This is a genomic window from Vibrio sp. Vb339, assembly GCF_902751245.1.
Lineage (GTDB): Bacteria > Pseudomonadota > Gammaproteobacteria > Enterobacterales > Vibrionaceae > Vibrio > Vibrio coralliirubri.
Window position 1 is genome coordinate 114,936 of record NZ_CADDIS010000004.1, and the last position, 57,671, is coordinate 172,606.

Here is a 57,671-nt window from a genome sequence, read left to right on the forward strand (position 1 = left end):
TTTAGTCGTTACAAAGGCCGTGCCTGCAAAGGGTTACCCACTCGCTTCTGGACTAAGCTAGAGATAGAAGCTGGCGAACCGATTTCACCTAAAGAAGCCTCTTGTGAAACGCTTCGACAATCAGTCTCTGACCTTCGCGGATCACTACGCTAGTTAACCAGCCTTTTATTCATATCAGCTGAACAAGCGTTAAGTTTTCCTTAACGTTTGTTCAATTCATTTAGACTTACTTATCATTTTATTGAACGTATAGTGGTCTCATCACAATAACGCCACAACAAAACAAGACTCTAAATACAATGAACCTAAAAAAGTCCGTTCCATTTTATCTTGCTGCACTGTTTTGCTTAACGCCTTGGGTTAGCTCACCGACAGCCCTGGTTATCGGTTTCCTGCTTGCTAGTTTAGGTTTAGTCCCTGAACACTTGGAAGTCGGCAAACTTACCAAAAAGCTACTGGCCTACTCTATTGTTGGCTTGGGTTTTGGTATTCAGTTTGAAAAAGCATTAGCGGTAACAGGCGATGGTATTGGGCTCATTGTAACGACGATTATCGGTACATTAGTCATTGGTTGGTTCTTGGCTAAACGAATGGGGCTAGACCGCACTACGGGCTACCTTATCTCTTCTGGTACCGCGATTTGTGGTGGTAGCGCGATAGCAGCAGTGGCACCTGCGATCAAAGCAGACGATGAACAGATTGGCTTGGCGTTAGCCACTGTCTTCGTGTTGAACTCGGTTGCTCTATTCTTATTCCCGATGATTGGTCACGCGCTTGAGCTCAGCCAACAAACATTTGGTACTTGGGCAGCTATTGCGATTCACGATACGTCTTCTGTTGTCGGTGCGGCTTCAGCGTATGGCGAAGAAGCACTGACGACAGCGACAACATTGAAGCTCGCTCGCGCACTTTGGATCATCCCAATCGCTTTAATCAGTGCGATGATCTTCAAGAACGATCAAAAGAAGATTACGGTTCCCTACTTCATTTTCTTCTATTGCGCCGCTATCGCGGTGAGTGACTTACTGCCACAATTTGAGATGGTCTATCAAGGAATCTTTGATGTGTCTAAGCGAGCACTGGTAGTGTGTTTGTTCTTAATTGGCTGTGGTATTTCAGTTGAGAAGTTAAAAGCGGCAGGGCCGAAACCATTGATGTTTGGTATTACGATGTGGGTCATGATCTCGACAGGTTCATTAGCATGGTTAACTCTCGCCTAGCCTGCATAGAAACGCTTTAGATGGTTGTTCGGTTACCTAGACACTCAGGTTAGCGAGCAACAAAACAAAAAGGCAAAGCTCCAATGGGCTTTGCCTTTATCGTTTGTGGTAAGGGTATTCTTTGTTGCAACAATCACGAATCAAACAGGGGCTTATCACTCTTCTTACTCTCTCTTTTCATTAAAACAAGTACCACAACCAACACAAATGCAGTGAGCTCAGCCAACGAGCGAGTCAACCCTGACGAGATGACCGCTTGGCCTATCTGCAGTAAAACCGCAATGATGAGGGCAATTTTCATAATAAGACCTTATTCTATAATCCGTTATTTATATGGCTTATTATGATGGATGGTTATAAAGATAATAAATTCTGTTTTGAACTATCTAATTGCTAAATTAACTAACCTAGCGCAACTGCCCTTCTAACCACTTAATAAAGGTTCTTACCTTAGGCCGTTTTTCCGTGCCTAGCGGGCAGATTAAGTCATACCCTTGGTCTGTATCCATGCTCGGATAAGGTGTTATGAGCTCACCCGTCTGAACATACTGCTTAACAAAATGATAGCGCCCCATCGCGACACCGATATTGCTGAGGGCACTTCTTACGCCCATATCTCGGTGGCTCACGCAGTAAAATTGCTCAAACAAGTTCACATCCAAGCCGTGGTGTTTAATCCAACGCTGCCATACATCTGACCCTAGTGCATGAATGAAATTAATCCGGTGCAGCGATTCTAAGCCATCATCAAAGATGTCGTGCTCAGCCGCGTAACTCGGTGTACACACCGGAATATACTTTTCACCGAACAGGCGCTGTCGATGCATGTCTTTGAGATCTTCAGCACCATAGTAAATGGCGACATCGAGATGATTTTGATGAAAATCCTGCTCTTCTTGCGAGAAAATGTTGAGATTAAACTTAGGATATCGCTTTTTAAAATCAGCCAGTCTTGGTAGTAACCAACTGTTGGCAAATGCAGGACTGGTACCGATATTGATCTGTCCATACAAGTCTGTGTTGGTAATGTCTTCGATCTCGCCAAAAATAGAGCTTAACGACTTGGATAAGGTTCGTTGAAAGCGCTGGCCTTCTTCAGTCAGTTCCAGTTTACGAGTCCCTCGCACAAACAAGTTAAACCCGAGTTCACCTTCTAACACTTTGATTCGATGGCTAACCGCTCCCTGAGTCAGATGCAACTTTCTCGCTGCTAGCGTAAAGCTCATTTTCTCTGCAGCTACATTAAAAGTATGAAGATTTCTAAGTAAAGATTGATGGTTAGCCATACGAACTCATGCATTAAAAATTTTAATTCATACTACTACCCGTTTCGTTTGTTTGCATTAAGAAATAAGTTTTTAATAGCCGCAGTTACTTAAAATCCTGCCTCGATCAATCTTTGACTCCATACGTTGACGAGCAGAAACATTAAAAAAATTAATTACAAACTTAGGGGCACATATGAATATACTCGGGTATATGCAAAAAGTAGGTAAGGCATTGATGGTTCCCGTAGCCACACTGCCAGCTGCAGCAATCCTTATGGGGATCGGCTATTGGTTGGATCCTGTTGGTTGGGGTTCAGAAAGTATCTTAGCCGCATTCTTGATCAAATCTGGTGGCGCGATCATCGACAACATGGCGGTTTTGTTCGCGGTGGGTGTCGCATTTGGTTTGAGCCGTGATAAGAATGGTTCTGCGGCACTGTCTGGTTTTGTGATGTTCCTCGTCGTCACCACGCTACTTGCTCCGGGCTCTGTTGCTCAGTTAATGGATGTTGAACTCAGTGAAGTGCCAGCGGCATTTGGCAAAATCAGCAACCAATTCGTAGGTATCATTGTGGGTATCATTTCTGCTGAGATCTACAACCGCTACTCAACCGTTGAACTTCCTCAAGCTCTAGCGTTCTTCAGCGGTAAGCGTTTGGTTCCTATCCTGACCTCAATCGCAGGTATGGCTCTCTCTTTTGCTCTACTTTACATTTGGCCAGCTGTTTACGACGCTCTGATCGTTCTGGGTATTAAACTTGAAAGCATGGGCGCAGTGGGTGCTGGTCTGTTTGGTTTCTTCAACCGTTTGTTCCTATCAGTTGGTATGCACCACGCTCTTTACCCTGTGTTCTGGTTCGACGTTGTTGGTATTAACGACATTCCAAACTTCCTAGGCGGCGCGCAATCTATCGCTAACGGCACGGGTATTCCGGGGAAAACAGGCATGTACCAAGCGGGCTTCTTCCCTATCATGATGTTTGGCCTACCAGCAGCAGCATTGGCGATGTACCACTGTTCTGATGCGAAAAACAAAAACCAAGTATTCGCAATCATGCTTGCGGCAGCTATGGCTTCATTCTTCACGGGTATCACAGAGCCGCTAGAATTCAGCTTCATGTTCCTAGCACCCGTATTGTTCCTACTGCACGCAGTATTAACAGGCCTATCGCTTTACATTGCAGCAAGCATGGAATGGATGGCAGGCTTCGGCTTCTCTGCTGGCTTCGTTGACCTAGTACTATCAAGCCAAAACCCACTAGCGGTTAACTGGTACATGCTACTGGTTCAAGGTGTGGTGTTCTTCGCGCTTTACTACGGTATTTTCCGCTTCGCTATCATCAAGTTCAACCTACGTACTCCAGGTCGTGGTGAAGAGATGGAAGCAGAGAAAGAAACTGAAACGCCAGAAGCATTGGCTAACCTAACCAATAGCTATATTGAAGCGGTTGGCGGTGCAGACAACATTCTAGAAGTCGATAACTGTATTACTCGTCTACGCTTAACTGTGAAAGACTCAGGTGCAGCAGACAGCGATAAACTGAAGAAACTCGGTGCGGCAGGTGTGGTACCGGTTGGTAAAGGTGGCCTACAAGTTATCATTGGTCTAGGTAAGGTAGATAAAGTCGCTGAACAAATGAAGAAGGCACTCGCTTAACGCCAAATCTTGAATGACACGATAAATAATTAGAATTTGTGACGGCTTCACCACCGTCACAACCCCCTGAAGCGCAATTACGACTAGTCACCGTGTATTGCGCTTCATTTTATTGCTCTTCGCTCTATTTAGAACGAGTCTGCTGTAACCACTGCGCCAATCCAGCGCGCGAAACCTTAATACCCTGTTGTTCCTGCTGAGGCATTCGATAATACTCAACAGGAAATTTGAACCGTTCAAGACGACCAGTTAACTGCTCGATAAACCATTCTTTGGTTGGCAGATCAGCACAATCGACAATCGCTGCAGGTCGGAATCCGAACTCATCATCTTCAATGGGAACAATAAAAGCCTGATTAACCTCAGACAATTGATTGAGTACTCGCTCAATTTCTTCGCAATGAATGTTCTCACCACCAGAAATAAACTGATTGTCGGCGCGACCAATAATCGACACTTGTTCGCCAACCCACTCACCAAGATCTTTGCTATCAAACCAGCCGTTGTTATCAACTAATGGCGTTAATTTACCTTGATAGTAATACCCAGAAGCGAGCGTCTCGCCGCCAATAAAGATACGTTGTTCTTCAATTTTTAGCTGGCGATGGTTAAGGACAAAACCGGCGGTGCAGCTGGCATCAACGGGCTTCGCGGTTACGGTTGAAGCCGCTTCGGTCATGCCGTATCCAAGCCATGTTTCGATGCCCATTTGTTGAGCTTCGAGCCCAAGTGCCTCTGGTATATGACTACCACCCAAAAGTACATGCGTTAAAGTAAGTGCTTGCTTACTCTTTAACAATCGATGTAGTTGAGTAGCGACCAATGATGCATGACTGCATTCTTCTATATCGGTTTCAAGCTGACCTGTGCCTATTTTGATGCAACCACCAGCTGCCAACCAACGATGAACTATCGCCAGCCCCGACACATGGTACATAGGTAAACTCAGTAACCAAGTGTCACCTTGTTGATAGCGAAACACCTCAAGCAGCCCTGACGCAGAACATAAGTGCTGCTCAAGTGTATGACCGACCGCTTTTGGGTTTCCGGTAGAACCTGAAGTGAATACGATGCTCGCTAGATTTTGCGGATTGAAGTTGGACTCTTGAGATGTCGTTATCCAACTGTCATCACCATCGACCTTCACTTCATTTAAACAAGGTAAGGTCACCAACTGAGTATTCAAATCAGCAGTCTCTGATTGCTCTATCCCGCTATTGCCCAAGAGCCAAAGGTAGCTTTGTTGATCGGCTTGATATAAGGAATCGAGCTTTTGCTTCAGGCGTAAACTAGGCTGAGGCATCGTAAACGCACAAACCACACCCAAATTGAGTGCGGCAAGGTAAGCCGGGATCACTTCAGCTTGATTCTTACCAACAATCGTCAGTACATCACCTTCAGATAGGCCTTGATGAGATAGCTGTTGTTGGTACTCACTAACCAACACAAACACTTGCTGCCAAGTATAAGTACGGTGAGTGGTCACTAACGCTAGTTGAAGTGGGTTTTGCTGCGCCCACTGTACCCAGAGCGGGTGATGATTAGATTGTGGGCGCATCATATGATAACCAAAAATAGATTAAGAACTTGTTAAGCTAACTAAATAGCCATTCAAATAGATCGGCCTAAGAAGACCAAATCAATTGTTGCTGTTCAAGTGTAGAGACAGGCAACTGACTCCCCGGCCAAGAAACCTCTAGCTGCTGCTTGAACAAGCCAATCGTATCCAGCCCCGGCACTTCGTTTGGCAAATATTGCTGCGCCAGACGAGCAATCTGAGTCAGACCTAGGCTCGACTCAATGCTTGAGCTCAATACAGGTTTTATTCCAAGCTTCTGTGCACGCTCAATGATTGCCACACAACGCTCGACAGAACCAATAAGAGTTGGCTTGATCACGACTGCTTTAACGCCAGTAAGGTCGCTAAGATCAAACTCTGGGCTTCGCACCGCTTCTTGCAGTGTCTCGTCCCACGCAATCGCGACACCATGGTCGATCGCAAAGGCCAAGCTGTCTTCTGGCTTTTGGCAAGGCTCTTCAATAAAGCTAATGCGCTGACGCAGTGACGGCGAAATGTATTTAATAAACTGCTTCGCTTTCTCTGGCTTCCACGCACGGTTGGCATCAAGTCTTAGGGTCAAATCAGGGATCGACTCAAGGAATAAGCTAACCAGCATGCCATCGCGAATCGCTTCGTAGAGGCCAACTTTCACTTTCGCGACCTTCTCGCCTTGCATCTCGTTAAGTACAGGGATCAGTTCATCTGGATCGCCCGTACACAAAGGCGCAGCTTGGTAGTTACCTTGAGCGTTAAGATCGCCTCGCAATTCCATCATCGCCATTGAAAAGCCAAACGCGACAGAAGGATACAGCTCGTCGAAAGGCGTTTGAGGCTTATTGTGGCTCCAAAGCTCTAATTCGTGTTGAAGCTGAATGCCAGCTTGTTCGGCATCTTCTTGGCTAAAACCGGGCAAAGGCGCAACTTCGCCAAAACCAGTTTTACCATCACACTCAAGTTGGATGATATAGCCAACGCGTTCGTTCAACTTATTGTCACGAAGAACCACCCCACTATCCATAGGTAATTGATAACGGTAAAGTTTAGCGTGACGCTGAGAATTCACTGAGTTCATAAAGTTTCCTAAAAAACGGGGAACATCAAAACAAAACGAGCCGCTATTAGCGACTCATTTTGAAGAGGAGAAAGACTATGGATTACGCGGGAACTTGTCGAAGTCCGGTCGACGTTTCTCATTGAATGCGTTGCGGCCTTCTTGGCCTTCCTCTGTCATGTAGAACATCATGGTTGCGTTACCCGCCAACTCTTGTAGACCGGCTTGACCATCACAGTCCGCGTTCAGAGCCGCTTTCAAGCAACGCAGTGCCATTGGGCTGTGTTGAAGCACTTCACGACACCAACGAACGGTCTCTTTTTCTAGGTCAGCCACAGGAACAACGGTGTTTACAAGGCCCATGTCCAGAGCTTCTTGTGCATCGTAGAAGCGGCACAAGAACCAGATTTCACGTGCTTTCTTTTGACCAACGATACGAGCCATGTAAGAAGCACCCCAACCGCCATCGAATGAACCCACTTTAGGACCCGTCTGACCGAACTGCGCGTTTTCAGCGGCAATCGTAAGGTCTGCCATCATGTGAAGTACATGACCGCCGCCTACTGCCCAACCCGATACCGCTGCGATAACTGGTTTTGGACAAGTACGAATTTGACGTTGGAAATCAAGTACATTCAGGTGGTGTGTGCCTGAATCGTCTTGGTAGCCGCCGTAATCACCACGAATACTTTGGTCACCACCAGAACAGAACGCCTTCTCACCAAGACCCGTCAAAATGATCACGCCTACTTTCTCGTCGTAACGAGCGTCAGCCAGTGCATTGATCATCTCTTTTACGGTTTGTGGACGGAACGCATTGTGGACTTGAGGACGCGCAATCGTGATTTTTGCAATACCATCGTCAGATTTGTGGTACTGAATATCTTCGTATTGACTGCTTTCATCGCTCCAGTTAACTGCCGCGTAAAGTTCTTCTTCTGTGATGCCTACTGTTTTAGCCATGGTGATTCCCATTGTTCTATTAGAGACCACGACTAACAAGTAGTCGTGACGGTGTTGCTCTGCTTTTGATAGTGCTTGATACGAGAGAATCGCTCAGTCAGATTAACGACGACTGGCGATACATTGGATTATCAGGTTGGAAAACAGCTCGGGTTGTTCAAAATGAACATTATGACCCGCGTAATCCACCTGACTATATTCAAAGCCACTATTCTCAGCTAGCTCCATGAATTTACGATCTTTTTCTCCACATACATAATGCAATAAATGCTCATGAGATTTCAATGTGGCACGTAAATCCGGTTGCTTAGCTAACGAAGTAGATAACAACATATTTGCTACGGATACTCCAAGGTTACCACTACGCTTTATGACCAAAGTTTGTCTTTGCTCATGATTTAGTGAAGAAAAGACGCTTTGTTGATACCAATCGTCTAAAACATCTTCAATCGACTGCTGTGCAAAGCGAACAGCCCATTGCGTATCATGTACTAACCTTTGTGCTCTTTCTTCATCACATTCCAAGCCAAAGTTGCCACCTTCAATGATGACTTTCTCTAGGTTGAGTGTCTCAAAGCAAGGGCTGGTCACCCCATACATAGCGAGCCTTCCGCCCATAGAATACCCAATCACTACGATAGGATAATCGGCAGGAAGATCGTTGAGAGCCAGTTGGGATGTGATGCACTGGACAATTTTCTTGCAGCAATGATCAAACCCTACCGGATCGATAAAGCGACTTTGTCCGTGTCCGGGTAAATCTATGCAAAGGAGAGGAAAATCCTCGAGGAATGGATGACATGCACTCCAATCATCCCCGCTTCCGAGTAAACCATGTAAGAAAACAAGCAAAGGTTTGTCAGAAGAATCTTGTACAGCTGGGTAATAATCGGAGTAAAGCATGTAAAGTCCTTAGGCTAATGCCTCGGTGAGCATTGAACTGAATTGTTTCAGCAAAGTAGACGCTTGTTCGGGAGGCGTCTTAACTTCCACGATCAAGGTACCCTGACCCTGTTCGAAATGTTGTTCGATAATGTTTTGATAGCAGTTCAAGGTTTCTGGCGCAGCGTACCCCAACTGGAATTGCGCAGCTGCGTGTTCAAAACTGAAACCATGAGGCATTTGATAAAGTGACTGTTTCTGCTGTTCTGGTACCGGCAATAAATCAAAGATCGCACCACCATCATTATTGGTCACAACAATAACCATCGGCGTTAAATTATGAGTCAGCAGAGCCAGTGAGTTGAGGTCGTAAAGCAGAGAGGTATCGCCAATCAACATCAACAAAGGATTCTGGTTGGCTTTCACTACACCCGCAGCCGTTGCCACCAAGCCATCAATGCCCGATGCCCCACGATTGCTGTAAACCCAATTCGCAGATATTGACGACAGCATATCCACCAGCCTTACCATCAAGCTGTTTCCCACAAACAACTCTCTGTCTTTAAGTCTAGACGACAAGTCAACTGCAACGCTCAACTCGGTCAGTTGATCATTATTGGATATTTGCGCTAATGCCAATTGTTGAACCGTATTCGCGATTTCGACCAAAGGTGCTGCCCAACCTGCATGTTGACCTAACAAGGTGGGTAAATGCTGCTCTGACACCCATGACTCGATATCAGCAACAATATGGGTTTGAGGCAGATGATCTTGGTTGATTCGGTGCGTATCTGGCGACACAACAATGTATTGTGATGAGCAGAATGATGAAGCTTGCGACTTTATCCAATGATTAAGGCGCTTAGAAACAATACGCTCACCAAACTGAAGGATGAAATCACATTGGTTGAGTTGCGCTTTAGCTACGTCACTCTGCATCCACAGATCATAATGTTTCCAATCACTTGTGACACCTGATTGAGGGTCACAAAAAACTGGCCAACCTAATGCAGTGGCAAACTGCTGAGCTTTTGTCGCTTGTTCAATATCTAGCGAACCGAGAATAACCACACCCTTGCGTCCAAGATACTCACCTGGAGCAATCGGTTGTGTATTCACTTGATTAGGTAAAAACGTTTGGCTGTAACAACCTGTTCCCGACTTCCACCCTGAGATACTGGATGTGTATTCCGCATACATTTCCGCGCTATTCGCAGAATATAGAGGCTCAGGGAACGGACAATTGATGTGAATCGCACCGCCCACATTGCGTTGTTTCGCAAGCGCGCTATCAACCGATGTCAGAAGCCAATTCAAAGAAATCTGTGTGGTTGGGCTTGGTAGGTTTAAAGCACTTTCTACATGGGAAGAAAAGATACCATGCTGCTGAATCGCTTGATTAGCACCACAGTCGACCAAGTCGATGGGTCTATCAGAGGTCAGTAAGATCAGTTTCTCTCGTGTCAGCCCGGATTCAGCCGTCGCAGGAAGCAAATTCGCCACAGCGGTTCCCGATGTCACAATCACTGCAACTGGCTTATCACTTGCTTTTGCTAAGCCTAACGCTAAAAATCCAAGACCACGCTCATCAAAGTGTGTGTGTAAGGTTAACTTGGAGTTGGCTTCAGCTTCGAGAGTTAACGGCGTTGAGCGAGAGCCCGGCGCAACACAAACATGTTGAACGCCATTGCGCGCAAGCTCTTCAAGTAACGTGTGACACCAAACTCTGTTTAATACGGCTTGGTCGTGATTCATGACGCGACACCCAATGGAGGGTGATCTGAAATTAAGCTAAGCAGAGTAGACATCTTCTTATTCAGCTCTTGCCATTCATGTTCGGCAACCGATCCCGGCACGATCCCCGCGCCAGCAAACAGTTGTACTTGATCGTTTACAATCAAGGCGCTTCGAATCGCCACGCAGAATTCCGCTCGCTGATGACTGATATAGCCTACAGACCCTGCATACCAGCCTCGAGCAAACGGCTCGTGTTCTAGAATGAAATCCATCGCCTCTTTACGAGGTAAACCCGCCACCGCAGCAGTTGGCTGTAAGGCAGCAAGCAACTGCACACCATTAACGCCATTGTTGAGCTGAGCATGGATATTGCGCTTCAAATGCTGCACTTTACGCAAGCGCACTAGACGCGCATCCTTTTCAACATGGACAGTTTGAGAATGAGGAGTGAGACGCTCAATGATGTCATCGACCACATACTGGTTCTCATTGAGGTTTTTGCTGTCTTGAGAAAGCCAGTTGGCCAGTTCCATATCCTCAGTTGCGTTCTCTCCGCGACCAATGGTCCCAGCAAGCGCTTCGGTATCGAGCTCAGTACCATACCGGCTATATAAGCGCTCTGGCGTCGAGCCAATGAAACTGTGTTTAGAATCCAGCACCAACATAAAGTGGAAACTGTGGTGATTTTGCAGATAGCTGGCCTTGAGTAATTGAGCCGCGCAGATAGGCGCATCGAGCTGTAGTGTGGTTTTACGCGCTAAAACGACTTTTTTGTACTCTTCGTCGCTAATGCCTTGCAGCACTTTATCGACAAGGTTGCCCCACTGCTCTCTTTCTGGAACGTGATTAATTTGTTCAATATGGGCAGACAAAGGCGCCAATATCGCGGCTTCCACAGAAAGCTTATTCAAAGCATTAATAGAAGAAACGCGATCAGGGGACAAATTAACCGCCAACGACCAAGTATTGTCAAAGCGGATCAATTCAACCTGAGGAAGGAAGAAAAACGACTCCATGCAGCGACGGTTCTTTGCGGTGTGCCCATCAAACGAGCGTCCACCCCAGATTCGTTGGTCTTCACCAAGAATCGCGTACGCGGGTGCAGGATCTGAAAACGTATGTAACTGTCCGAGCGCAACAACCTCTTCACGAGTGTCGCGTGACTGCCAGTAGAACTTAGGAAAGAGCGGTTGAGCATGAAGCCATTCTATAAATGCAAACGATGGTTTTTGCGTTAGAACTTCAACACAACGAACTTCGCTTGCTTGGGCATTTTGTACTCGCTCAATCAAAGCGGAGATAGTTTGCTGGAAATGTGACAAATCGACCTCGTTCACATCTAAATTATTATTATATTAGTTTGATACTTTATGGGCAGTACCCACTTAGATCAAGAATGTACTATATCTTTTCAACATTCCTGTGATTTTAAGCGATCCCGCTCCTTTATTCATCTTAGCCAATAACCAAGAAAGCGATTAATTAAAATTTAGAAAAGAGTGACAACAAAAAGGCTAAACGTGACACTGAAATGCGACATTCATCAGATTTTTATTCTATCAAACGCCATTTTGCGGTACTTTAATAAAGTATTTAAATTAATTTCAGGAAATCGGCAATGCAAAATATCGGGATGTCGTCAAAACTCAACAGCGTATGCTACGAAATCAGGGGGCCTGTACTCAAACATGCTAAGCGCATGGAAGAAGAAGGGCATAAAATACTGAAGCTTAATATTGGTAACCCCGCCCCATTTGGTTTTGACGCCCCTGATGAAATCCTTGTTGACGTAATCCGTAACCTACCGACATCTCAAGGTTACTGCGACTCAAAAGGCATCTATTCAGCCCGCAAAGCGGTTGTTCAGCACTACCAGAAAAAAGGCCTACGTAACCTTGATGTAGAAGACGTTTACATTGGTAACGGCGCATCAGAGCTTATCGTTATGTCTATGCAAGCGCTACTGGATAATGGTGATGAAATCTTAGTTCCCGCTCCGGACTACCCACTATGGACAGCGTCTGTTGCGCTTTCTGGTGGTACACCGGTTCACTACATGTGTGATGAAGATGCTGATTGGTATCCAGATTTAGACGACATGCGCGCGAAGATCTCACCAAAGACGCGCGGCATCGTTCTTATCAACCCGAACAACCCAACGGGCGCGGTATACAGCCGTGATTTCCTATTACAAGTGGTTGAGATTGCCCGTGAGCACGGTTTGATCATCTTCGCTGATGAAATCTACGACAAAGTACTTTACGACGGTGCGGTACACACTTCAGTGGCAACGCTTGCTGAAGATGTATTAATGGTCACGTTCAACGGCCTATCTAAAGCTTACCGTGTATGTGGTTTCCGTGGTGGTTGGATGTTCTTAACAGGCCCTAAACACCTAGCGAAAGGCTACGTTGAAGGACTAGAAATGCTGGCCTCAATGCGTTTGTGCGCCAACGTTCCGATGCAACACGCCATCCAAACCGCACTCGGTGGCTATCAGAGTATCAATGAGCTGATTCTTCCAGGCGGTCGACTGCTTGAACAGCGTGACCGTGCATGGGAACTGATCAACAAGATCCCGGGCGTTTCTTGTGTGAAACCGAAAGGCGCAATGTACCTGTTCCCTAAGATCGACACCAACATGTACAACATCAAAGACGATCAGAAGTTTGTACTCGACTTCCTTAAGCAAGAGAAAGTGTTATTGGTTCAAGGTACTGGCTTCAACTGGCCGAAACCGGATCACTTCCGCATCGTGACTCTGCCGCACATCGAAGATCTAGAAATCGCGATTGGTCGTCTAGAGCGCTTCTTACAGACTTACAGTCAAGACGACCTCGTAGAAGGTTAATAAGCACAAAGAAAGATGGCTACAATTTGCTGTTTTAAAAGACTTTAACTTGTATTCATTCACTTCTATGCTTAAAAGGCTCCTGTTTAGGAGCCTTTTTTGTATCCGCTGTCTCGTATGCCTGTGCAAACACAAAATACGAGTGGAGTATTTTTTAGAAAGGACTCTTATGAAACAAAGCCATTTCTTTGCCCATCTCGCACGTATGAAGCTGATTCAACGTTGGCCCCTGATGCGTTCGGTCTCAAGCGAGAACATTTCAGAACATAGCCTACAGGTTGCTTTCGTGGCACACGCTTTAGCGTTGATCAAAAACAAGAAGTTTGATGGTCAGCTTAACCCCGAGCACATTGCTCTGCTTGGTATGTACCACGACACCAGTGAGGTACTGACAGGGGATTTGCCAACTCCAGTTAAATACTACAACCCGGACATTGCACAAGAGTATAAGAAGATAGAAGCCGCAGCAGAACAAAGACTGCTTTCGATGCTGCCAGAAGAGTTCCGAGACGACTTCGCCCCCTTCTTAATATCTGGTACTGCGAGTAAAGAAGAGCAAAGCATCGTCAAGCAGGCCGACACCATCTGTGCTTATTTGAAATGCTTGGAAGAGCTCAGTGCTGGCAATCATGAATACGAGCAAGCCAAGCGCCGACTGGAAGAGACACTCGAACAACGCAAAAGCCCAGAAATGGACTACTTTCTCACCACATTTGCGCCGAGCTTTGAATTATCACTAGACGAGATAAGCTAGCTGGGTATAAGTTGTTTTTAATTAGCTAAATAAAATCAATTTGATAGGTGCTATTTTGAATTCTCAACTCGAACCACCCTTTGTACTCGAACAAGAATGGCAGCATCGAAATGACGATGAACACAAAATAAGACGTGATGATCATCGCAGCCCGTATCAGCGTGACCGTGCGCGCGTGCTTCACTCTGCTGCCTTCCGTCGCTTACAAGCGAAAACCCAGATCCATGGCACCACGGTCAACGACTTTCACCGAACGCGTCTTACTCACTCTCTTGAGGCCGCTCAGCTTGGCACCGGTATCGTCGCCCAGCTAAAGAAAAAGCAGCCCGAATTTCGAGACCTATTACCCTCAGACAGTTTGATTGATTCACTGTGTTTGGCTCACGACATCGGTCATCCACCTTATGGGCATGGCGGTGAAGTCGCACTCAACTACATGATGCGCGACCACGGTGGCTTTGAGGGCAACGCTCAAACGTTTCGCATTGTCACACAGCTAGAACCTTACACTGAGCATCACGGGATGAACCTATCTCGACGCACTTTGTTAGGTCTGATTAAGTACCCTTCTCTGCTGAGTGAGGTTCAAGCTAGATTGCAGTCTGAGCCCGTTAAGCATCAACGACAACTCCGAGCCAAAGATTGGATGCCAGCAAAAGGCATCTACGATCATGATGAAGAGTTGTTTAACTGGGTGCTTGAACCGCTTTCAAACAGCGACCAACAGCTTCTAAAACAGAAAAGAAAAACGCATACCGAGCCACTTGAACACAATAAGACCAAATATAAGTCACTGGACTGTTCGATCATGGAACTGGCTGATGACATCGCGTATGGCGTGCATGATTTAGAAGATGCGATTGTGCTTGGCTCTGTGACCAAAGCTCAGTGGGTCGAATCGGCTTATCCTCAACTGAAAGAGATGGCCGACCCATGGATTTGTGAACACCTAGATTCTATTACAGAGATGCTTTTCTCTGGTGAACAGTATCGTCGAAAGGATGCCATTGGTGGGATAGTCAACGCCCTGTTGACCAGCATCTCGATTAAGCGAGTGGATGCTAAGTTTGAGAATGTGCTTTTGGCTTACAATGCGGTGCTTGAACCGAGCATGGACGGCACGCTCGATAAGCTGAAACACTTTGTCAGCGAGTTCGTGATTCAAGTGCCACAGGTTCAGGTCATCGAATACAAAGGCCAACAGATCATTATGGATATGTTTGAAGCATTCAGCGCAGATCCTGAACGCTTGCTGCCACTACCCATCAAGAAGCAATGGCTACAACATCAAGATGAGTCTCGAAAAATGCGCGTGATTGCGGATTACATCTCATCGATGACCGATGATCTTGCGCAGAAAATGCATCAGCAGCTGTTCTCGGCTCATACCGAGTTTTAACTCCTGACTCGTACCAGTGAATCGGCTTAATCTAAGTAGTTTTTCTCAAACACACCCGGCGGCATTTGATTGATTTGAAACTGAATCATTTGGTCAAATGCCGTTAGCAATGGGCTAAAGTCGCCATCACTCTCTAACAAGCTAAGCAAATGATAGCCAGCTTCAACGGTTGAAAGGCTGTTTTCACTGGGTGCTTTGCGAATTCGGTAGTTACCCTTGAGATCTTTCGGTAAATGAACCGTGTTCAACGCATGCAAGTTACTCGATACTTGCCACATCTTGAATGCCTTTTTCCACGTACCATCCAATAAAATTACACGCAGCTTCTTATTAGGACATGTCGCAGACTCAACTGAAGCAGAATTTTCGCTTGGGTATAAAATCACATGTTGGTACTGTTCATCGGCCAGCATTGCGTTGAGTTGTTCGTTGTCTGAAAAGTCTTCACCAACAAACGTCACGCTGTTCTTTAGAGACAACGAGAGAATACGCGCCGTTCCCATCGGACGATGCTCTTCTGATGGGTGCTGAAGAATGATAAGCTCAACATTCGATTCGAGTGGTGTAACCCACTGACAAATACAAGCTTTCAAAGCCTTGCTGCATTGGGGGCAATAACGAGACATGGATTTAATGTGTACCCTGTTTTAATTTTCACTTCACTTTTATGCGTCTTATTCCAATTTGAGCCAATACAAGCTTGGGTCATTTGGGATAGCAATGCGATTGCCGAGGGGCAATGGTGGCGAATCCTAACAGGAAACTTTTCACATACCAACTACTCGCATCTTCTGATGAATCTAGCAGGCTTGTGGATCATCAGCTACCTGTTTCAACCGAGTAAAAAACAGCTTGTTGTTGCTTTGCTTGTGATTAGTTTAGTGACTGGCGTCGTTCTGTTGTTTTCAAGTATTCAGATCTACGTTGGCCTATCGGGCACTTTGCATGGGTTGTTTGGCTTGTTCGCGCTCAGAGAGGCTTTAAACGGCAGGAAGTCTAGTTGGCTGTTAGTGTTCGGATTAGTCGCTAAAATCGCTTGGGAGCAGCTTATTGGTCCTTCTAGTACGACTGGTGAACTGATTAACGCTCGTGTTGCAATTGAAGCCCACCTAGCAGGAGCACTGGCTGGAGGCTTCATGGCTGTCGTTTCATTTCTAATGAATAAAAAAACGGATCAAAGCTGAATTCTTTCGCGATTCTTTTCAACCGTCGCTTCACCTATCCCTTTGACACTCACCAAATCATCAGCAGTCGTAAATGCCCCGTTCTGATCTCTGTAATCGACGATCTCTTTGGCTTTCTTGTCACCCACGCCAACCAATAGTGCTGAAAGTTCCTCTGCTGTCGCGGTATTGATATTGACCGTAATCTCAATGCCATCGTAAAGCTCAGCCTTGGTTGGGCTGTCTGCAAACACAGCAGGGCTTAAGAGCATCAGAAATGAAAGAATTAGTGTTGAATATATCGTGCGCATAAATCGTTCCTTTGTTCAAAAAACGTAACTTATGCATTCGCCGCGCTAGATAACACAATCAACAGATAAAAATAAAGCGGGTCACCTAAGTGACCCGCTTCGTTATACATCTTATTTTCATCAGCTTGTTTGTTGGCTCACAAATCTGAATTGGAGCTTAACAATCATATGTTGATTCTCAGTAGTAAACTCTAACTTGAGCTTGCTACTCAGGGAATCAAACGCTTACTGACCTTGACCCACTACGTAGTATTCAACGTCTGCGTTTTTGCGAAGTACGTTTAGTACGTTAGTCAGATCTTGTTGGTTACCAACTCGCTCCAACTGTGCACCAATTTGAGTGCTGTAAGCTGGGTTGATTTCAGCAGTCACTTTAGAAAGCTCAACAACAACGATGTTACCGTCTTGGTCTTTAGATTGACCGAACACAGCTTGACCTGCTTCTGGTTTCGCTAGAGCGAATACAGATGCCGCTAATGGCGAGTTACGGTCAATCGTTTCAAGTTCAGTGAACTCAAGGTTGTTGTCCGCTAGCACTGCTTCATTGCCTTGCTCAAGTTCGTTCACTAGAGAAACACCTAGCTCAACCGCTTGTTGCTCTGCTTGTACAGCAGACAATGCAGCAACAACTTGATCTTTCACTTCAGCTAGAGGAAGAACTGTCTCGTCACGAGTCTCTTCTACACGAACAACAATTACGTGCTCAGGTGCAACTTCGATAACTTCCGAGTTTAGACCGTCTTCTTTCACTTCAGGGCTCAAGATAGCTTGCATAACTGCAGGCGTCATCAGAACTTCTGGAGCGTCAACTTGAGAGATAAAATCTGTCGTTGTGATCTTAGCGTTGATTGCTTCTGCAGAGTCATCTAGAGAATCTGGGAATTCAAACGCTACTTTTTCTAGCTCAGTTTGTTGCTCGTAGAACTGATCAACTGCGTGTTGGTCTAGAAGCTCTGTCTTAATCTCTGCCGCTACTTCAGTGTAAGGCTGAGCTTGAGACGCTTTTAGTTCGTCTAGCTTGATGATGTGGTAGCCGAAATCAGATTTAACTAGGCCAGTCGTATCACCAATATTCTCAAGAGCGAAAGCCGCGTCTTCAAATGCTGGGTCCATAACATCGCGTTCAATCCAACCTAAATCACCACCAACATCTGCACTACCGAAGTCGTCAGATTTCTCTTCCGCTAGCGTAGCAAAATCAGCACCTGCATTTAGCTCGTCTAGGATTGACTGAGCTTTCGCTTCGTCGTCGCCTTGAACTAGGATGTGGCTAACTTTACGTTGCTCTTCAGTTGAGTACTTGTCTAGGTGCTCTTGGTAGTATTTCTGTGCTTCTTCATCGCTTACTTCAAGCTGAGACTTAAGCGCTTCAGCAGAAAGTTCAATGTAAGATACCTTAGCTTGCTCTGGACGAGTGTAAGCTGCTGGGTTCTCTTGGTAGTACTGTTCGATTTGCTCGTCAGTTAACTCGATGCCTTTTGCAAGGTCAGCAACAGACAGTGTCACTGTGCGAATATCACGAGTTTGTGCGATAAGCTTGCTCTGAGTATCGATTTCGCCCTGAAGAACGAATTCACTGCCTTGAAGTGCAGTCACAAGCTGGTTGCGCATTAGGTCACGACGCATGTATTCAGCGAAGCTCTCTGCGCTGAAACCTGCACGACGTAGTGCTGCTTGGTAAACTTCTTGGTCGAATTGACCAGCCGTTTGGAACTGAGGCATTTCTAGAATCATGGTACGGATTTGAGAATCACTGATTCGTAAGCCTAGAGACTCAGCTTGCTGCTCAAGCAGTACATCATTGATCATGCGATCCAGTACTGATTTACGGAAAGACTCTACGTAAGCAGGGTCTGCAAGCATTTGCGCGAAGTAATCGCCAAGTTGAGACTGCATACGGTTACGTTCGTTTTGGTAAGCCTGTTCGAACTCACCACGAGCAATTTCTGTGTTGCCAACTTTAGCTGCTGCGTTGTTACCGCCACCGGTGATGTAGCTGCCTACACCTGCGAATACGAATGACAGGATAATCAACCCAAGGATAATTTTTACCGCGATGCTATTCACGCCTTCGCGTAATCGATCCATCATAATTTAAGTGCTCTCCGGATATGAAGCATTGGCTTCAAAATAAAAATCTATTCACGCGATATTATCAGAAAAAGAAATGCGCATCAGTAGGATGCGCATAATTTAAATAAGTTCAATGTGCTTTGTACACATACTGTTTAAGAATGAAACATCATTTTTCAAACAGTAAACGCATTTTACTGCCTTCCCCTCTTAAATGGAGGTTTCAGCAGTGAAAATTAGTTACATGCGTCTTTAAGTGCTTTACCCGCTTTGAAGCCTGGTACTTTAGCTTCTGCGATTTGGATCTCTTCACCAGTTTTTGGGTTACGACCTGTACGAGCAGCACGAGTACGAACACTGAAAGTACCAAAGCCAACAAGTGCAACTTGGTCGCCTGATTGTAGCGTTGTGCCAACTGCTTCGATGAATGCGTCTAGAGCGCGGCCAGCTGAAGCTTTAGAGATGTCTGCGTTTTCTGCGATTGATTCTACTAGTTGTGTTTTATTCACTGTTTTTCCCCTATGTGTCATCTGTGACTACTTCTGATGACTGTACGTTCCATTTTGGTTTTAATTTAGCCGCAAGCCTTATTGCAAAAGGGCTGCCGCTTTGATCAATAACTTAGCGTCCAAAAAAAACGCTGACAAGCCTTTTCGGGCCTATCAGCGTAATTCTTTACTTATTTTTGCTATGCATCACTATTTTTTCACGTCAAACTCGACCCCTGACGGATCTCGTTCTAGCGCGACTTTGAGTACTTCATCAATCCACTGAACCGGGATCACCTTCAAGTCAGCGATTACGTTGTCTGGAATCTCTTCCAAATCACGCTCATTGTCTTTAGGAATCAGTACAGTTTTGATGCCGCCACGGTGTGCTGCAAGCAGTTTTTCTTTCAAGCCACCGATAGGCAAAACTTCACCACGAAGGGTAATTTCACCTGTCATACCGACCTCAGCTTTTACAGGGTTACCCGTCAAGCTAGACACTAATGCAGTACACATTGCGATACCCGCACTCGGGCCATCTTTCGGTGTAGCACCTTCTGGTACGTGAACGTGAATATCGCGCTTTTCGTAGAAATCCGAGTTAATACCCAGTTTTTCTGCACGAGAACGAACCACGGTCATTGCCGCTTGGATCGATTCTTTCATCACATCGCCAAGTGAACCGGTTTGCGTTAGCTTACCTTTACCCGGCATTGCTTCAGTCTCGATAGTCAGTAGATCACCACCAACTTGAGTCCAAGCTAAACCAGTCACTTGACCAATGCGGTTACTTTCATCCGCTTTACCGAAGTCATGACGTTGAACGCCTAAGTACTCTTTCAGGTTATCAATGTTAACCGTTACAGACTTAAGGTCGCTGTCTAGCAAGATGTTCTTCACTGCTTTACGACAGATCTTAGAGATTTCACGCTCTAGGCTACGCACACCCGCTTCACGCGTGTAGTAACGAATGATGCCGATGATTGCAGAGTCTTCAATCTCAATCTCATGAGGCTTAAGACCGTTGCGTTGAACTTGCTTGTCCAATAGGTGGCTCTTAGCAATGTTCAGCTTTTCATCTTCTGTGTAACCAGACAGGCGAATTACTTCCATACGGTCCAGTAGTGGGCCAGGAATGTCCATTGAGTTAGAAGTTGCCACGAACATCACATCAGACAGATCGTAATCGACTTCTAGATAGTGATCGTTGAATGCATTGTTTTGCTCAGGGTCTAAAACTTCTAGAAGCGCAGAAGATGGGTCGCCACGCATATCAGAAGACATCTTATCGATTTCATCTAATAGGAACAGTGGGTTCTTAACACCAACTTTAGACATTTTCTGGATTAATTTACCCGGAAGTGAACCGATGTACGTACGACGGTGACCACGAATCTCAGCTTCATCACGAACGCCACCTAGTGCCATACGTGTGTACTTACGACCCGTTGCCGCAGCAATCGAACGACCTAGCGAGGTTTTACCCACACCAGGAGGACCGACAAGACAAAGGATTGGACCTTTTAGCTTGTTGATACGGTTTTGTACTGCCAAGTACTCAAGAATACGTTCTTTAACACGCTCCAAGCCGTAGTGATCTTCGTTTAAGATCTCTTCCGCTTTCGCTAAATTCTTTTTAACTTTTGAACGCTTAGCCCAAGGAACACCAACCATCCAATCAATGTAGCTACGTACTACTGTTGCTTCAGCAGACATTGGCGACATCATTTTCAGTTTTTGCAGTTCTTGCTCAGTTTTCTCACGAGCTTCTTGAGGCATCTTAGAATCTTCGATCTTCTTCTTCAGAGTCTCGAATTCATCAGGTGCATCGTCCATCTCGCCAAGTTCTTTCTGAATCGCTTTCATTTGCTCATTCAGGTAGTACTCACGCTGAGATTTTTCCATCTGCTTCTTAACGCGGCCACGAATGCGTTTTTCAACTTGCAGGATGTCAATTTCTGACTCCATTTGGCCCATCAAGAATTCCAGACGTTCAGTTACATCTAAGATTTCTAGAACGTGCTGCTTGTCTACCAGTTTAAGTGGCATGTGCGCAGCAATCGTATCAGCAAGGCGAGCTGCCTCATCAATACCGTTCAGAGACGTTAGAACCTCTGGTGGAATCTTTTTGTTTAGCTTAATAAAGCCTTCGAATTGATTGATCGCACTGCGAACAACCACTTCTTGTTCTTTTTCGTCAAGTTCTGAGGTAACAACGTATTCGGCATCCGCTAAGAAGAATTCACTTTCTTTGAATTGGTGAATTTTTGCACGCTGCTGACCTTCAACAAGTACTTTAACCGTACCATCAGGGAGCTTTAATAACTGAAGAATAGTAGCGACTGTACCTACGTTAAATAGGTCGTCGATTGAAGGCTCATCAGTGTCCGCTTCTTTCTGCGCTACAAGTAGTACTTGCTTGTTAGCTTCCATTGCCGATTCAAGGCATGTAATCGATTTTTCACGACCGACAAACAATGGAATAACCATGTGTGGGTAAACCACTACATCACGTAGAGGTAGCACGGGGATTTCGATACGCTCGGAACGTTCCAAGTTCATATATTTCTCTCTTCCGCTTTAACTTATAAAGCAGTATATGGGGCTTAAACGACTGGATTCAATGGAAGAATAAAAAAAAGGAGGTAATTGCTTACCTCCTTTTTCAATTTGAGTGACTTGTCTAAAAAAGACCTACTCTGCAACAGCTGCTTGGTTATCTGAGTTGCTGTAAATCAACAGTGGTTCTGACTCACCATTAATTACCGACTCATCAATCACAACCTTGCTTACATCAGTTGAAGATGGCAGTTCGTACATAGTTTCTAGTAGAACACCCTCCAAGATAGAGCGTAGACCACGAGCACCTGTTTTACGGTTCATTGCTTTCTTAGCAATTGCGCGTAGGGCGTCTTCACGGAATTCTAACTCTGTATCCTCAAGCTCAAATAATGCTGCGTACTGTTTTGTCAGTGCATTCTTTGGCTCACATAGGATTTGGATTAGCGCTTCTTCATCAAGCTCTGTCAGTGTTGTTGTCACAGGTAGACGACCAATGAATTCTGGAATCAGACCATATTTCACTAGATCTTCAGGTTCTACTTGAGTGAATAATTCACCGATAGTTTTGGTTTCATCTTTTGAACGCACTTCTGCGCCAAAGCCGATACCTGAACCTGTTTCTACACGCTGTTCAATCACTTTATCTAGGCCTGCAAACGCACCACCACAGATAAATAGGATCTTAGACGTATCCACTTGCAAGAACTCTTGTTGTGGATGCTTACGACCACCTTGAGGTGGAACTGAAGCAACTGTACCTTCAACAAGTTTTAGTAGAGCTTGCTGTACACCTTCACCAGACACGTCACGCGTGATTGATGGGTTTTCAGCTTTACGAGAAATCTTGTCGATTTCATCGATGTAAACAATGCCGCGTTCCGCTTTCGCTACGTCGTAATCACATTTCTGAAGCAACTTCTGGATGATGTTTTCAACATCTTCGCCCACGTAACCTGCTTCGGTTAGTGTTGTTGCGTCTGCCATTGTGAAAGGAACGTCTAGGAAACGAGCCAGTGTTTCAGCCAGTAGTGTTTTACCACTACCAGTAGGACCGATAAGAAGAATGTTACTCTTACCTAGCTCTACGCCTTCAGCTGTCGTATCACCATTACGTAAACGCTTGTAGTGGTTATAAACTGCAACTGCTAGCACTTTCTTCGCGTATTCTTGACCGATTACATAGTCGTCAAGATGCTCACGAATCTCACGCGGCGTTGGCAGCGATTCCGATTCTTTCTTAGGAAGAACATCTTTAATTTCTTCACGAATAATGTCGTTACAAAGATCGACACATTCATCACAAATGTAAACAGAAGGACCTGCGATTAACTTGCGAACTTCGTGTTGGCTTTTGCCACAGAAAGAGCAGTAAAGCAGTTTACCGCTACCACCCTCTTTGCTTTTATCTGTCATTCGCTAACCTCTTAGCCTTAACTCTCTATGCTTGAGTGTATATCAATTTGAATCACTTTGCGTTAAACAATTGCCCTGCAATTATTGACCGCGGTGATTAAGAACTGAATCCACCAAGCCGTATTCTACTGCTTGATCAGCAGACATGAAGTTATCACGATCTGTATCGCGCTCAACAACTTCTAAAGGCTGACCGGTGTGCTCTGCCAATAGTTTGTTTAGCTTTTGTTTGATCGTTAGGATCTCTTGCGCGTGAATTTGAATATCAGACGCTTGGCCTTGGAAGCCGCCAAGTGGCTGGTGAATCATTACACGTGAGTTTGGAAGCACGTGACGCTTACCAGGAGTACCACCCGCTAGTAAGAATGCACCCATAGAGCAAGCTTGACCCATACATACTGTGCTCACGTTTGGCTTGATGAACTGCATTGTGTCGTAGATAGACATGCCTGCTGTTACGCTACCGCCAGGTGAGTTGATGTAAAGATAGATATCTTTGTCTGGGTTTTCTGATTCCAAGAAAAGCAGTTGAGCCACGACAAGATTTGCCATGTGGTCTTCCACTTGACCTGTTAAGAAAATGATACGTTCTTTTAATAGACGAGAATAAATATCGTAAGAACGTTCACCACGGGAAGTCTGTTCAACCACCATAGGAACTAGTGCGTCCATAATCGATGGCATTGTATTTTTTTCTTGGTAGCTCATATTCTTATGTCCCTAAAATAAATGGCCCGAATGATTAAATCATACGGACCATTGTTAGCAGAATTGTTGACCGTACGTCAACCTTCTACGTCAGATATTACTATATTAAGCAGGTTGCTGATTCATTAGCTCGTTGAAGCTAACTTCTTTATCAGAAACTTGAGCTTTAGCGATGATTGCATCAATAGCTTGCTCTTCTAGAGCAACATTGCGCATGTTGTTCATCATTTGCTCGTTTTGCTCGTAGTAAGCAATAACTTCTGTTGGATCTTCGTATGCTGTAGCCATCTCTTCGATGATAGCTTTAACTTTCTCGTCGTCAGCTTTTAGCTCTTCAGTCTTGATTACTTCACCAAGAAGAAGACCTACAACTACGCGACGTTTAGCTTGCTCTTCGAACAGCTCACGTGGAAGTTGGTCAGCAGCTTCAGTGTTGCCACCGAAACGTTGAGCAGCTTGTTGACGTAGAACACCGATTTCTTGATCGATAAGAGCAGAAGGTACGTCGATGTTGTTTTCGTTAACTAGACCGTCGATAGCTTGCTCTTTGATGCGGTTCTTAACAGCTTGCTTAAGCTCACGCTCCATGTTCTTACGAACTTCAGCTTTAAGACCTTCAACGCCGTCAGCAGCACCGAACTTAGAAACGAATTCTTCGTTTAGTTCTGGAAGTTCACGAGCTTCAACTTTGTTCAGCTTGATAGAGAACTTAGCTGCTTTACCTTTTAGGTTTTCAGCGTGGTAATCTTCTGGGAAGTTTACGTCGATTTCGAATTCCATACCTGCTGTTTTACCAACGATACCGTCTTCGAAGCCAGGGATCATGCGACCAGCGCCCATCTCTAGTGGGAAGTTCTCAGCTTTGCCGCCTTCAAACTCTTCACCGTCGATTGAACCAACGAAGTCGATAGTTGCACGAGAACCAGCGTCAGCAGCAGCTTCAACTTCAGTCCAAGTTGCTTGTTGCTTACGTAGAGTTTCGATCATCTCTTCAACGTCAGCTTCTTTAACTTCTACTGCTGGTTTCTCAACAGTGATGTTTTCTAGACCTTTCAGCTCAACTTCTGGGTAAACTTCAAAAGTTGCGTTGAATACTAGGTCAGCGCCTTCGTTGTTTTCAACTGGTGCGAACGTAGGTGCGCCAGCTGGGTTGATTTTCTCTTTAACGATCGCTTCGATGAAGTGACGTTGCATTACTTCGCCCATCACGTCTTGACGTACTGCTTTGCCGTACATTTTAGCAACCATCTTCATTGGCACTTTGCCTTTACGGAAACCATCGAAACGACGGTTTTTCGCGATGTTGCGTAGTTCAGCTGTAACTGCATCTTCGATGTTAGCAGCAGGAACAGTAATATTAAGACGGCGCTCTAGGCCTTCTAGCGTTTCAACAGTAACTTGCATTATATAAACCTCAAAACTGGCTCAGTAATCTGAGCATATGAGCCGTAACTTAGCTTTAATTCAAAAGCAGACGTTGTTGGCTGCATCCTTGTGTAGTGCTCTATCCGAACACCTAATTTAAAATCGAGCATTGATGTCTGAATTGATTATTCAACCAAACACCAGACTAATCAGCGATATCTTCGTTCTTCACACGTCGATTAAAACGCAATAAAGCTTGTTTTCAGAAACAAGAAAGGTATCTCCGATTAGCCTCAGGACAGAAATTTTAGACGCGACATTCTAGCGATCTGTTTAATCTCTGTCGAGCCGTTCACCTCTGCATGATGATGAATGCTCTAAATTCGTCCAACCAAGTGATACAAAAACGATCAAATCATCACTTAGCACAACAGAAATGGGGACAATAGCGACTTTTTCAAGGGAATCGAGGGCTTTTTTTGCTAAAAACCTTAAAAAGAGATCTTGCTCTTGTTTTACCCCTCAGAGTCGATAACTTTTTCAACAATCCCCGTTACAAACCCTTAACCTACACCCATCTGTCACTCTCTGCTTTCAGCAAAAACTACCGCTATTTGCTACCATAAACGAGAGAAGACAGGCTTGATTGTTTACCAAAGAAATTAGCGGAGAGCCTTCATGTTTCAAGCTTTTAGAATCCCAATACTATTAATGGCCACATACAGTTTACTGATGGTGTTTGGCGGTCATTGGGTGTGGAGCACGAGCCATGAAAGTTTGTTAAATGATCATCAATCTAAGTTAGACCGCTTTTCGGTTCACATTTCCAGTCAATTGGACAAGTTCGCGCACATTCCAGAACTGCTTTCAAAAGACAAAGAGCTGGTCGACGCCCTGCACTCTCCAAGTAACTCTGCGCAAATCGAACTCACTAATCGCTATCTAGAGCACGTAAACTCGGTGATTCAGGCATCAGACACCTACCTACTAGACAGCATCGGCACCACCATTGCAGCCAGTAACTGGAATCAACCACGTTCTTTTATTCGTCGTAACTTTGCTTTCCGCCCCTACTTTCAAGAAGCGATTATTGGCAATGAAAATCAATATTTTGCGCTAGGTTCAACCTCAGGAAAGCGAGGCTATTATTATTCTTACCCCGTCTCCTATGCCGCCGAGATTATTGGCGTCATTGTCGTAAAGATGGATTTATCGCTGATTGAAGCAAGTTGGAAAGGCAAACAGAGTTTTTTTGTTGCTGACGATAAAGACCAGATCGTATTTATGTCGAGTAACCCTGAATGGCTGTTCAAAAGCCTTCAGCCGCTAAGCGAAACACAACACACTCGAATTCAAGAAAGCAGGCAGTACCTCGATACAAAAATAGAAAGCCTGCACTTCTCTGGTGATTTAGACAATGTCACCAGTCGTATTGAGTCGCCACACAAACTCGTCCAAGAGCAGTTCTTTAGCTCTTCTCGCTTCCTAGCCGAGCCAAAACTCACAATCCGAGTATTTTCTCCAACCCACTTAGTGTGGTGGGACTTGGTTGCTTACCTTGTGGTTTTGAGCCTTATCTTCGCGATCATTTATCTAACGATGCAGCTCAACCACCATCGACAACAAAGACGAGCACAGATAGACAGGCTGCAATCCGAAGCCAAGCAAAAACTCGAATTTCAAGTGCTTGAACGTACATCGGAGTTGCATGTTGAGATCAAACACCGTATCGAGACCGAGCATGTTCTGAGGCAAACCCAAGACGAGCTCATCCAAGCCGCGAAACTGGCAGTGCTAGGGCAGATGTCAGCGAGCATCAGTCACGAACTGAATAACCCGCTTGCCGCGATTCGCAGTTATGCCGACAATGGCCGACTCTTCCTCGCCAAAGAAAAAACCGATCGGGTTGATGACAATCTATCGCGAATCTCGGCACTCACTGATCGCATGGCGAAAATCAGCCACCAGCTTCGCTCCTTCGCCAAGAAATCCACCGCGGAAGAGCTACACACCTTGCAAATACTCCCAGTTTTACATTCATCGAAAGAGTTGATGAAGCCACAACTTAAGAGTGAACGAGTTAAGGTCAACGAACTCCCTGAAACCTTTGATGCATGCGTGCTCGCCAACGCCATTCAACTGGAACAGGTGATCATTAACCTGCTTACTAACGCGATTCAGGCGATGGAACAACAAGACGACAAACAATTAGCTATTCTGTTAGAGATTAGGGAGTCTGACCATCAACAAGCCAAGACCTTGCTGATTCATGTCGATGATAACGGCCCCGGCTTCACCTCCCCTTCGAACGGAAACTTTTTTGAACCCTTCCATACCACCAAGAAAAACGGACTTGGACTTGGGCTATCGATTTCTCAACAAATAATCAGCGGAATAAATGGCAAGCTCGTTACAGGAAGCAGCCCTCAAGGTGGTGCTCGATTCAGCATAGAGTTGCCCCTTGTTGGACATGAACAGCAAGCAAAAACTCAGCAATAACCAGAATAAAAAGAAGTAAAGGAATCACTATGTGTCACGTCTATTTCATTGATGATGAATCCGATCTAAGAATGGCGATTGAACAGAGCTTCGAGCTCGCCGACATTAATGCCGAATTCTTTCCCGATGCGGAGTCTGCTCTGCTCGCGATTCAAGAAAACGGCTTACCTCACGTGATCATCACTGATATCTGTTTACCGGGCCTATCCGGGCATGACCTGCTCAACACCGTGATGCACAAAGACAAAGAGATCCCCGTGATCATGATTACTGGTCACGGCGATATTTCGATGGCCGTTCAAGCAATCCAATACGGCGCCTATGACTTCATTGAAAAACCTTTCGCTAATGAACGCCTAATCGAAACCACCAAGCGAGCGATAGAAAAACGTCAGCTCACCCTTGAGAACCTTGAGTTAAAACGTTCACTCAAGGCCAGCCAAGCGCTTGGCCCAAGGATCATTGGTGACACGGAATCAATGACGGAGCTACGGTCTATCATCACTCACGTTGCCGACACTAACGCCGATATTTTGTTATTTGGCGAGACAGGTACAGGCAAAGAATTAGTTGCACGCTCTCTGCATGAACAAAGCAGTAGGCGAGAACAAAACTTCGTTGCGGTCAATTGCGGCGCGGTCCCTGAAAACCTAATTGAGAGTGAACTGTATGGCCATGAGAAAGGGGCATTCACTGGCGCTGAAAGTAAGCGAGTGGGTAAATTTGAATTTGCTCAGGGCGGAACTCTATTCTTAGATGAAATTGAGTCCATGCCGATGCAAGCACAAATTCGCCTGTTGCGCGTCTTGCAAGAACGTGTCATCGAAAGGGTTGGGTCTAATGGTTTAGTTCCTCTAGACATTCGAGTGATTGCGGCAACTAAAGTCGACCTAAAGAAAGCCGCTGAAGAAGGCTCTTTCCGCCAAGATCTCTATTATCGACTCAATGTTGTGACCCTAAATTTGCCACCGTTAAGAAGCCGACAAGAAGATATCCCAGCACTCTTCCACCACTTCTTACTGGTCGCTGCAGCACGTTATGGCAAGACAGCCCCAGCCCTTCCACAAAAGGAGCTGCATACCCTTTTAGCTCATGATTGGCCGGGAAATGTTCGAGAATTACGTAACACTGCAGAGCGTTTTGTGCTTTTAGGTAAGCTTTCTCACTTATCAGACAGCGCCACTGAAACTACTCAAGAGCTGTCTTTGGCAGAATTGGTATCTGACTTTGAAAAAAACACGTTGAAGCAGGCACTTATTGAATGCAATGGCAGTATAAAAGAGACCATGGAGAGGCTGCAATTACCGAGGAAAACCCTCTACGATAAGATGCAAAAACACCAGCTAACGAAAGAATCTTATAAGGTAGAACCAAACTAAATTAGATTTGGGAGCAAGATCACCTATACTTATTTCAATAACAGGATGTTATGCAATAAATATAATAAGGAAGTCGTTATGGGTGAGAAAACAAAAGTGCCATCGATTACCGATACTTTCGAAATAGATGGTATTTTTTATACTGACAATCATGTTGATCTATACACGCCAGAATTAGAGGCAAAACGCGCTCTGTATGAGCAGATAGACCATCATTCAAATCGTGGCAGAAATATAGATGAGGAGGTCTAGTGACCTCCTCATTTTTTATGGGTTAAATTCCATGTCACCAAATAACTACTTGGTTATGATTTCCGGTCCCATCAATGTGGTCGGCAACCATGTTGATACCCAAGGCACGTAAGTTACGATAATCAGGAATAAGAACATCACGCCTACCCACGGCAGTGCAGCTTTTACCACGTTCATCATAGACATCTTGGCTACACCTGCGGTCACAAACAAATTGAGCCCGACAGGCGGCGTTATCATCCCTATCTCCATGTTCACTACCATCATGATACCAAGGTGAATTGGGTCGATACCGAGTGCAATAGCGATTGGGAATACCAATGGTGCAACGATGATCAGCAAGCCTGATGGCTCCATGAACTGCCCACCAATCAAGAGTAAAACGTTTACTACAATCAAGAAGGTGATCGGACCTAAGCCCGCAGATAGCATAGACTCAGTGATCATCTGAGGAATGCGTTCTTCGGTCAGTACATGTTTAAGAATCAAAGCATTGGCAATGATAAACAACAGCATGATCGTCAGCTTGCCTGCATCGTAAAGCGTGTCTTTGGTATCTTTATGGAAAAACGTTTGGAGCACTTTCACCAAAGCAGGCTTTGTATTGTTCTTGTCCGCAAACGGCCCCATATCTTTATAGATAAAGTTGGCGATAAAGAAGGCATACACCGCAGCTACTGCCGCCGCTTCTGTCGGAGTAAAGATACCGCCGTAGATACCACCTAGAATGATGACAATCAGCAGCAAGCCCCAGCTCGCATCTTTCGCAGCTGCGAACATCTCGCCCCAGCCCACAAATGGCTGCGCCGGAATCTTCTTAATACGAGCTGCAATGTAGATAGCAATCATCAGCATCACACCCGCCAGCAGACCAGGAATCACGCCACCTAAGAACATACGACCTACCGATACATCGGTCGCCGCTGCGTATACCACCATCACGATTGACGGTGGAATCAAGATCCCCAAGGTACCCGCGTTACAGATAACCCCTGCCGCGAACTCTTTTGAATAGCCGTTTTTGATCATGCCCGCAATAACAATACTACCGATAGCCACTACCGTTGCAGGAGATGAACCAGAAAGGGCTGCGAACATCATACATGCCACAACCGACGCCATCGCCAAGCCGCCGCGGAACCAACCCACCATCGCGATAGCAAAACGGATAATACGTTTCGCCACGCCACCAGTAGACATAAAGCTAGAGGCCAAAATAAAGAAAGGAATCGCTAAGAGTGTGTAGTGGCCTGCAAAAGCATTAAACAGCGTTTGTGCGACTGAAGCTAATGACGCATCTGAATGCATCAATAAGAATATTACGCTCGATAAACCGAGGGAAATTGCAATTGGTACACCGACCAACATGAAAGCAATTACCATTAAAAATAGAAATAACATTGCCATGATTAGTCTTCCTTACCGTTAGATTTTGTACTCGACTCATTCGCTTTGTTCTGCGGAGTCGAATTCAATACCGCTGTCGCATCTTCGTCAGAGCCCTCTAGCACGTCCGCTTTCAACGCATCCAGCTCTTCTTCGGCTTCATGTCCTGCAATCATGCGGTCAAGCTTGCCTGTTACCACTTGGTAAGCAACTTGAGCAAAACGGAACGTCAGCATTGCCATGCCAATCGGCAGCGCCATATAAGGAATAAAACGTGGCAGTTTCTCGTATCGCTCGCCTTCATTCAGCCAGTCAGCAAGAAACTGAAGCATCTCTGGCATTGGAATATCGTCGGTCTCATACCATGCGCGATCGGTCGCGAATGGGTACCAATAATTCCAAGAGCCGATAAGAAGTAAGATTGAAAATGCTAGGCAGCTTGTCACGGCGATTAGCGCGTACACTTTGCGTAGCTTTTCTGGGGCAAGGTTGATGATCACATCAACACCAATGTGGAAATGTTTTTTAACACCATAAGATGCGCCGACCAACACCATCCAAGCAAACATGAACACCGTCAATTCCAGTGCCCATAATATGTTGTCATTGAATGCGTATCGAAATACCACATTGGCAAAAGTAAGTAGCGTCATTGCGCCAAGGAAAAATGCGATTAATGACTCTTCAATCACATCCGTAACTCTTCCGACTTTGGAAAAAAGAGAGGTTTCCAGTGCTGATTCGCTAGAATTTGGTTGTTCCATTTGAGGCTTTTCCATAATTGACTCCGCTTATAATTGTTTTAATAAGGAGTGACGAATACTCGCCACTCCCTTAGCGGTATTATTGGTTTGAAGCTAACGCTGCATCGATAAGATCTGAACCGATGTCTTTTTCAAACTTCTTCCATACAGGTTGAAGCGCAACTACCCATGCTTCACGCTGTTCAGGCGTAAGTGTACGAACCTCACCACCAGCTTCGATGATGTTGTTTTTGTTCGCTAGGTTAACTTTTGAAGATTCTGCGTTACGCGTCTCAGACACTTCCTGAACGATAGTACCAAGCTGTGTGCGTACATCTTCAGGTAGGTCTTTCCAGAAGTCGTTTGACGTTACCACTAGGTAATCCAAGATACCGTGATTGGTTTCAGTCACGCCGTCTTGTACTTCAAAGAACTTCTTACCGTAGATGTTTGACCATGTGTTCTCTTGGCCATCGATAACCTTGGTTTGCAGGCCACCGTACACTTCTTTGAAAGACATCTTCTGTGGGTTAGCGCCTAGTTGTTCAAACTGAGCTACCAAAACGTCTGATGCTTGCACACGGAATTTCAAACCTTTTGCATCTTCAGGGCTGATAAGAGGTTTGTTCGCCGACATTTGTTTCATGCCGTTGTGCCAGAATGCTAAGCCTTGAAGACCACGACGCTTCATCGCATTCTTCAGTTTTTCACCAGATTCTGAGTTTTGGAAACGGTCGACGGCTTCTACGTCTTCAAATAGGAAAGGAAGGTCAAAAATGCGGTATTTCTTAGTGAATTTCTCAAATTTAGACAGCGAAGGTGCCGCCATTTGAACATCACCATTTAACAGGGCTTCCAGTACCTTATTATCATCGTAAAGTGTCGAGTTAGGGAAAACTTGCATACAAGCTTTACCATTCATTTCAGTGTTTACTCGCTCTTCTAGTAGAGAAGCGGCAATGCCTTTCGGGTGCTTATCGGTATTGGTTACGTGACTGAATTTAATCACGATTTCACCAGGGTCACAGTTTGCAGCAGCATTAAAACTTGTGAGCGCCAGAGCAGATACAGACAGCAGGGTAAGAGGCTTAAACATTATTATTCTCCTTAGTAAACAAAGCAGCACTTCAATGGGAACTGCGTGCTTTCACTAAGGCAATTAGCGCGCCACATTAACACAAACCATTAACAAGCCTTTAACCATAAGGCTTCATCAGTTCTATCTGCAGTAGTCGCGAACTCGCGGTAAGAGTTAATGGGTGGAAAATGACACATAGAATATTTGTAAATGGGTGGAAGCTGACCAATGTATTAGTAATGAATAAGGCCGAATGAGGTCTGACCAAAAGCTCGATAGTCGATGATGCCTTGAAGTAATTTCGACCTATCCTGTAAAGTGCTGCACAACTTAGTCAGATTTACTGATCCACTACTTACCAAGAGTTGCTACCAATGAGTCAGGTCTACCATCACCCAGTACAAATTTACTATGAAGATACCGATCACTCAGGTGTGGTTTATCACCCTAACTTTCTTAAATACTTCGAGCGGGCACGCGAACATGTCTTGGGCAGCGATAAATTGGCGGAATTGTGGAACGAGCACGGACTAGGTTTTGCAGTCTATAAAGCCAACATGACTTTTCAAGATGGGGTTGAGTTCGCTGAGATCTGCGACATCCGAACCTCTTTTGAACTCGATGGAAAATACAAAACCTTATGGCGACAAGAGGTTTGGCGTAAAGATGCGACTAAGCCTGCCGTGATTGGTGATATCGAAATGGTCTGCCTTGATAAAGACAAGCAACTGCAGCCAGTGCCTGCTGAAGTATTAAAAGCGATGCTTGGAGAGTCGAGCTAGCTTTATTTTATCTACATAGACGTAAAGAGATGAGACGACGAAAAGGTTCTCATCTCTATCTGCATGGGTAGCAAATTCCCGCCAAGCGTCACCGCAAAGCGATACCGTTCATCCAGCCGCCCTAAGCAACACTGCCAATCTGTAGAACTATCGTCTTGTTGAGCAGAATCCAAATTCAACCCAATCCCGCTATGTAGCCTGATTTCGCGATACAAGCCTGATTGAAAGCCTGACGAACTGAGTTCCAATGCTTGCTTGGTCAAAAATATTTTCTTAGTCAAATTAGAGAAATCGAACGAGAAGCTTCGCAACGATGTGGCCAGCCCCTTGCCTGTCGCTTTGATGTACGACTCCTTCAGCGCCCACAGATCGAAAAAACGCTCTCTCTGCAGCTCTTTACTAAGTTCAAGTAAATCCGCCAATTCTTTATCTGAAAAATAGTGCTTCATAATCGAGTCGATATTGGTCGAGCTTCTTGCATGTTCGATATCGACACCCAGTTGGACTGGCTTCCCTTCTCGTTGGCAAACTGCAATCAACAAATGTTCTTTGCTATGACTGATATTGAAGTTTAACCCCGTCATGAGTTGCTGTTCGGCGACTAAACTGGGCTTTCCTTTCTCGCCATATTCAAAGCGCCACGCTTCGGGCATTAAATCAGAATAGCTAGACAACACCTTTCTTAGGTAGTTGCGAACATATAGGGCTTGAACTTGAGATGAGGGCATTCGATACCGCTCGACTTTCGCTATTTCATCAGCTGTGAGTGTCTGTTTGAGGTGTGACTTACTGTCGATATCATCACGCAAATCACTCAAAGAACATAGCCACAAATCAACGATTGGATTTTCCAATTTACTCACGCTCACTTCTTCAAACCACTTATCAAAAAACCATCAAAACGAACAAATTTAAGCCACCTATGATTTGAGATAAACATAGAGATTCTGCGCAGGAAACACCCTTCATATAGGGACTTAAACCTAACTTTTAAAATAATAACAAATTAATACATAGATCACACTCCACCTTACGGAACAGACATCTATTAAATGTTACTTACAAAAATCTGACATAGATCTCACCAAGTCAAAAAATAGAGCATAAACACTAAAAAACCACTCATACCCATTAATTATCAATAAGTTAATTCCATTAAAAATACAAAAAACAAAAGTTCAATGAAATCATCTGGTCTGAACAGATCATAGTGGCCTCTGGGAGCATTGTATCAACCACTCACCTCGGGTAGCCTGCTCAACCATTAAACAAATTCACACGTTTTTATTGCGGATACCTGCTTTGCATAAAGCAGTACTTTGGACAGGATTTAAATGGACATTAACCTCACATTCGAATGCCCTCTTCTCGCATGAAAAACGTAATCAACCCCTGCAAGTCACTGTACTTCGCACCCCCTATTTCAGTCAGGTGGCCGACTTTCGGTAGCCTTACTCTTCAGCTGCGTTTGCCCAAATCTGTCTCAGATTTATTTTCGATTTATTTAAAAGCGCAGCCTCAAAACACGACATCGCCCTCAGTGATTTCAAGTGGAGACTCATAATGAGCCAACCCGAAAAAAATACACCGGAATCAGTCGACGACACTCGACTTAATAAACGCCTAAAAGACATGCCAATTGCTATCGTTGGTATGGCAAGCATGTTTGCGAACTCTCGCTACCTAAACAAATTCTGGGATTTGATCAGCGAAAAGATCGATGCAATTACCGAAGTGCCTGATACGCACTGGCGCCCAGAAGATTACTACGATTCAGATCGTACTACGCCAGACAAGTCTTACTGTAAGCGCGGCGGTTTCATCCCAGAAGTTGACTTCAACCCAATGGAATTCGGTCTTCCGCCAAATATTCTAGAACTGACGGATACTTCACAGCTGCTTTCTCTGATCGTGGCAAAAGAAGTACTTGAAGATGCGAAACTTCCTGAAGGTTACGATCGCGATAAGATCGGTATTACACTCGGTGTTGGCGGTGGTCAGAAGATCGCTCAAAGCTTGAATGCTCGTCTCCAATACCCTGTTTTGAAAAAAGTCTTCAAGAGCAGTGGCATCAACGACGAAGACAGCGAAATGCTGATCAAAAAATTCCAAGACCAATACATCCACTGGGAAGAGAACTCATTCCCTGGTTCATTGGGTAACGTAATTTCAGGTCGTATCGCTAACCGCTTTGACCTTGGTGGCATCAACTGTGTGGTAGACGCTGCGTGTGCTGGTTCTCTAGCCGCAATGCGCATGGCACTGAGCGAGCTGGTTGAAGGCCGCAGTGAAATGATGATTACAGGTGGTGTGTGTACTGATAACTCACCAACCATGTACATGAGCTTCTCTAAAACCCCAGCATTCACTACAAACGAAACCATTCAACCTTTCGACATCGATTCAAAAGGTATGATGATTGGTGAAGGCATCGGCATGGTTGCTCTTAAGCGCCTTGAAGATGCAGAGCGCGACGGCGACAGAATCTACTCTGTGATTAAAGGTGTCGGTTCTTCTTCGGATGGTAAGTTCAAGAGTATTTACGCGCCTCGCCCTGAAGGACAAGCAAAAGCACTGAAACGTGCTTACGATGATGCTGGTTTCGCACCGCACACGCTTGGCCTTTTGGAAGCGCACGGCACAGGTACAGCGGCAGGTGATGTGGCTGAATTTGGTGGCTTGAACTCGGTATTCAGTGAGAACAATGAAGAGAAGCAACACATTGCGTTAGGCTCTGTGAAATCTCAGATTGGCCACACCAAATCAACCGCGGGTACTGCAGGTTTAATAAAAGCTGCCTTAGCACTGCACCACAAAGTACTGCCGCCAACCATTAACGTGTCGAGCCCGAATCCTAAACTGGATATCGAAAACTCGCCGTTCTACCTAAACACACAAACTCGTCCTTGGATGAAACGTGTCGACGGCACACCACGCCGTGCAGGTATCAGCTCATTTGGTTTTGGTGGCACTAACTTCCACGTGGTATTAGAAGAGTACACACCAGAGCACGCTCGCGGTGACAAATACCGCCAACGCCAAGTACCTCAGACTCTGTTATTCAGCGCTGAATCTCGTCAAGCATTGATCAATGAGCTCAAGCAGGTTTCAACTCAAACTGCAGATGCTGCGTTCAAACTGGAAGCGCTTGCTGAACAACACGCTTTACGCGAAGTTGATGCTAAGCACGCTCGTCTTGGTTTAGTTGTCACTGACCAAGCAGACCTTCAAGCGCAACTGACTCAAGCGGTTTCTATGCTTGAGAGCCAAACCAAAACACATTGGCAGATGCCAAACGGCACTAGCTACCGTGAGTCGGCACTGATTGCTGAAAACGGCACTGGTAAAGTAGCAGCGCTATTTGCAGGTCAAGGTTCGCAATATCTAAACATGGGTCGCGAGCTTGCTTGTCATTACCCAGAGATGCGCCAACAGCTTGCTCAAGCGGATCAAGTATTTGGTCAGCACAAGAAGGCGGCTCTATCGCAAATTCTATTCCCAATTCCAACCTTCACACCAGAAGCAACCAAAGCTCAAGAAGCGGTGTTAACCAACACGGCCAATGCGCAAAGTGCGATTGGTACTGTGTCTATGGGTCAGTTCGACATCATGACTCAAGCTGGCTTCAAAGCAGACATGGTGGCAGGCCACAGCTTTGGTGAGCTAAGCGCACTATGCGCATCGGGTGTTATCTCGCAAGACGATTACTACCAACTAGCTTTCGCTCGTGGCGATGCGATGGCAGCGACACCTGAACAAGGCGACAGCGGTACTATGTTTGCGGTCATCTTAGACGCAGACAAACTTCCAACCGTTGAAAGCTGCATCAGCCAATTCGAAGGCGTGAGCATTGCCAACTACAACGCTCCGACTCAACTGGTTATTGCAGGTCCAACTGCGACGGTTCAACAAGCAGCACAAGCGCTAACTGAACAAGGCTTCAAAGCGATTGCTCTGCCAGTATCTGGTGCTTTCCACACACCACTTGTTGCTCACGCTCAGAAACCATTTGCTACTGCAATTGATAAAGCTTCATTCAGCGCTCCAACGCTGCCGCTGTACTCAAACGCAACGGGCAAACTGCACAGCAAAGACGCGAAAGCGATCAAGAAAGCGTTCAAGCAACACATGCTGCAATCGGTTCGTTTCAGTGAGCAAATTGAAGCGATGTATCAAGCAGGCGCGCGCGTATTCGTTGAGTTCGGTCCTAAAAACATTCTTCAAAAGCTGGTTGAAAAAACATTGGCTGATAAGAACGAAGAGCTTCACGTAATCAGTATCAACCCAAGCCCTAAAGGCGATAGTGACCAACAGCTTCGTTTAGCTGCGGTTCAACTGTGCGTGGCAGGTGTTTCATTAGACAACATTGACCCTTACCAAGCTGACATTGCTGAACCTGCAAAGGCATCACCAATGAACATCAAGCTGAATGCAACCAACTACATCAGCCCTGCTACTCGTAAGAAAATGGATCAATCATTGGCTTCGGGCAACGTCACCGAAAAGACTGAGATTGTTGAAGTGAAAGTTGAAGTCGAGAAAATCGTGGAAAAAGAAGTGATTAAAACAGAAATCGTTGAAGTACCTGTGGCTGCTCCTCAAGCTTCAAATGTACAACCGTCAGTTGCTCCAGCACCAAGTGTGCAAGTAGCAACAGCAGCTCAGCAGCCTCAAATGGCGCAACCTGCACCAGCGACTATTCAGCCAGCAGCTCAAGTAACAGTTGATGAGTCTTCACTGCAATCGTTCTTCAATGCTCAACAACAAGCAGCAGAAGTACATCAGCAATTCTTGGCGATTCCTCAGCAATACGGTGACACGTTCAACACCCTAATGTCTGAGCAAGCGAAAATGGCAACAGCAGGCGTAGCAATTCCTGAGAACCTACAGCGTTCTATGGAGATGTTCCACCAGCACCAAGCTGAGACGCTAAAAGCTCACGCTCATTACCTAGAAATGCAAGCGCACAGCAACAACTCAGCACTTAATATGCTGGCGCAAGGTTCAGTACAAACGGCACAACCAACCTTCGTTGCGCCAGCAAATGCTCAACCAGCGATTCAAGCTCCAGCGACTCCTGCAGCTATCGTCCAACAGCCTGTAGCTCAAGTACAAGCGACTCCTGTCCAAGCCGCGCCAGTTCAAGCTCAGTCTGTTCAAGTTACGCCAGTACAGAAAGCCGTTCCTGCACCACAAGTAGCCGCTCAAGCAGCAGCACCGGTTGCAGTTCAGCCTGTGCCAGTTAAAGCACAACCGGCTCCTGTGGCTGCACCAGTAGCAGTACAATCAGCAGATGCTGAAAAAGTGATGCTAGAAGTGGTCGCTGAGAAAACGGGTTACCCAACGGAAATGCTTGATCTAGAAATGGACATGGAAGCAGACCTTGGTATCGACTCAATCAAACGCGTAGAGATTCTTGGTACCGTTCAAGACGAAATGCCAAACCTACCTGAGCTGAACCCTGAAGATTTAGCTGAGTGTCGTACTCTTGGCGAAATCGTTACTTACATGAACAGCAAGATGCCTTCTGGTGTTTCAACTAATGAAGCAGCACCAGTTCAAGTAACAGCTGTAGTTAATGGTATTGATGCAAAACTCGTTCAACAAACCATGCTAGAAGTGGTTGCTGAGAAGACAGGTTACCCAACGGAAATGCTTGATCTAGAAATGGATATGGAAGCAGATCTTGGTATCGACTCAATCAAGCGTGTTGAAATTCTAGGTACGGTTCAAGATGAACTGCCTACTCTTCCAGAGCTAAACCCTGAAGACTTAGCTGAGTGTCGCACTCTTGGTGAGATTGTTGCCTACATGAACAGCAAGCTTCCGGCTTCTGCTCCTGTAGTCGCTCAAACTGCAGCAACTTCAGTTCAAGCAGCTAGCGGTTTAGATGCGGCTGTCGTTCAGAAAACCATGTTAGAAGTAGTCGCAGAGAAGACGGGCTACCCGACTGAAATGCTAGATCTAGCAATGGACATGGAAGCTGACCTTGGTATCGATTCAATCAAGCGTGTTGAAATTCTAGGTACGGTTCAAGACGAGCTACCGACTCTTCCAGAGCTAAACCCTGAAGATCTCGCTGAGTGTCGTACTCTAGGTGAAATTGTTGACTACATGAACAGTAAACTTCCGGCTTCTGCTCCAGTAGCGGCTCCAGTAGCGGCTACAGTATCTGCTCCAGTACAAGCAGTATCAAACGGCTTAAACGCAGAACAAGTTCAAAGCACAATGCTGAGCGTAGTGGCGGATAAAACGGGCTACCCAACAGAAATGCTCGATCTAGCAATGGACATGGAAGCAGACCTTGGCATCGACTCAATCAAACGTGTTGAGATACTTGGTACAGTTCAAGACCAGCTCCCAACACTGCCAGAGCTGAACCCTGAAGACCTCGCAGAGTGTCGTACTCTGGGCGAAATCGTTGACTACATGAACAGCAAGTTAGCTCCTAGTTCGGAAACTACGACAGTAGCAGCTACAGCCGCTGTAGAAAGCGCGAGCAACGACCTAAATCCTGCTCACGTTCAATCAACCATGATGGAAGTGGTTGCCGATAAAACTGGCTACCCAGCAGAAATGCTCGACCTAGCGATGGACATGGAAGCTGACCTCGGCATCGATTCGATTAAACGCGTTGAAATTCTAGGTACAGTTCAAGACCAGCTACCAACGCTGCCAGAGCTAAACCCTGAAGACTTAGCTGAGTGTCGTACGCTTGGTGAAATCGTTACCTACATGCAAAGCAAGCTATCCGCTGCTGCTCCCGTAGCGACTCCAAAAACGGAATCAGTAACGCCTATCGCAGAAACAGCGACAGCTGAACTTCCTCCACACAATGAGGTGGCGCTAAAAAAGCTACCAGCGGCAGATAAACTCGTCGATTGTTTCTCAAAAGACGCTTGTGTCGTGATCACAGATGATGGTCACAACGCCGGTGTTCTAGCAGAAAAGTTGACCGCTAACGGCATTCAAGTTGCTGTAGTGCGTAGTGCTCTTTCTGCCGCGTCACCTTTAAACAGTGAGATCGCAAGCTACACCCTCAACAGTATCGATGATGCTGGTGTGACTGCGATTATTAACGACATCGAAGCAGACCTTAAAACGTCGAACAAAGTGATTACAGGCTTCATTCACCTACAAGCTATCGCTGATGCAAAACAAAGCAACGAGCGAGCGGTTAACTTGAATGCAGACTCCAGAGCTTCACTGACAACAGCGTTCTTATTCGCCAAGCACCTAAATGGTCAGCTGAATACCGTTTCTGGTCGCAGCGTGTTCTTCACACTAAGCCGTATCGATGGTGGCTTTGGTTACCTAGATACTAAGCAATTGATGAATGCGGAACTTAACCAAGCAGCGCTGTCTGGTCTAACTAAGACACTGAGCCATGAATGGTCAAACGTGTTCTGCCGTGCATTGGATGCTGACGCTTCGATTGATGCTCGTCACCTAGCTGAAGCTATCACAGGCGAACTGTTCGATATCGATACCAACACGGTTGAAATCGGCCTTAGCCATGCGGAAAACGGTGAATCTGGTCGTGCAACACTGATTGCGACAACACCAGGCGCTGCACAAACTAAAAACACAGGCGCTCAACTCACCAAGAGCGACAAAGTTCTCGTAACTGGTGGCGCTAAAGGCGTGACGTTTGAATGTGCACTGACGCTTGCTAAGCAATGTAAATCTCATTTCATTCTTGCAGGTCGTAGTAAGCATATTACTTCAGCTGAGCTACCTCAGTGGGCACAAGGCAGGCAAGAGAAAGAGCTAAAACCAGCGGCTATCGCTCACCTACAAGCAACAGGTGACAAGCCAACGCCGAAAAAAGTTGATGCCTTGCTAAAACCGGTATTGAGCAGCCTTGAAATCAACGCAGCACTTGCCGCTTTCAACGAGATTGGCGCGAGCGCTGAATACCTAAGCCTAGATGTATCGAACCATGAGTCAGTAGCGAAAACGCTGGCGAATTTCGAAGGCATCACAGGTCTTATCCACGGTGCAGGCGTACTGGCTGACAAGCACATTCAAGATAAAACACTTGATGAACTGAACATGGTTTACGGCACGAAAGTGGGCGGACTAGAAGCGGTTCTTGGTGGTCTTGATAGCAGCAAGCTAAAACTGATTGCGATGTTCTCTTCGGCGGCGGGTTTCTACGGAAACACAGGCCAAAGTGACTACTCGATGTCTAACGAAATCCTAAACAAAGCGGCTCTGCAATTGTCTGCTCGTAACCCTCAAGCGAAAGTGATGAGCTTCAACTGGGGACCGTGGGACGGTGGCATGGTCAACGCAGCACTGAAACGTATGTTTACAGAGCGCGGTGTGTACGTTATTCCTCTTCAGGCGGGTGCAGAGCTATTTAGTTCTCAACTACTGAACGAAACTGGCATTCAACTGCTGGTTGGTACGAGCATGCAAGGTTCTGACAACAAGGAAGCTGCTGTAAAAAAGCTTAATGCGGAGTCTGTGCATCTTGCAAAGAGTCCGCTGAATACAAGCATCACTGTGACACGTCATCTTGATCCAAAGGCATTGCCTTTCATTCAAGATCACTGCATTGCCGGTAACCCTGTGTTACCGACAGTGTGTGCCATCCAATGGATGCGTGAAGTCGCTGAGCAACTGTTAGGGGTGAACGTTAGCGTTCACAACTACAAACTGCTGAAAGGTGTGATTTTTGATACTGATGCAGTGCAAGAGCTGAAACTGGTTCTTTCCTCTGATGCTAAATCAAAAGGTCAGCTAAAAGCAGTGATCAGTTGCCAAGGGCGACCACAGTATCAAGCTCAGTTGCAAGTTGCCTCTGTGCAAGTGTCTGAAGATGTTCAACAAGCGTCGACAAAGCGCTTTGAAGCCAACACTTCAGCACCTGTAACAACGGCACAAGCTTTATACAGCGACGGCACTCTGTTTCATGGACCAAGACTGCAAGGTATTACCTCAGTTGAACGTTTTGACGACTTAGGCTTATTGGCTCAATGCCAGTTGCCTCAGATTGAAAACAGCGACTGCGGGTCATTTATTCCTAAGCAAGGTTTTGGTGATAGCCAGCCATTTGCTGAAGATTATCTGTTGCAAGCCATGCTGGTATGGGCTCGATTGAAGTACGGCGCGGCAAGCCTACCGTCTGCAATCGGTGAGTTTATTTGCTACGCACCGATGCACAATGGTGACCAAGGTTGGCTAGAGCTGAGCGTAATAAAAAGCACGGCTCGTTCACTGCAGGCTGATATCTCGCTTTACCACCAAGATGGTCGTTTAAGCGCAGTAATGAAAGGTGCCAAAGTCACTATCAGCAAGAGCTTAAATGACGCATTTTTACCGAAATCTAGCTCAGCAGTGTCGAAGAAAGAGGCGACTAAGAACCCAGAAAAGGAGCAATTGTCATAGTGACTGTTCCTACGAATAAAGCGATGCCATTGCGCATCGCTCTTTTAGCTCAGCCAGCAAACGCGGCTGAGCTTTCTGCCGACTTATTCCCCTCGTTCCCTGAAATGGTTTCTGTTGTGGTTGATGGCAATTTTAATCAAGCACTTACTCAAGCAATTGAGGCAGTCAATCAAGGTAATGTCGTTAAGCTTGGTTTGGATTCTCACTCACCATCATTGTTGATGTTGAGTGCACTGACCGCTGCTCAGAATAAGATTCATCCACACGCTTATCTAGCGAGTTTTGTAGATGCAGCTACCGAAGATAGCGTTCAGCTTTCTCTGGATATTGCACGCCGCCCCGCTACAGATTTAAGCCATCAACAGCAACACTCAGCACTCTCTGCTTCACAGCAGTTTGATGAATTGTTGAATATGGTTAATGCGATATCGAGCCGTTCATTGCCGAGTTATTCATTACCTAACCATTACTGGTTCACTGAGCCGAACAAAGCACGTGTTGCTGCGTTAACTTTCAGTGACGATAGCCAACAATCCACCAGCCTGATATTGACTCAAGCGACCGGTTTGCACGAACCAAAACCATTGCTATCTAGCGAACGTTTGATGTTCGTGGTTTCTGGCAATGGCCAAGCTGAATTGGTTTCTCAGCTAGCCTCATTAAGAGATGAGCTTAACTACATTAGCGATTCGGCTGACAGCGAAATTGCTATCGCCACCTTAATGCATTCAAACCTAAGTCACTTCCAAAACGTTCAGCACAATGCTGGCCTTAACGCGAACATCGTGATTCAAGCGGCTTCAATTGATGCAGCACTACAAGAGATCACAGCGCTAGAAAATGCGTTGCCAAAAGTAATGGCTGACAGTAGCCAATACAAAACCCCAGCGGGCAGTTGTTTCTCACCGATGCCTCAAAGCAAAGGTGGTGTTGCATTTGTTTACCCAGGTGTTGGCACGGTTTATCCCGGTATGTTGCGCGAATTTCACCACCATTTCCCACAGTTATTTGCTCGTTTAGAACGTGAAGGTAACTTGAAAGAGATGCTGCAGGCTGAAAAAACCTATGCTGAAGACGCGCAAGAAATGTCGCTCAGTGAATTGGCAATTGCAGGCGTCGGCAGTAGTTATTTGTTAACACAACTGCTGTGTGATGAGTTCAAAGTGCAGCCAGACTTCGCTTTGGGTTACTCCAAGGGTGAAGCCTCCATGTGGGCGAGCTTAAATGTTTGGAAAAACCCACATGCGCTGATTGAGATGACTCAAACTAGCCCTATTTTCACGACGGCTATTTCTGGTGAACTCACAGCAGTGCGCCAAGATTGGCAGTTGAACAGCGACGAAAGCATCCAGTGGAATAGCTTTGTGGTTCGCATTGATGCGCAAGCGATTGAGGCTCTGTTACCAGAATTCCCACGCGCTTATCTCGCTATCATCCAAGGTGACACTTGCGTACTTGCTGGCTGTGAAAATACTTGTCGTGCACTACTCAAAAAACTGGGGAAACGTGGCATTGCCGCAAACCGTGTTACCGCAATGCACACGACACCTGCATTGAGCCAACATAGCCAAGTGCGTGAGTTTTACACGCAAGCACTGTTCGACGAATTGCCAAAGCATATCCGCTTTATCAGCGCAGCAGGTCTACCGACTGGTGCACCAATCAATATCGACAGCGATAGTATCGCCCTTTCGATTGCCGACACTTTCTGTTCAACGTTAGATTTCACCGCGTTGATCCAGAGTGCGCGTCAACAAGGTGCGCGTCTGTTTGTCGAAGTAGGTGCCGATCGTCAAACCAGCACATTGATCGACAAGATCAATCGTAGCGACAACGTAGCCGACCAATACTGCACAATCGCTTCCAATGCCAAAGGCGGTGACGATGTTGTCACGCTCATCAAATGCATTGGTCAGCTCATTACTCATCAAATTCCACTGTCTGTCGAGCCTCTTATTCAAGGGCTAGAACAACAGATCACCACCATTAAGCAATTAAATGGTGTGTCTCAAGGCAGTGCAGTGAATCATCAAGGAGAGCTAGTATGAGTTCTCAATCGAAACCATCTCAATATAAATATCAGGCTCAGAACAAACAGCAAGTGAAGTGCAATAAGATCGCGATTGTTGGTATTGCTAACCAATACCCTGAAGCCGATACGCCAAAAGACTTTTGGCAAAACTTGCTAGATAAAAAAGATTCTCGAACCACATTAAGCGCTGAAAAGTTAGGCGCTAAACCTGAAAGCTATCAGGGCGTGCAAGGTGAGTCGGATCGCTTTTATTGTGATAAAGGCGGCTACATCGAAAACTTCAATTTCGATAGCAATGGCTACCGCTTAACAGCAGAATCGTTCAACGGTGTTGACCAGAGTTTCCTATGGGCTTTGGACACGAGTCGTAAGGCGTTATTCGACGCAGGTATTGATCTGAATGCCGATGTTTTAGAGCGCACAGGCGTGATCATGGGTGCCCTTTCGTTCCCAACCACACACTCAAACGATCTGTTTCTGCCGATGTATCACTCGGTGGTCGAGAAAGCACTAAAAGATAAATTGGCTAATGACCAGTTTTCACTGCTACCAACCAATGAAACCGCTCAAGACCTCAACCCGATCAACGGCGCTGCTGCACATAACGCCTCTAAGTTAGTGGCTGATGCATTGGGTCTAGGCAACGTGCAGCTTAGCCTAGACGCGGCATGTGCAAGCTCAGTGTATTCATTGAAGTTAGCGTGTGATTACTTGAACACGGGCAAAGCCGACATGATGTTGGCAGGTGCGGTATCCGGTGCTGACCCATTCTTTATCAACATGGGTTTCTCCATCTTCCACGCTTACCCTGACCACGGTGTGTCGGTTCCGTTTGATAGCAACAGTAAAGGTCTGTTTGCTGGCGAAGGTGCGGGGGTTTTAGTCCTAAAACGCTTAGCTGATGCAGAGCGTGATGGCGACAATATTTACGCAGTCGTCAGCGGTATTGGTTTGTCGAACGATGGCCGAGGCCAGTTTGTATTAAGCCCAAATAGCAAGGGACAAGTCCAAGCCTTTGAACGCGCTTACGAGGCTTCAAACCTATCACCAGACAGCATTGAAGTGATTGAGTGTCACGCAACCGGTACACCATTAGGTGACAAGGTTGAGTTAACCTCAATGGAGCGTTTCTTTGCTGACAAATTGAATGGTTCTAACCCGCCATTAATTGGCTCTGCGAAGTCCAACCTCGGTCACTTGCTGACTGCGGCAGGTATGCCAGGGATCATGAAAATGATCTTTGCGATGAAAGAAGGTGTACTTCCTCCAAGTATTAATTTGGACAAGCCACTATCGTCGCCAGAAGGTTTATTTGGTTCACAAACTCTGCCAACACAGGTTCAACCTTGGCCAAGTAAAGCGGGTAACCCAGAGCGCTGCGCAGGTGTTTCTGTATTTGGTTTCGGTGGTTGTAACGCACACTTACTGCTTGAAGCGTATTCAGACACCAGTCATGTAAGTCAGGCTCTAGACTCAACGTCTCCAAGCCTACAACCGTCTAATTTAAGCATTACTGGTCTCGCATCGCACTTCGGTTCTCTGCAAAGTATCAACGCGCTGAGCACTGCGATTGAAACCAACGACGATGCTTTCATTGCTTTACCTAAGAAACGCTGGAAAGGCTTAGACCAACATCCAGAACTACTGAATCAGTTTGGTTTACATGGTATTCCAAACGGAGCCTACATCGATCAGTTCGATCTCGACTTCCTTCGCTTCAAAGTGCCGCCAAATGAAGATGACCGTTTGATCTCTCAGCAGTTGCTACTGATGAAAGTTGCAGACGAAGCGATCAAAGATTCCAAGCTTGTTGCTGGTCAAAAGGTTGCTGTACTCGTCGCAATGGAAACTGAGCTTGAGATGCACCAATTCCGTGGACGCGTAAACCTGCATAGCCAACTGGCTGACAGCTTTGCCAACATGGGTATTGAGCTAACACAAGATGAATACCAAGCGCTAGAAACCATCGCGATGGACAGTGTGATGGACGCAGCCAAGCTGAACCAATACACCAGTTTCATCGGCAATATCATGGCTTCGCGTATCTCTTCATTATGGGACTTTAATGGCCCTGCCTTTACGATTTCAGCCGCTGAACAGTCGGTTGCTCGTTGTATTGATGTCGCACAAAATTTGATGTCGCAAGAATCCATGGACGCAGTCGTGATTGCAGCCGTTGACCTAAGCGGCAGTGCAGAACATGTGATTCTGAAGAACAGCGTGACCCCAGTGTCACTTGCTCCAAAATTCGGACAACCGCAAGACGGCAGTTGGAATGTGGGCGAAGGCGCAGGTGCAATTGTTCTTGTTGAAGAGAGTCGAGTAACGACTAACCAAGATACGGCTTACGGCAGTATCAACGCATTGGCCTTTGGTTCAAGCGAGCGTAACAATGCCGTTGCTGATGAGTTACTGACTCAAGTCGGTATGAGCTCAAACGATGTTTCTCTGCTTGAGCTTAACCATGCACCTGAATCTTCATTACATCAGTCTTCGTCTCTAAGTTTAGGGAGCACAAAGACAACTCAAGCAAGTCAGCGTGTGGGTCACTGCTCTGCAGCTTCTGGCATGGCAAGCCTGCTACACGGTCTGCTCAACCTGAACCTTGAGTCTCTGAATCCGAATGCCAGTTCTAAGAACGCGATTGTTGCCAACATCAGCGAAGGACAATGTTCACAGCTGCTACTAAGCCAATCGAGTGTTGAATCTCAATCACTTTCTGTTCGTTTAAGAAGTGAACTGGCAAGTGATGCTAAGCGTCAGTTGGTTAAACAAGTGACTCTCGGTGGTCGCGATATTTATCAACATATTGCTCAAACCCCAGTGGCCAACTTGGCAACGATTCAACAGAAAGCTTCTGGTAAACAAGCAGCAAGAGTGGCGTCGATTCCAACGACAGCAAGCATTCAAGCAGCCCTTGCGCAAAAAGAGTTAGAGAAGAAAACATTAGCGCAGAACGCGGTAGAGCCAGTAATCGAAACTCCTACATCAGTATCCCCTACTCTGGCGCCAACTCGCCACAGTCAGCTAACAGGTAACCACAGCAATATGACTCATGTCCTATCCGCTAAAAATGGCGCGTCTCAAATCGACGCTAAGACGGATGCAGCATTACAACCGTCTGTAACACCACATAACCAAGCTTTTGCTCAAAACCAGCAAGCGGCCCAGCAAGTACACAAAGCATTCCTGCACACTCGTGCCCAAGGCATGCAGATGGCTGATGCACTATTAAAGGCACAGTTAAACGCAATTACGTCTGGTTTAGATAGCTCAGCTGAAACATCAGCTCAACCAGCTCAAGTTCAGTCAGTGCCAGTAAACGCACTTACGACGCCAGCACCAGTAAAACCTATCCGTAAGCCATGTATCTGGGATTACGATGATCTGGTTGAATACGCTGAAGGTGATATCGCCAATGTATTTGGTCCTGACTACGCGATCATCGATAGCTACTCGCGCCGCGTTCGCTTACCAACCACTGACTACCTATTGGTATCTCGTGTAACCAAGCTCAACGCGACAGTGAACGAATACAAGCCAAGCACCATGACCACAGAATACGACATCCCAGTTGATGCGCCGTATCTTGTCGATGGTCAGATCCCTTGGGCTGTCGCGGTAGAATCTGGTCAGTGTGACCTAATGCTGATTAGCTACTTAGGCATTGATTTTGAAAACAAAGGCGAACGTGTTTACCGCCTGCTTGATTGCACATTAACTTTCCTTGGCGACTTGCCTCGTGGTGGCGATACGCTGCGTTACGATATCTCAATCAATAGCTTTGCTCGCAATGGCGATACGTTGCTGTTCTTCTTCTCGTACGAATGTTTCGTTGGCGACAAGATGATCCTGAAAATGGACAACGGTTGTGCAGGCTTCTTCACTGATGAAGAGCTAGCAGACGGCAAAGGTGTGATTCACACTGAAGACGAAATCAAAGCTCGTAAGCTTGCAACTAAGCAACGCTTCGACCCAATGTTGCACTGCCCTAAAACCCAGTTTAACCACCAAGAACTGCGTCACCTACTGACTGCAAACATCGCAGAGTGTTTTGGCCCAACTCACCAATCTGATCGCCACCAACCTTCTTTATGTTTCAGCTCAGAGAAATTCATGATGATCGAAAAGGTCAGCCGTGTTGAACCGCAAGGCGGCACATGGGGACTTGGTCTGATTGAAGGTCACAAACAGCTAGAGCCTGAGCATTGGTACTTCCCTTGTCATTTCAAAGATGACTCAGTAATGGCCGGCTCTTTGATGGCAGAAGGTTGTGGTCAACTGCTGCAATTCTTCATGATGCACCTTGGCATGCACACGCTTGTTCAAAATGGTCGTTTCCAGCCGCTTGAAAATGCGCCTCAACAAGTACGCTGTCGTGGTCAAGTTCTACCACAATCGGCAGAACTGACTTACCGCATGGAAGTGACCGAGATTGGTTTAAGCCCTCGCCCATACGCAAAAGCTAACATCGATATCTTGCTGAACGGCAAAGTGATTGTTGATTTCCAAAACTTAGGTGTAATGATCAAAGAAGACGACGAATGTACTCGTTACCTGCCTTCTTTAGAAACAGCTGTCGCAACCCCTGTTATCGAAAACTTGGGCCATACACCAGCAGTGAATCAACAAGCTTCAGCAAATGCGCCACTTATGGCGCAAATTAAAGACCTAGAAACAACGCCAAATAAAGGCGTGATTCCTCTTCAACACGTTGAAGCTCCGGTAACGCCTGATTACCCGAACCGCACACCCGATACGGTTCCATTCACGCCTTACCATATGTTCGAATTCGCGACTGGCGATATCGAGAAATGTTTCGGCCCTGATTTCTCAATCTATCGCGGGATGATTCCACCACGTACTCCATGTGGCGACCTACAGTTAACTACACGTGTGGTTGAAATCGACGGTAAGCGTGGCGACTTCAAGAAACCTTCATCGTGTATCGCAGAATACGAAGTGCCAGAAAATGCATGGTACTTTGATGAAAACAGCCATCACACCTTGATGCCTTACTCGGTATTGATGGAGATCTCATTGCAGCCAAACGGCTTCATCTCTGGCTACATGGGCACCACATTGGGCTTCCCAGGTGAAGAGCTGTTTTTCCGTAACCTAGACGGCAGCGGCAAAATGCTGCGTAACGTCGACTTGCGTGGCAAAACGATTACCAACGATTCTCGTCTGCTTTCAACCGTAATGATGGGCACTAACATCGTACAGAGCTTCAGCTTCGAACTGAGCACTGACGGCGTGCCTTTCTACGAAGGTACAGCGGTATTTGGTTACTTCAAAGGCGCAGCACTGAAAGATCAGCTTGGTTTGGACAACGGTAAAGTGACTCACCCTTGGCACGTTGATAACAACCGCACACCGGATGTAAACATCAACCTGCTAGACAAAACGACTCGTTACTTCAATGCACCTGTTTCTGCTACTGGTGAAGTGCAAGAACACTACCAACTGGCTGGCGGTCGTTTGAACTTTATCGATACTGTGCAGATCACAAGCGATGGTGGTAAAGACGGTCTAGGTTACCTATACGCTGAGCGTACGATTGACCCAAGCGATTGGTTCTTCCAGTTCCACTTCCATCAAGATCCGGTAATGCCTGGTTCTCTAGGTGTCGAAGCGATCATCGAACTGATGCAAACCTACGCGCTAAACAAAGATCTTGGCGCTGGCTTCCGCAATCCGAAATTTGGTCAAATCCAATCTGAAGTGAAGTGGAAATACCGTGGTCAGATTAACCCTCTGAACAAACAGATGTCTCTGGATGTACATATCACTGCGGTTAAAGACGAAGACGGCAAACGCATCATCGTTGGCGACGCAAACCTGAGCAAAGATGGTCTGCGTATTTACGAAGTGAAAGACATCGCAATTTGTATCGAAGAAGCCCCTGCTACCGATAAAGCTCCAGGTATCAAGAAAGCATAAGCCGCCATTAGAGACAGAGAATTAGGAAAGAATTTAGTATGACAACTCAAACTACAATCAATAACGAAAAGCTATCTCCGTGGCCTTGGCAGATCGAAGAGAACACAACGCGTTTCGATAGCGCAGCAATGTCGACAATCTTGAAAGATCTAAGCCTTGCTTGTTACGTAGTGAACCACCCAGAAAAAGGCTTAGGCGTAAGTCAACAAGCAGAGATTGCATCGGGCGATTCAGCAAGCTCTGCGAACAGCCAGCCTGTTAGCGCCTTTGCTCCCGCTCTTGGTACACAAAGCCTAGGCGACGAAGATTTTCGTCGTTGCCACGGCGTAAAATACGCGTACTACGCAGGCGCAATGGCCAACGGCATCTCATCTGAAGAGCTTGTAATTGCATTGGGTCAGGCTGGTATTCTTTGTTCATTTGGCGCGGCGGGCTTAATCCCGTCTCGCGTTGAACAAGCGATCAACCGCATCCAAACGGAACTACCAAACGGTCCTTACGCGTTTAACCTGATTCACAGCCCAAGTGAACCTGCGCTAGAGCGCGGCAGTGTTGAGTTGTTTTTGAAGCACAAGGTGAAAACAGTTGAGGCTTCTGCCTTCTTAGGTTTAACACCGCAAATCGTTCACTACCGTGCCGCTGGCCTTAGCCGTGATGCACAAGGCGAGATACAGATTGGCAACAAGGTTATTGCTAAGGTAAGCCGTACTGAAGTCGCGAGTAAATTCATGCAGCCTGCTCCTGTGAAAATGCTGCAAGCTTTGGTTGACGAAGGTCGAATCACAGCAGAACAGATGGAACTGGCACAGCTTGTTCCTATGGCTGATGACATTACTGCAGAGGCCGATTCAGGTGGTCACACTGATAACCGTCCGCTAGTAACCCTGTTACCAACGATTCTTGCGTTGAAAGAACAGATTCAAGCTCAGTACCAATTCAAAACACCGCTGCGTGTTGGTTGTGGTGGTGGCGTCGGCACACCTGACGCAGCTCTAGCTACGTTTAACATGGGCGCGGCTTACATTGTTACCGGCTCTATCAACCAAGCGTGTGTTGAGGCTGGCGCGAGCGAACACACACGTAAGCTGCTTTCGACAACCGAAATGGCTGACGTGACTATGGCTCCGGCGGCAGACATGTTCGAAATGGGCGTGAAGCTGCAAGTGGTTAAGCGCGGTACCTTATTCCCAATGCGTGCGAACAAGCTGTACGAGATCTACACACGTTACGACTCGATTGAAGCGATTCCAGTTGAAGAGCGTCAAAAGCTAGAGAAGCAAGTATTCCGTTCAACACTGGATGATATTTGGGCTGGTACTGTGGCGCACTTTAACGAGCGCGACCCTAAACAGATCGAACGCGCTGAAGGCAATCCAAAACGCAAAATGGCGTTGATCTTCCGTTGGTACTTGGGTCTTTCTAGCCGTTGGTCAAACACGGGCGAACAAGGTCGTGAGATGGATTACCAAGTATGGGCAGGCCCGGCACTTGGCGCATTCAACGCGTGGGCGAAAGACAGCTACCTAGACGATTACCAACAGCGTAATGCCGTCGATCTTGCTAAGCATTTGATGCACGGTGCTGCGTACTTGGCTCGTGTTAATCTTCTTACCTCACAAGGTATCAAGCTTGATCCAGAGCTAGCACGTTGGAAGCCGACGCAAAGAATGGCATAGGCATTTCAATACAGAGTTAATTAAACTCAACGAATAAAAAAAGCGACCTTATCGGGTCGCTTTTCTTTTGGTCATTCTTCTTAAGCTAGCTAAAAGATTAAGATTTCTGCATACGCTTTTTCAAGCGTGCCAAATCAATCGCGCTTGAGCGAACGGTCAATTTAATACACTCGTAGTCGTACTCTTCTTTTACCACACTCATGTTTGAGCGAATCTCACCAATTATGCCTTGGCCAGAATAAGGAATCGTGATCTCTTCTTCGATCATGCCTTCTTCAGCAACACCAACGATGTACTTGTGCAGTTTCGTGATATCCAGAGGATCACGAGTTGACGTTAGCATCGCATCTGGGAATTCTTCGATAAGCTCTAATTGCTGCTCTTCAGTCAATCTATCGCACTTATTCAGCACTAATAGTTTTTCGCTACCTTCTACACCCACTTGAGCCAATACGTCGTGTACCACATCAAGTTGTGCGCGGAATGAAACATCAGAAGCATCAACGACATATAGCAGCAATGAAGCATCATGCGCTTCTGCTAGCGTAGAGTGGAACGAAGCAACCAGATCGTGTGGCAATTTCTTGATGAAACCCACTGTATCCGAAACCAGAATACGCGGCTGAGTAATTGGTTGAAGCGCACGCACCGTGGTGTCTAGCGTTGCGAACAGTTTATCTTCACCCACCACTTCGGTTGCGGTCATTGCACGCATCATCGAAGATTTACCGGCATTGGTGTAGCCAACTAAAGCAACAGTGAAAAGCTCCGCGCGCCTTGTGCGTCGGGTCTTCATTTCATCTTGTACGCTTACTAGCTCACGCTTAAGCGCAGCAATTTGGTCACGTACGTTACGACGGTCTAGCTCTAGTGAAGTTTCACCGGCGCCCTGACCCATTTGACGCTCTTTATCACCCTCAGCCGTTTCACGAAGTCGCGGCACTAAGTAGTTTAGACGAGCGATATCAACTTGCAGACGAGCAGTACGAGTACGAGCGTGGCGGCTGAAGATTTCGATGATGATGCCAGTACGGTCAAATACTTCCACCCCCAAACTCGCCTCGACAGTGCGCAGTTGAGATGGGCTTAAATCACAGTCAAAGACCACAACATCAGCGGCACCGTATTGGAAATTGCCCGTTGGAAGATCATCAAAATCTAGCTCGTCGATTTCTGAATCAAATAGACCTGATTCATCAAGGAAGTCTTCATCTTCTGCTTCTTCAATCGAACCTTGGTAACCGGTTAGGTGTGCAATTTCCGCAAGCTTACCAGCACCCAACACGTTTTGTCGTTGAGTTGAACTGTGGTGCTGCGATTGAGTACCAACCACTTTAAACCCTAGGGTTGTTACTAAGCGAGCAAGTTCGGCAAGAGACTCTTTTGCTTCGTCACCTTTGAAGTCCGGTGTCGTAATAGAAATAAGTAAAGCGTTACTAGCTGAGGGTTTTGCTGTTAGTTTCATGTATTCTTCTGTTTATGCACCAAAGTGCAACCTAGTATTTGGTCTAAAGTTGAGTCGATCCTACGCGTTTCTACGTCAGCTTTATATAGCCACATCACACTAAATATCAGCTTTGATGACAATTAACTGTCTACTCGATGATTATTCACAATAAAAAACGACCCATCAGGTCGCTTTTTATTGCCTACAACGGCATTTTTATACCTACTTAAACTATCAAACAAGTTAATTACTCACTGCAATAGGGTCAGGAGATCCGTCGGGATCATTATTCACATCTCCACCCAAAGAGAATGAGCCTCCGGTGGCTAACAGTACTCCACAAAAGTGAGGAGCCGCCATTGAGGTACCATTGTAAGAAACCGTTCCTCCGCCCGCTTTGGTCGATAACACATCGACTCCCGGTTGAGCGTAATCTACATCAGAGCCATAATTGGAAAAGTATGCGAAATTATCGTTAGATTCGCCAAATGCGGAAATAGTAAATATATTCGTGCCGTTGGTGCTAGCTGGCGTAAACCCACTGGCATCTTGCCCTGAATTACCCGCTGCGATTGAGAAAAATATCCCTTGGGCAGCGGCAGTTTTAATCGCGCTATCTAAGACCGTGGAAGAGCCTGCTCCTCCCAAACTCATATTGGCACAGTCACCAGAGTCACCATAACGAGCAACATGATCAACTCCTGCAATCACACCAGACATTGAACCACTACCACTATTATCCAGAACTCGAACAGGGATCACTTCCACACCGGGCGCAACACCAATGACATCAAAGCCATCGTCGTAAGCTCCTATCGTTCCTGCTACATGCGTGCCGTGACCATTACCATCGCTAGTATTATTTTTCTTACCGCGAGTAAAGTTTGCTCCTCGAGATTTGTTTACATTTAAATCTGGGTGGTTACTGTCAATACCCGAGTCTATAACCCAAGCAACAGATGAGGAATTACTCATATCAACAGTACCACCTTTGACTCTGGTTACACCCCAAGGAACCTGTTGAACAGCCCGCTCAACACTATCTCCACCTCCGCCTCGATTAGGTTTACCCCCTCTCGGCAAAGCGTACATGACGATATCAGGCTCAATGTAATCAATCTCGGGGAACCTATTTTTAAGACCTTTGAGAGCTTGCTCTGGGACCTTAAGAGAAAACCCTTTCAAAGCGTGGCTATATTGATGGCCGATCACACCGTGTCCTTTAGCAACTTCACGCGCGATATCATTCGCCCGAGATTCCGATACACTCTCTTTTAAAACGACAATATAACTGTCTCTCAAATCATGACTAACAACAGCAGATACAGGAGAGGAAAGAAGAGCAAGTGACATTGCTCCTGCAAATATTTGGACTCTCATTACAGACATCCTTTTTCCAAAAATTAATATCTCATAAAGCATAGGTGCTAATGAGTTTTTTATCACTAATATGACAATTAAGCTGTCCTGATACAAAAACACCCCATCCAATGATGAGGTGTTTGGTGAAACTAACTTGCTAGCAACACTTAGAAATCAATTCTCGCTTCCGTCTGAGCATCAAAGAATACTGCTTTGGATAGGTCAAAATGCAGTGGTGCCATTTGACCAACCGATACCTCAAATTCCGGTGACAAGCGACACGCGACTTCTTGATCGTTCACTTTGACCATCGCGATGGTATCGGGCCCTGTCGGTTCCAATACCTCTAACTGTAAGTCTAGCTTGGTTGAGGCAGAGACATCATCACTTTCTTGTTCGGTAATGTGTTCTGGACGCAACCCAATCACCAACTCTTTGCCATCTTGGTCGCGCATACTTTGTGGCAAACGAATGTGGTGTTCTTGATCTGCGGTACCGACCACTTTAATTATCGGATTCTGTTCCTCATCCAAGTCCACCATAGTTTTGATGAAGTTCATTGATGGTGAACCCATAAAGCCCGCCACAAACATGTTGTTTGGCTTGGTGTAGATCTCTTGTGGCGTACCGAGTTGCTGTAGCTCACCGTCTTTCATTACTGCGATGCGATCTGCCAGAGTCATAGCTTCGATCTGATCATGGGTTACATAAACAATCGTAGTATTGAGCTTCTGATGCAGACGTTTAATCTGATGACGCATCTCAACACGTAGCTTTGCATCCAGGTTCGAAAGCGGCTCATCAAACAGATACAACTTAGGACGACGAGCCAAAGCGCGTCCCATCGCGACACGTTGGCGCTGACCACCAGAAAGCTGCGATGGCTTACGATCTAACAACTGTTCGATTTGCAGCATTTCAGCCACTCGATTCACTTCCGCATCAATCTCTTCCTGAGGCATCTTACGAATCTTCAAACCGAAAGCGATATTGCCGCGTACCGTCATATTTGGATAAAGCGCGTAAGACTGAAACACCATAGCAATATCGCGATCTTTGGGCTCAACTTGTGCCACGTCGACACCATCAATCACGATTTCACCCGAGCTAATATTCTCTAGCCCAGCAATGGTATTCATTAGGGTCGATTTTCCACACCCCGAAGGGCCGACAAGTATCAAAAATTCCCCCGAATCGATACTGATGTCGATGCCCTTTAACGTTTCGTTGTCCGCGTTGCGGTAGGTTTTACGGATCTGTTTTAAATCTAATGTTGCCATGGGTAATTATCCTTTTACTGATCCTGCCGTTAGGCCACGAACAAAATATTTTCCTGCGAAGACATAAACCAACAGCGTTGGCAGTGCGGCGATGATCGCGGCGGCCATATCGACGTTATATTCTTTAACGCCTGTACTGGTGTTCACCAAGTTGTTTAATGCCACGGTAATTGGCTGAGTTTCTGAGCCCGAATACACCACCCCGAACAAGAAATCATTCCAAATAGCCGTAAACTGCCAGATCACCGTCACCATAATGATTGGCGTGGAGATCGGTAATAAGATCTTAAAGAAAATCGTAAAGAAGCCTGCACCATCTAGCTTTGCCGCTTTGATCAATTCATCAGGAATCGAGATATAGAAGTTACGGAAAAACAGAGTCGTAAACGCCATGCCGTAGATAACGTGCACAATCACCAATCCGATAGTTGTGTTTGCTAAACCCATCTTGCCAAGCATGGTTGCCATTGGTAGCAGCACAACTTGGAACGGAATAAAGCAACCAAACAACAACAAACTAAAGAACAGGTTTGAGCCTCTGAACTGCCACTTAGTGACCACATAACCATTGAATGCGCCGAGCAATGTTGATATCGCTACAGCAGGAATCACCATTTGGAATGAGTTCCAGAAGTACCCTTTGATGCCTTCACATTTCACGCCAGTACAAGCGGTATCCCACGCTTTGTACCAAGCATCAAACACCCACTCTTTCGGTAAGCTCATCAAGTTACCTGCCTTTATGTCTGGCAAAGTTTTGAATGAGGTCAGTACCATTACGAACAGTGGCATTAGGTACACTAAACAGAAGAAAAGCAGTGCTGAATAGATAAACATTCGGGCAAAATTGATGTTATTCATCATGACTTTTTCTCCCTAAGTTCAGAGTAAAGATAAGGCACGAGAATCGCTAAGATACCGGCAAGCATCATCATGGCACTGGCAGCACCTAGGCCGATCTGTCCACGAGTGAATGAGTGTGCGTACATA

General features: G+C 46.0%; 40 protein-coding genes and 1 pseudogene (2 of these 41 cut by a window edge). 15 read left to right on the forward strand and 26 right to left on the reverse strand.

Features of this window, described 5'->3' with window-relative positions:
• Together HRQ85_RS18520 and HRQ85_RS18525 are read left to right on the forward strand one after the other, a co-directional pair.
• Positions 1 to 153 carry the end of an MFS transporter gene (locus HRQ85_RS18520; RefSeq protein ID WP_050635226.1) on the forward strand. Its footprint begins 1,722 nt before the window's first position, so the window shows 153 of its 1,875 coding nt (coding positions 1,723–1,875); its start codon lies off the left edge, out of view; the stop codon is at positions 151 to 153.
• 146 nt (positions 154 to 299) lie between these two features.
• Positions 300 to 1,220, forward strand: a complete 921-nt coding sequence (locus tag HRQ85_RS18525) for a YeiH family protein (RefSeq protein ID WP_048613077.1) — start codon at positions 300 to 302, stop codon at positions 1,218 to 1,220.
• A gap of 133 nt (positions 1,221 to 1,353) precedes the next feature.
• On the opposite strand, the gene HRQ85_RS18530 is transcribed toward HRQ85_RS18525, so the two are convergent.
• Together HRQ85_RS18530 and HRQ85_RS18535 are read right to left on the reverse strand one after the other, a co-directional pair.
• Complete coding sequence (locus tag HRQ85_RS18530) at positions 1,354 to 1,521, reverse strand: hypothetical protein (protein WP_017056955.1); 168 nt, start codon at positions 1,519 to 1,521, stop codon at positions 1,354 to 1,356.
• 106 nt (positions 1,522 to 1,627) lie between these two features.
• On the reverse strand, positions 1,628 to 2,506 hold the full coding sequence (locus HRQ85_RS18535; protein WP_048607926.1) for a LysR substrate-binding domain-containing protein: 879 nt from the start codon (positions 2,504 to 2,506) through the stop codon (positions 1,628 to 1,630).
• Between the two features lie 193 nt (positions 2,507 to 2,699).
• On the opposite strand from HRQ85_RS18535, the gene nagE reads away from it, so the two are divergent.
• On the forward strand, positions 2,700 to 4,145 hold the full coding sequence (gene nagE, locus HRQ85_RS18540; RefSeq protein WP_170930211.1) for an N-acetylglucosamine-specific PTS transporter subunit IIBC: 1,446 nt from the start codon (positions 2,700 to 2,702) through the stop codon (positions 4,143 to 4,145).
• A 124-nt stretch (positions 4,146 to 4,269) separates the two neighbouring features.
• Here the strand turns inward: nagE and menE are convergent, their stop codons facing one another.
• The 6 genes from menE to HRQ85_RS18570 form a co-directional block, all read right to left on the reverse strand.
• Positions 4,270 to 5,706 carry an o-succinylbenzoate--CoA ligase gene (menE, locus tag HRQ85_RS18545; protein ID WP_172380330.1) on the reverse strand — a complete coding sequence of 479 codons (1,437 nt, stop codon included), beginning with the start codon at positions 5,704 to 5,706 and terminating at the stop codon, positions 4,270 to 4,272.
• 64 nt (positions 5,707 to 5,770) lie between these two features.
• Complete coding sequence (gene menC / locus HRQ85_RS18550; protein ID WP_172380331.1) at positions 5,771 to 6,778, reverse strand: o-succinylbenzoate synthase; 1,008 nt, start codon at positions 6,776 to 6,778, stop codon at positions 5,771 to 5,773.
• Between the two features lie 75 nt (positions 6,779 to 6,853).
• The gene (gene menB, locus HRQ85_RS18555) at positions 6,854 to 7,720 is read right to left on the reverse strand and encodes a 1,4-dihydroxy-2-naphthoyl-CoA synthase (protein WP_017060170.1); all 867 of its coding nucleotides are present in this window, start codon (positions 7,718 to 7,720) and stop codon (positions 6,854 to 6,856) included.
• Between the two features lie 102 nt (positions 7,721 to 7,822).
• The gene (menH, locus tag HRQ85_RS18560; protein ID WP_048661466.1) at positions 7,823 to 8,623 is read right to left on the reverse strand and encodes a 2-succinyl-6-hydroxy-2,4-cyclohexadiene-1-carboxylate synthase; all 801 of its coding nucleotides are present in this window, start codon (positions 8,621 to 8,623) and stop codon (positions 7,823 to 7,825) included.
• A gap of 9 nt (positions 8,624 to 8,632) precedes the next feature.
• Positions 8,633 to 10,357: a 2-succinyl-5-enolpyruvyl-6-hydroxy-3-cyclohexene-1-carboxylic-acid synthase gene (gene menD / locus HRQ85_RS18565; RefSeq protein ID WP_172380332.1), complete on the reverse strand. Its 1,725-nt coding sequence runs from the start codon at positions 10,355 to 10,357 to the stop codon at positions 8,633 to 8,635.
• On the reverse strand, positions 10,354 to 11,661 hold the full coding sequence (locus tag HRQ85_RS18570; RefSeq protein ID WP_172380333.1) for an isochorismate synthase: 1,308 nt from the start codon (positions 11,659 to 11,661) through the stop codon (positions 10,354 to 10,356). Before HRQ85_RS18570 ends, menD begins: the two co-directional genes overlap by 4 nt.
• Before the next feature lie 296 nt (positions 11,662 to 11,957).
• Between HRQ85_RS18570 and HRQ85_RS18575 the strand changes: the two genes are divergently transcribed.
• The 3 genes from HRQ85_RS18575 (at position 11,958) to HRQ85_RS18585 (ending at position 15,343) form a co-directional block, all read left to right on the forward strand.
• Positions 11,958 to 13,190, forward strand: a complete 1,233-nt coding sequence (locus HRQ85_RS18575; RefSeq protein WP_048613093.1) for a pyridoxal phosphate-dependent aminotransferase — start codon at positions 11,958 to 11,960, stop codon at positions 13,188 to 13,190.
• Positions 13,191 to 13,359: 169 nt separating this feature from the next.
• Positions 13,360 to 13,944, forward strand: coding sequence for a 5'-deoxynucleotidase (gene yfbR / locus HRQ85_RS18580; protein WP_017060613.1), 585 nt, complete (start codon positions 13,360 to 13,362; stop codon positions 13,942 to 13,944).
• Positions 13,945 to 13,999: 55 nt separating this feature from the next.
• A complete protein-coding gene (locus HRQ85_RS18585) occupies positions 14,000 to 15,343 on the forward strand; it encodes an anti-phage deoxyguanosine triphosphatase (protein WP_172380334.1) in 1,344 nt (447 codons plus the stop codon).
• Between the two features lie 26 nt (positions 15,344 to 15,369).
• Here HRQ85_RS18585 and HRQ85_RS18590 read toward each other — a convergent pair whose 3' ends face one another.
• Positions 15,370 to 15,969 (reverse strand): tRNA-uridine aminocarboxypropyltransferase, encoded by a 600-nt coding sequence (locus tag HRQ85_RS18590; RefSeq protein ID WP_048607909.1) that lies wholly within the window; start codon positions 15,967 to 15,969, stop codon positions 15,370 to 15,372.
• Positions 15,970 to 15,978: 9 nt separating this feature from the next.
• Here HRQ85_RS18590 and rrtA point away from each other — a divergent pair, with 9 nt between their 5' ends.
• A complete protein-coding gene (gene rrtA / locus HRQ85_RS18595; RefSeq protein WP_172380335.1) occupies positions 15,979 to 16,527 on the forward strand; it encodes a rhombosortase in 549 nt (182 codons plus the stop codon).
• Here rrtA and HRQ85_RS18600 read toward each other — a convergent pair.
• From HRQ85_RS18600 to HRQ85_RS26470, 8 genes and pseudogenes are all read right to left on the reverse strand, one after another.
• Positions 16,518 to 16,817 (reverse strand): ComEA family DNA-binding protein, encoded by a 300-nt coding sequence (locus HRQ85_RS18600; protein WP_048607905.1) that lies wholly within the window; start codon positions 16,815 to 16,817, stop codon positions 16,518 to 16,520. The two genes, rrtA and HRQ85_RS18600, sit on opposite strands and share 10 nt — an antisense overlap.
• A gap of 225 nt (positions 16,818 to 17,042) precedes the next feature.
• Positions 17,043 to 18,908: a peptidylprolyl isomerase gene (gene ppiD / locus HRQ85_RS18605; protein WP_048607903.1), complete on the reverse strand. Its 1,866-nt coding sequence runs from the start codon at positions 18,906 to 18,908 to the stop codon at positions 17,043 to 17,045.
• A 218-nt stretch (positions 18,909 to 19,126) separates the two neighbouring features.
• Positions 19,127 to 19,420 (reverse strand): HU family DNA-binding protein, encoded by a 294-nt coding sequence (locus HRQ85_RS18610; RefSeq protein WP_012604504.1) that lies wholly within the window; start codon positions 19,418 to 19,420, stop codon positions 19,127 to 19,129.
• Positions 19,421 to 19,588: 168 nt separating this feature from the next.
• A complete protein-coding gene (gene lon, locus HRQ85_RS18615; protein WP_019824784.1) occupies positions 19,589 to 21,940 on the reverse strand; it encodes an endopeptidase La in 2,352 nt (783 codons plus the stop codon).
• A gap of 132 nt (positions 21,941 to 22,072) precedes the next feature.
• Positions 22,073 to 23,353 (reverse strand): ATP-dependent protease ATP-binding subunit ClpX, encoded by a 1,281-nt coding sequence (clpX, locus tag HRQ85_RS18620; RefSeq protein WP_009847283.1) that lies wholly within the window; start codon positions 23,351 to 23,353, stop codon positions 22,073 to 22,075.
• A gap of 81 nt (positions 23,354 to 23,434) precedes the next feature.
• A complete protein-coding gene (clpP, locus tag HRQ85_RS18625; protein WP_004736080.1) occupies positions 23,435 to 24,061 on the reverse strand; it encodes an ATP-dependent Clp endopeptidase proteolytic subunit ClpP in 627 nt (208 codons plus the stop codon).
• Positions 24,062 to 24,166: 105 nt separating this feature from the next.
• Positions 24,167 to 25,465, reverse strand: coding sequence for a trigger factor (gene tig, locus HRQ85_RS18630; RefSeq protein WP_017106221.1), 1,299 nt, complete (start codon positions 25,463 to 25,465; stop codon positions 24,167 to 24,169).
• 294 nt (positions 25,466 to 25,759) lie between these two features.
• Positions 25,760 to 25,942: pseudogene (locus tag HRQ85_RS26470) on the reverse strand (hypothetical protein); the annotation flags it as partial.
• A gap of 162 nt (positions 25,943 to 26,104) precedes the next feature.
• Between HRQ85_RS26470 and HRQ85_RS18640 the strand changes: the two are divergent.
• The 3 genes from HRQ85_RS18640 to HRQ85_RS18650 all read left to right on the forward strand — a co-directional run bounded on the left by HRQ85_RS18640 (position 26,105) and on the right by HRQ85_RS18650 (position 29,556).
• Entirely contained in the window at positions 26,105 to 27,925 is a 1,821-nt protein-coding gene (locus tag HRQ85_RS18640; RefSeq protein ID WP_172380336.1) for a sensor histidine kinase, read from the forward strand.
• A 29-nt stretch (positions 27,926 to 27,954) separates the two neighbouring features.
• Complete coding sequence (locus HRQ85_RS18645; RefSeq protein ID WP_172380337.1) at positions 27,955 to 29,304, forward strand: sigma-54-dependent transcriptional regulator; 1,350 nt, start codon at positions 27,955 to 27,957, stop codon at positions 29,302 to 29,304.
• 78 nt (positions 29,305 to 29,382) lie between these two features.
• Positions 29,383 to 29,556 (forward strand): hypothetical protein, encoded by a 174-nt coding sequence (locus tag HRQ85_RS18650; RefSeq protein ID WP_167542298.1) that lies wholly within the window; start codon positions 29,383 to 29,385, stop codon positions 29,554 to 29,556.
• 45 nt (positions 29,557 to 29,601) lie between these two features.
• On the opposite strand, the gene HRQ85_RS18655 is transcribed toward HRQ85_RS18650, so the two are convergent.
• The 3 genes from HRQ85_RS18655 to HRQ85_RS18665 form a co-directional block, all read right to left on the reverse strand.
• Positions 29,602 to 30,963, reverse strand: a complete 1,362-nt coding sequence (locus HRQ85_RS18655) for a TRAP transporter large permease (RefSeq protein ID WP_172380338.1) — start codon at positions 30,961 to 30,963, stop codon at positions 29,602 to 29,604.
• A 2-nt stretch (positions 30,964 to 30,965) separates the two neighbouring features.
• On the reverse strand, positions 30,966 to 31,721 hold the full coding sequence (locus HRQ85_RS18660) for a TRAP transporter small permease (protein WP_172380339.1): 756 nt from the start codon (positions 31,719 to 31,721) through the stop codon (positions 30,966 to 30,968).
• 64 nt (positions 31,722 to 31,785) lie between these two features.
• Complete coding sequence (locus HRQ85_RS18665; RefSeq protein WP_048661479.1) at positions 31,786 to 32,781, reverse strand: TRAP transporter substrate-binding protein; 996 nt, start codon at positions 32,779 to 32,781, stop codon at positions 31,786 to 31,788.
• A gap of 356 nt (positions 32,782 to 33,137) precedes the next feature.
• On the opposite strand from HRQ85_RS18665, the gene HRQ85_RS18670 reads away from it, so the two are divergent.
• Positions 33,138 to 33,545, forward strand: a complete 408-nt coding sequence (locus tag HRQ85_RS18670) for a thioesterase family protein (protein WP_132942085.1) — start codon at positions 33,138 to 33,140, stop codon at positions 33,543 to 33,545.
• Between the two features lie 11 nt (positions 33,546 to 33,556).
• Here the strand turns inward: HRQ85_RS18670 and HRQ85_RS18675 are convergent, their stop codons facing one another.
• Positions 33,557 to 34,399, reverse strand: a complete 843-nt coding sequence (locus HRQ85_RS18675; protein WP_172380403.1) for a 4'-phosphopantetheinyl transferase family protein — start codon at positions 34,397 to 34,399, stop codon at positions 33,557 to 33,559.
• A 709-nt stretch (positions 34,400 to 35,108) separates the two neighbouring features.
• Here HRQ85_RS18675 and HRQ85_RS18680 point away from each other — a divergent pair.
• The 4 genes from HRQ85_RS18680 to pfaD are packed head-to-tail and all read left to right on the forward strand — an operon-like array spanning position 35,109 to position 52,592.
• On the forward strand, positions 35,109 to 42,941 hold the full coding sequence (locus HRQ85_RS18680; RefSeq protein WP_172380340.1) for a type I polyketide synthase: 7,833 nt from the start codon (positions 35,109 to 35,111) through the stop codon (positions 42,939 to 42,941).
• Positions 42,941 to 44,989: a PfaB family protein gene (locus tag HRQ85_RS18685; protein WP_172380341.1), complete on the forward strand. Its 2,049-nt coding sequence runs from the start codon at positions 42,941 to 42,943 to the stop codon at positions 44,987 to 44,989. Before HRQ85_RS18680 ends, HRQ85_RS18685 begins: the two co-directional genes overlap by 1 nt.
• A complete protein-coding gene (locus HRQ85_RS18690; protein WP_172380342.1) occupies positions 44,986 to 50,916 on the forward strand; it encodes a hotdog fold thioesterase in 5,931 nt (1,976 codons plus the stop codon). The genes HRQ85_RS18685 and HRQ85_RS18690 overlap by 4 nt, the downstream gene beginning before the upstream one ends.
• Before the next feature lie 38 nt (positions 50,917 to 50,954).
• Positions 50,955 to 52,592: an eicosapentaenoate synthase subunit PfaD gene (pfaD, locus tag HRQ85_RS18695; protein ID WP_172380343.1), complete on the forward strand. Its 1,638-nt coding sequence runs from the start codon at positions 50,955 to 50,957 to the stop codon at positions 52,590 to 52,592.
• A gap of 97 nt (positions 52,593 to 52,689) precedes the next feature.
• Here the strand turns inward: pfaD and hflX are convergent, their stop codons facing one another.
• From hflX to HRQ85_RS18720, 5 genes are all read right to left on the reverse strand, one after another.
• On the reverse strand, positions 52,690 to 54,057 hold the full coding sequence (gene hflX, locus HRQ85_RS18700) for a GTPase HflX (RefSeq protein ID WP_123311350.1): 1,368 nt from the start codon (positions 54,055 to 54,057) through the stop codon (positions 52,690 to 52,692).
• Between the two features lie 225 nt (positions 54,058 to 54,282).
• Positions 54,283 to 55,428, reverse strand: coding sequence for a S8 family serine peptidase (locus HRQ85_RS18705; protein WP_172380404.1), 1,146 nt, complete (start codon positions 55,426 to 55,428; stop codon positions 54,283 to 54,285).
• Between the two features lie 140 nt (positions 55,429 to 55,568).
• Positions 55,569 to 56,681 (reverse strand): ABC transporter ATP-binding protein, encoded by a 1,113-nt coding sequence (locus HRQ85_RS18710; protein WP_050635209.1) that lies wholly within the window; start codon positions 56,679 to 56,681, stop codon positions 55,569 to 55,571.
• 6 nt (positions 56,682 to 56,687) lie between these two features.
• Positions 56,688 to 57,545 (reverse strand): carbohydrate ABC transporter permease, encoded by an 858-nt coding sequence (locus HRQ85_RS18715; protein WP_048661487.1) that lies wholly within the window; start codon positions 57,543 to 57,545, stop codon positions 56,688 to 56,690.
• Positions 57,542 to 57,671: the final stretch of a carbohydrate ABC transporter permease gene (locus HRQ85_RS18720; protein ID WP_009848503.1), read on the reverse strand. 809 nt of this gene lie beyond the right edge of the window; the window shows 130 of its 939 coding nt (coding positions 810–939); its start codon lies off the right edge, out of view; it ends in the stop codon at positions 57,542 to 57,544. Before HRQ85_RS18720 ends, HRQ85_RS18715 begins: the two co-directional genes overlap by 4 nt.

Coding starts and splice junctions, on each gene's coding strand:
- HRQ85_RS18525 (WP_048613077.1), top strand. CDS start 300: ATGAACCTAAAAAAGTCCGTTCCATTTTATCTTGCTGCACTGTTTTGC.
- HRQ85_RS18530 (WP_017056955.1), bottom strand. CDS start 1,521: ATGAAAATTGCCCTCATCATTGCGGTTTTACTGCAGATAGGCCAAGCG.
- HRQ85_RS18535 (WP_048607926.1), bottom strand. CDS start 2,506: ATGGCTAACCATCAATCTTTACTTAGAAATCTTCATACTTTTAATGTA.
- nagE (WP_170930211.1), top strand. CDS start 2,700: ATGCAAAAAGTAGGTAAGGCATTGATGGTTCCCGTAGCCACACTGCCA.
- menE (WP_172380330.1), bottom strand. CDS start 5,706: ATGATGCGCCCACAATCTAATCATCACCCGCTCTGGGTACAGTGGGCG.
- menC (WP_172380331.1), bottom strand. CDS start 6,778: ATGAACTCAGTGAATTCTCAGCGTCACGCTAAACTTTACCGTTATCAA.
- menB (WP_017060170.1), bottom strand. CDS start 7,720: ATGGCTAAAACAGTAGGCATCACAGAAGAAGAACTTTACGCGGCAGTT.
- menH (WP_048661466.1), bottom strand. CDS start 8,623: ATGCTTTACTCCGATTATTACCCAGCTGTACAAGATTCTTCTGACAAA.
- menD (WP_172380332.1), bottom strand. CDS start 10,357: ATGAATCACGACCAAGCCGTATTAAACAGAGTTTGGTGTCACACGTTA.
- HRQ85_RS18575 (WP_048613093.1), top strand. CDS start 11,958: ATGCAAAATATCGGGATGTCGTCAAAACTCAACAGCGTATGCTACGAA.
- yfbR (WP_017060613.1), top strand. CDS start 13,360: ATGAAACAAAGCCATTTCTTTGCCCATCTCGCACGTATGAAGCTGATT.
- HRQ85_RS18590 (WP_048607909.1), bottom strand. CDS start 15,969: ATGTCTCGTTATTGCCCCCAATGCAGCAAGGCTTTGAAAGCTTGTATT.
- HRQ85_RS18600 (WP_048607905.1), bottom strand. CDS start 16,817: ATGCGCACGATATATTCAACACTAATTCTTTCATTTCTGATGCTCTTA.
- ppiD (WP_048607903.1), bottom strand. CDS start 18,908: ATGATGGATCGATTACGCGAAGGCGTGAATAGCATCGCGGTAAAAATT.
- HRQ85_RS18610 (WP_012604504.1), bottom strand. CDS start 19,420: ATGACACATAGGGGAAAAACAGTGAATAAAACACAACTAGTAGAATCA.
- lon (WP_019824784.1), bottom strand. CDS start 21,940: ATGAACTTGGAACGTTCCGAGCGTATCGAAATCCCCGTGCTACCTCTA.
- clpX (WP_009847283.1), bottom strand. CDS start 23,353: ATGACAGATAAAAGCAAAGAGGGTGGTAGCGGTAAACTGCTTTACTGC.
- clpP (WP_004736080.1), bottom strand. CDS start 24,061: ATGAGCTACCAAGAAAAAAATACAATGCCATCGATTATGGACGCACTA.
- tig (WP_017106221.1), bottom strand. CDS start 25,465: ATGCAAGTTACTGTTGAAACGCTAGAAGGCCTAGAGCGCCGTCTTAAT.
- HRQ85_RS18640 (WP_172380336.1), top strand. CDS start 26,105: ATGTTTCAAGCTTTTAGAATCCCAATACTATTAATGGCCACATACAGT.
- HRQ85_RS18645 (WP_172380337.1), top strand. CDS start 27,955: ATGTGTCACGTCTATTTCATTGATGATGAATCCGATCTAAGAATGGCG.
- HRQ85_RS18650 (WP_167542298.1), top strand. CDS start 29,383: ATGGGTGAGAAAACAAAAGTGCCATCGATTACCGATACTTTCGAAATA.
- HRQ85_RS18655 (WP_172380338.1), bottom strand. CDS start 30,963: ATGGCAATGTTATTTCTATTTTTAATGGTAATTGCTTTCATGTTGGTC.
- HRQ85_RS18660 (WP_172380339.1), bottom strand. CDS start 31,721: ATGGAAAAGCCTCAAATGGAACAACCAAATTCTAGCGAATCAGCACTG.
- HRQ85_RS18665 (WP_048661479.1), bottom strand. CDS start 32,781: ATGTTTAAGCCTCTTACCCTGCTGTCTGTATCTGCTCTGGCGCTCACA.
- HRQ85_RS18670 (WP_132942085.1), top strand. CDS start 33,138: ATGAGTCAGGTCTACCATCACCCAGTACAAATTTACTATGAAGATACC.
- HRQ85_RS18680 (WP_172380340.1), top strand. CDS start 35,109: ATGAGCCAACCCGAAAAAAATACACCGGAATCAGTCGACGACACTCGA.
- HRQ85_RS18690 (WP_172380342.1), top strand. CDS start 44,986: ATGAGTTCTCAATCGAAACCATCTCAATATAAATATCAGGCTCAGAAC.
- pfaD (WP_172380343.1), top strand. CDS start 50,955: ATGACAACTCAAACTACAATCAATAACGAAAAGCTATCTCCGTGGCCT.
- hflX (WP_123311350.1), bottom strand. CDS start 54,057: ATGAAACTAACAGCAAAACCCTCAGCTAGTAACGCTTTACTTATTTCT.
- HRQ85_RS18705 (WP_172380404.1), bottom strand. CDS start 55,428: ATGTCTGTAATGAGAGTCCAAATATTTGCAGGAGCAATGTCACTTGCT.
- HRQ85_RS18710 (WP_050635209.1), bottom strand. CDS start 56,681: ATGGCAACATTAGATTTAAAACAGATCCGTAAAACCTACCGCAACGCG.
- HRQ85_RS18715 (WP_048661487.1), bottom strand. CDS start 57,545: ATGATGAATAACATCAATTTTGCCCGAATGTTTATCTATTCAGCACTG.